The sequence below is a fragment of the Acetobacter sp. AC2005 genome, assembly GCF_037901235.1.
GTDB classification, from domain to species: domain Bacteria; phylum Pseudomonadota; class Alphaproteobacteria; order Acetobacterales; family Acetobacteraceae; genus Acetobacter; species Acetobacter oryzoeni.
The window spans coordinates 2,327,501-2,385,171 of sequence record NZ_CP149625.1; the positions used below are offsets into that span (position 1 = coordinate 2,327,501).

Here is a 57,671-nt window from a genome sequence, read left to right on the forward strand (position 1 = left end):
CGAGAGGGAAACAGCCCAGACCACCAGCTAAGGCCCCCAAATCGTGGCTAAGTGGGAAAGGATGTGGGGATTCCATAACAACCAGGAGGTTGGCTTAGAAGCAGCCATCCTTTAAAGAAAGCGTAATAGCTCACTGGTCTAATAGAAACCCTGCGCCGAAAATGTAACGGGGCTCAAGCCACGTGCCGAAGCTGTGGGTGCATATCTATGATATGCGCGGTAGCGGAGCGTTCCGTAAGTCTGTGAAGGAGACGGGGTGACCCTCTCTGGAGATATCGGAAGTGCGAATGCTGACATGAGTAGCGACAAACAGTGCGAGAAACACTGTCGCCGAAAGTCCAAGGGTTCCTGCGCAAGGTTAATCCACGCAGGGTTAGTCGGCCCCTAAGGCGAGGGCGAGAGCCGTAGTCGATGGGAAACAGGTGAATATTCCTGTACCTGCCAGAAGTGACGAATGCGATATGTTGTCAGGTCTTAACGGATTGACCTGGCTTTTGGAGCATTCCAGGAAATAGCTCTGGCGTATAGACCGTACCCGAAACCGACACAGGTGGACTGGTAGAGAATACCAAGGCGCTTGAGAGAACGATGCTGAAGGAACTAGGCAAATTGCTCGTGTAACTTCGGGATAAGCGAGACCCGTTGGTGGGCAACCATTGGCGGGTGGCACAGACCAGGGGGTAGCGACTGTTTATTAAAAACACAGGACTCTGCGAAGTCGAAAGACGACGTATAGGGTCTGACGCCTGCCCGGTGCCGGAAGGTTAAGAGGAGGTGTGAGAGCGCTGAATTGAAGCCCCGGTAAACGGCGGCCGTAACTATAACGGTCCTAAGGTAGCGAAATTCCTTGTCGGGTAAGTTCCGACCTGCACGAATGGCGTAACGACTTCCCCGCTGTCTCCAGCATCGGCTCAGCGAAATTGAATTCCCCGTGAAGATGCGGGGTATCCGCGGTCAGACGGAAAGACCCTATGAACCTTTACTGCAGCTTTACAGTGGCATCAGAGACATTCTGTGTAGGATAGGTGGGAGGCTTTGAAGCAGGGGCGCCAGTTCCTGTGGAGCCATCCTTGAAATACCACCCTGAATTTTTCTGATGTCTAACCGTGGTCAGTTAGCCTGATCCGGGACCCTGTATGGTGGGCAGTTTGACTGGGGCGGTCGCCTCCCAAAGTGTAACGGAGGCGCGCGATGGTGGGCTCAGGCCGGTCGGAAACCGGCTGTTGAGTGCAATGGCATAAGCCCGCCTGACTGCGAGAGTGACAGCTCGAGCAGAGACGAAAGTCGGCCATAGTGATCCGGTGGTCCCGCGTGGAAGGGCCATCGCTCAACGGATAAAAGGTACTCTAGGGATAACAGGCTGATCTCCCCCAAGAGTCCACATCGACGGGGAGGTTTGGCACCTCGATGTCGGCTCATCACATCCTGGGGCTGGAGCAGGTCCCAAGGGTTCGGCTGTTCGCCGATTAAAGTGGTACGTGAGCTGGGTTTAGAACGTCGTGAGACAGTTCGGTCCCTATCTGCCGTGGATGTTGGAGACTTGAGAGGATTTGTCCCTAGTACGAGAGGACCGGGATGAACATACCTCTGGTGCACCGGTTGTCGCGCCAGCGGCACCGCCGGGTAGCTAAGTATGGAAGGGATAACCGCTGAAAGCATCTAAGCGGGAAACCCACCTCAAAACTAGGTCTCCCTGAGGGTCGTGGTAGACCACCACGTTAATAGGCCAGGTGTGAAAGCGTGGTAACACGTGCAGCTAACTGGTCCTAATCACCCAATAGGCTCACTCTCTTACTGTCCCCTTAAAAGGACAGCCCGTGCACAGAAATCATCCATATAACGCCTACTTCTTCATAACCAACCGTCCTCCACACACACCCTTACAGGGTGGACTGGATGACCTGGTGGCCATGGCGGGGAGAGATCCACCCGATCCCATCCCGAACTCGGCCGTGAAAACCCCCAGCGCCTATGATACTGTGGCTTAAGCCACGGGAAAGTCGGTCGCCGCCAGGTCTTCCAATCCACCCTACACAAATCTTACCCCTACAAATTTCAACACATCTTCAACCGCGGGGTGGAGCAGCCCGGTAGCTCGTCAGGCTCATAACCTGAAGGCCGCAGGTTCAAATCCTGCCCCCGCAACCACTTCCATCATAAATCTCTCATCATCAACTGCTGATCGCCATGAAATACGGGCTTATCAGACAGTTAGACGCGTCTCGACCCTCAAAAGCGGGTTGGGCAATCACCCGCGTCCATCCCACGCCATGGCCTACAGGGCCGCCTCAAATGGTTTCTCCGATCGTTTTCAATATTCATCGAAGGAACCAGATCAATGTATGAAGATCAGGAAATGCACGAGGAAATCCGTTTCGCTGATGCGGCAGGGGCAGGCTTCTATGCGCAGTGAAATGGCTCGTTACTTTATGCGGATACATCCGGCACATACTGGAGGGTTCCTTGGTCGCAAGCGATGGAATGTGCTTGCGACCGCAATAGCCAGTTTTATTTGTTGGCAGCCTCAAGCAGGACTTCAGCCGCCAGTTTGCCAAGATTGTTCGATGCCAGCGGGCTATCACCTGTCAGCAGGTGACGATCACGATGTATCTGACCGGTAATTCCCGTATTGACGATTTTCACGTTGTATTTCTGGAGATTTTCACCGACAAGCCACGCCATCGAACCCGGGATATAGCCGATGTCGATATTGGCTCCGGTATCCAGACTGTCTGGAAAGACGCACATCTCGTAGCCTTCATATGCAAACTTACCGCCATCAACTGCAGTAGCCAGTAGGCTGGCAGGCCCATGACAGAGCGAGATCGTGAAGCGCCCGTTGGCTTGTGCCCAGCGCAGGATATCACCGACCTGTTTGCTGAATGGCACACCATTGAGAACGCCATGACCACCTGGAATGAATACGCCAAGATACGGTGTTTCAGCGGTGAGACCTTCGCCTATCACATCAGCAAGCTTTTTTGGTGTTTTGAGCTGTTTTTCATATTTCTTGTAGATTGACTTGATGGCCTCATCTTCATGCGGGAAGGCCCACCATTCGAGCTTGACCGGATCGCCGGAAATGGTCGCAATATCGATATCAAATCCCGCCGCATCTAGATGATACATGGGCAGAAGCATTTCGACTGGATGATTGCCGGTCGAGAAGAACTCGCCGCCTTTCATCATCAGATACCTTTCCTGAGTGCCGATCATCAGGATTTTCCACTTTCCTCCCGTATAGGGCTTGGGATAGGCGGCACCATCAAAATCGGTCTTTGAAGACGTGTATTGAGTCAGGGAATATTCCGACGGGAAGAAGGCGTTTTCCTCTGCCCGATCGGGCACCGGCGTACGGCTTAGCTGTTTATCGCTCATGAGTGTTCTCCTGTTGTTAGCCTGTTGCGAGCGAGCAACTTACGATCAGACCTCGCGGTGTCCTCACTCAGAAAGCGCGGCAGGGTATGCAGGCAACCATACGGTGTTTCACAGTAAAGATGAATGAGGGAAATTATTCACCTGCTGAAAGGACGGCCTTTCTAGAGCAGGCTGTGGCTATCTGTTCCCTTCAACAGGTCTCACCAGAAGAGGTGAAGTGCTATTTTGAGACCAAGGCGAATGGAAGTTTCATGCTTGGTGTCGGCAGTTTTCAGGAGGCACTGTTGTGAACCGGTCTGTGATTGTGTCCAAGAAATGTAGGATGTGGAATTATCCGGACGACCAACAGTTTTTCGGCATTGTGGAGGGAAAGAGATGAGCCGGGAGGTTCTGCAGGCATTTTTTCGAAGCAAACGTAACTGATATCGAACCCGTGGTTCTGACGGATAGTAAGGCAACAATGGCAGAAACCGCTCAGTTTACAGGAAAAGCAAATTGCCAACACGCGGCCGCATCATCCATGTGTGCCGCCACGGACAACCAACGCGCAGAACACAAAGCATTCCGTTGAGAAACAGACGATTATCCTGTGCAAGCTGGAACCAGTGGCTACGTTCCGGCAGCAGATTGCTAATAATCGTCCATTCTTTGTCCGTCAGGTCGCCACGTATTCACTGCTCTCTGTAAAGAACAGCTTTGAATCTCATGGTTGGAAAATTGAAAAGATATTTTTCAACATGATCTACAGCGTGTCGTCAGTTAAGCAGGATGATGATTGAGGCGAACTGCACGGCTGCGAGGAAGGTCGATTTCAGTTTATCGTAGCGGGTTGCGATAGCGCGAAACTGCTTGAGTTTATTGAAGAACCTCTCAACAAGGTTCCGTTCGCGGTAGAGAGAAAAATCGGTTTTCCGTCGTGTCGTTCTGCTGCGTTTTGGCGGGATGACCGGGGTAATCCCGCGCTGTATCAGCCGATCGATCAACCTGTCCGCGTCATACGCCTTGTCAGCAAGGAAAGCCTCCGGGTCGATGTTTTCCAGAAGCGGTTCCGCCTGGGTGATATCGGCATCCTGTCCCGGTGTGATGCCGAGTTCCACCGGATTGCCCAGAGCGTCGCAGATGGCATGGATCTTTGTAGTCAACCCGCCTCGTGATCGTCCGATGGCCTGATCCGTACCCCTTTTTTGAGAGCTCCTGCACTATGCTGATGCGCCCGGACAATTGTGCTGTCGATCATCATGTATTCGTTGTCGTGATCAGCGGCCAGATAACGAAATATCCGTTCGATGACGCCGCTTTCACACCAGCGGCGCAGACGCCGGTGCACGTTTTTCCAGTCCCCGAAACGGGCAGGAAGGTCGCGCCATGGAATGCCCGCGCGATAGCGATACAGCACCGCCTCCACGAACAGACGGTTGTCCGCCGCAGTGCCGCCGACATAGCCTTCTCGACCGGGAAGAAGATCCTTTATCCGCTCCCACTGGTCATCGCGTAAACTATAGCGCCGCATCTCTCTGTCTCCTCCAAAAAACGGGAAAACAGTCAGCACACGCAGACACAAACTACAACCCTCACGTGCCACACTCAGGGCTTAACTGACGACACGCCGTAGCTGTCAGGTTGTGAGACGTCATTGGCGTAATCAAGGATTTCGTCGACCTGTTTCATGATGTCACGACCAGCCGGTTTGATATAGTCTTGATTACGTGACGCGGGATGTTTTTCAAGCCATGAGATGATGCATTGGGCGGGAGCGATGCCGCCCAGAACACGCTGCGGGCGATGATTGTAGGCGAAACAGAAGCCTCTGAGCAGAATTTCCAGATCTTCATGGTTTGAGACACAGACCTGCAGTACTTCTGTAGCGACACGGCCATTGAAGCGTTCCACCATTCCATTGGTCTGAGGGGAGTAAGCCTTGGTCCGGCGTCGGTCGATTCCCATGTCATGACAGGCTTTTTCGAAGGCGTCCGCTGTAAAGCAGGAGCCACGATCGGTCAGGATATGGGTGATCCGGAAAGGAAAGGCCGATTTGACGGCATTGAGGAAATCAACGGAATTATCCGCATTTTCCGCGTCATAAACAGCCAGGTGCACTGAACGGGAACAGCGATCGATGGCGACATACAGAAAACGTTTCCGCCGGTCCCCATCTGCTGTCTGTAATTTTGGCAGATGTTTCACATCGATATGGACATAACCGGGATCGTAATCGCGGAACTTTCCCTGTCCCCGAACTGGTCCGGCCTTTGGAACAGGAGGCAGCCTGTTCAATCCGGCGTCTTTCAGTATCCGCCAGATATTGTCCCGGTTCAGATGCGGCAGGAAATGCCGTAAGACAAAGGTCAGATCATCCAGACCAAAACCGGTAGAACGCCGAAGCTGACAGACAATGGCGCGCTCCTCCTCCGAGGCTTTCCAGGCCAGCCTCCAGGGACGGCTGCTGCGGTCCTGACAGGCGTCCGAACCACGCCTGCGCCACTTACGGACTGTTTCATCGCTGATCCCGTAGCGTCTGGCGAGCACGGATGTCGGTTCTGACGAACGAGCTATCTCAGCCCGGACAGCCGGTGTCGTGCGTGCCTGTGGGTGGATCTGAAGCATCATTCGGTCTCCCTGCAAACGGAAGAAAACAACGAAGCATAACGCGGTATCGCCCACGCTACATCATCCCAATGACGTCTCACAACCTGACACGTAGCACTACAGTTGCATTTTGTGTCGTGAGTGAGCGCGGATAGCACTGGCCTGATGCGTTCGTCGAAAGACGGACCATCTGAGGATGTGAGAGACGGGTAGTCTGCGTTGTGCAAGTTTTACGACGAGGCGCCTGATCTCCTGAATGGACCAGCGGACAAGGACTGTCGTGTTCTGAGTTGTGTTTTTTTCGGTTTCAGTGAGTTTGCCTGGTAACGGACACTGGCCATGACGGCATAGGCCAGCATGACCAGAGAGACATGCCGATGCCAACCATGCCAGGAGCGGGTCTCGTTATGATCAAGACCAAATTCGTTTTTGGCCGTCTCGAACCCTTCTTCGATCCTCCAGCGCGTCCCTTCAACGTTCACCAGTTCCTGCGTGGTTGTCCCTTTCGGGCTCCAGGTCGTAAAATAGGCAAGGTCCCCGTCAGCGATGTTTCGGCGGATCAACAGGCCACGTGTCCATGGTCCGGCTATAGGGCAGTCAAATTCTTCAGCATCCAGATCAGCAAGCGGAAGATACGCCCAGTCATAAAGTCGCTCACCTTTTGTGCCGTGCCCCGCTGACAGACGACGCCAGGCCTGGTCTGGCAGTCCTGCTGCAATATCTTTCGCCTCTCCGGCAATCAGCGGTTCCGTTGCCCATGATCCGAACCAGTGATTGCCCTTGACCCCAAGCACATATCCAATTCCTGCCCGGCGAAGCGTGCGTTCTACGTCGCCCACGCCATACACGCTGTCTGCTGCAACCCAGCGGAACGGCACACCGGCCTCAATACTTCGCTCAATCATCATCGAGGCTAACGCCGGTTTGGTTGCAAACACCACGTCATCGGGAACGTGGGCCCGCTTCAGACGCTCAGGCTTTGATGTCCAGTCTTTCGGGAGATACAGGGCGCGGTCAATAAAGGCATGCCCCCGTTCCGAAACATAAGCGCCAAACACACCAATCTGGCAGTTCGTGATCTTGCCGGCAGATCCCGTATACTGCCGCCCCACACCGCAGGACGCCTGACCCTTCTTCAGAAAACCGGTCTCATCAATGACCAGCACGCCCTCTTCAGTGCCCAGATGCTCAATCACATAATCCCTGACGACGTCACGAAGGGCATCGGCATCCCAGTGCCCGCGTCCCAGAAGCGCCTGCTGCCGCCATGGACCAGGATCTCCTGCGGCTTCCGCTCGCATCCATCCCGTCTTGCGTGGTTCATTGCCAATCAAAACATCAAGAAAAGCACAGGCCGAATCTACGACACGTTTTTGCGTGAACAGCGGCGCCATCCGATCCTTGGCGGACCGAAGCGAGCGCGCCCATAATTCCAGCGTCTCTTCAACAGACGTACCGCCACTCATCATATCCTGAATCATGGTTACCCATAGATTCAGAACTCAACACAAAATGCAACTGTAGTGGTAGTTGAAAACTACATGAAAATAGACTGCGCGCCCATAATTGTCCCGCTCGTCGGCATATTGCAAATGGTTTCCTGTAACATAGGTCGGTTGATAATTCGCTAAATTCATTACTTCATATTTTAATGTAATTCCCGGGAATATCTGATGCCAAAAACCTAGGTTGAAAGTAAGAAAGTTTCCAAATCCGTCTGATGCACCCGGGGTTGCTCCAAAGGATGTGAAATATTTCCCGGAATAATTGACAGTGGTACGAAGTGCGCCTTTTATTTGTGGAATATGCCATGTGAGCATGCCATTTGCGACAAAGTTAGGCTGGTAAATCATTGCGTTATATTTGTATGTCGTGCCACCAGATGAATAACTTTCATGTCCTTGAAGCCATGTCACGTTGGCTTGTAGATCAAGTATCTGGCTAAAAACATGTAGGTTTCTATTTACCACATTGAATTCCAACCCCATAACACCTGCAGAGTTGGCGTTCATCGGGCTGATGACCTCATAGTTCGTACCATTCTGGGTATAAAGACCACGACTGGTAATAATATCGTCTTTGATCCATTTGCTGAAAAATGCCAGGCTCACCATGCCGTTTCCTCGGTTGAACCATTTATCAACGGAAACATCAAAGTTGTGGGAACGGCGGGGTTTAAGATGGGCATTCCCCATGGTCAGTGTGCAATCTGCTCCTCCTGAATCGTTATCGCCGCAACTTTCAGATGCTGCCATGGCGATCTGTCCGGGGGCAGGGCGACCGAGAGACTGACTGTAAGAAGCGTGGACTGTGACATCATGTGGAAAGTGATGCACGGCATCAAATGAAGGCAACGGGTTGATGTAAGATCCAGGTTGTTTTGTGTAACCGGATGAAACTGTTTGAGCTGCGCTGTTGATTTGCGGCGTCCAGCCAGCGTAGTTCGTTGCATCAGCTCTTACACCAGCAATCAGTGTCGTGTTTTTCCACGCATAATGCATCGAGACGTAGCCATCAAAGATATTTTCGCGATATTTGTAGTTAGATATACCGCTATTATATAAAGATTTTTTCTGATCTGCTGCTAAAGTTGGCCACGGAAATTTGTAACCATTTGGACCAATAAATGTTTCTGGATATGTATTCAGCCACGGCACATGATCGGTTTGTAGCATCTGGTTACTGAAATTTTCTTTACTGTTATAATAAGTCTGTTCTTCATCGTGGTCCAGCGTCAGTTCTCGCCACTGGAAACCACTCATTATGCCAAAGCCTTTGTCGTGTTTATCGGTGTTCCATCCGTAGTCCAGGCGGACAGTCGGAATACGTTCCGATGCTTTTTCCCATGTCTGGTAAGAGCCATCATTATAGAGATTCCATGTTGATGTCTGGGCTGCAGAAGGATTTGACAAGCCGCTCTGGCTCCACATGTAGTCCTGATTTGGATACCCTGAGTAACTGGCTAGCAGGTTTTTGGGATAAGCCCGCGCGGCAATATATGGTTGATAATCACTGTAGTCCTCCATTGTATAGCCGGCACGTAATACAATGCTGTGCTTATCTTTATGCCAGTCGACATGGCCAATAATGCCGCTGTTTTGCCGATGCCAGTCATTCTGTCGACGGCGTACATACATGCTATTGACGGGAATATCGGAACTGTCGCTGCCAATCCCCATGTCCTTCAGATTATAATCTTCCTTGTCCATTACGGAATGTTCCCAGCGGGCGTAGGACCAACCCATAAGTGATACATTAAGGTTTTTGCCAGTTGGTTTCCATTCTAGCTTGCCTGATCCACCGAGATTAGTGACGTCATTTGCGTATTCCCCAGTGGAATACTGGCTTGGACGAACGTGGCCATTCCATGAACTATCAGGAGTACTGTCGCTGGCGCCATCCATATTGTCGTAATAATAACTTTGCCAGTTCTTGGTCGTATTACGTGCGCGGTTCTGGTACCGCATAGACATGACAATACCGAATTCTTTATCTTTACCAAATGTGTCGGAAAACGTGCCCTTGGCACCTTCACCCATATGAGGGGAATATCCCCCTAGACCGTTAGCGCCCACACCGCCGCGCTTGCTTGACCATATACCATATGCATCAACGTATTTATAAAGCCCCTTATGATCGAAGGCGCTCATAGGTATCATATCGATCACACCACCGATGGCATCGCCGTCCTGCTCTGCTGTAAAGCTTTTGTATACATTGGTGCGTGACGTCATTTCAGAAGGAATGTCTTGCAGATTAATGCGTCTTGTGCCGCCAGATCCACTTTCCCCAATTGAAGCAATTGTTACGCCGTCCATTGTGGTATGATTGAGGTCTGGACTGATCCCTCGGATACTTACGTAGCGAGGCTCATCTCCATCGGTAATGCCTGTGACGCCGGGTAATTGAATGACCGATTGGGCAACTGATGAAACTCCGCCCAGATTTTCAAAAGGATCATATGCCACGGAATCCATGATAATGTTGGATGTACGCTTTTCACTCTGGCTTTTTCGGTGACCTGTAACGAACATTTTTTCGATATCATTGATCCCATTCTTCGGGACGCGATCTGAGGTGGAGGTTTTCCGTGCCGTTTTTTTGGGAACCGTTGGTGCTGGATGAATAATAAAACCGCCATTTGGTACTGTTTCAACACTAAGGCCTGTGCGGTTTAACAGACGTTTTATAGCTTCCGAAGAAGTCATATTTCCATTGACAGCTGGTGCTTTCAGGTTGGCCACCTGTTCAGGTGTAAAGACAATATTTTCTCCTGTCTGCCTTCCTAGTGTTTCTAAGGCCTGTGCCATTGGTTGACTGGCAATATGGATTGACGTGGCATTTGCGTTTGAACACAGGAGGGAAGCCCACAAGCTCGCTGATCCTGTGGTTAAGAGTAAAAATGAACGAAAAGCACACAGGTTGCGGGTTGTCATATGTCATGTTTCCTAAAGCTCTGCACCAAAGGTGGTCATGACAGGTAGACAATCGGGAAGTGCCTTTCCTCATCACCGAGTAGGATGTTTCATTAAACTGTCACAAATATTGTAATGTATAATACTGAAACTTATTTTGTTTTATTTAATAAAAATCCATATGATTCTTAATGAGATATATAGAATCATATGGATTTAGAAATCTAATTATATATAAACGAGAATGTCGATGTAATAATTTTAAGAATGATGATTTCTACAAAATCCTGTTTTTTATTCAGGATTTTTGTAAAACCGGTTTCCCGCGTTCTACCGCAAAACTGGCATAGGTAGAAAGATTTCCATTCTGTTCCATAACCTTGTCCAGCACTTTGAGATCAGCTGTCCATAGGTCGCGTCCTACATCACATACAACATAACCGCGTTGATCTGTCGTTGCTAACAATTGGGGATTTTCACGACGAACCGAGCGGCTGAAATGATCATTATCACCTAATCCATCAGATCCAGAGGAAATAGATGTTGCCAGAAATTCGACAGAGACGGGCTTAATATGGTCGGTGTCATAGGAAAGATTGCCGGCAAAATGTCGATGCGCGTCACCTGTAACGTTTACAACATTGCCAGGACAATGCTGTTCAATGAATTGAAGCAATCGGTTGCGACTGTACATATAGCCAGACCATTGATCCATACTATAAACAAGTTCGGAATGATCTGATTTACGATGTGCCAGATTCATCATCATGACTTGATGAGCCAGCAAGTTCCATCTGGTATCAGAGCGTGCCAGACCATCGAATAACCATTGTTCTTGTTCTGCTCCCATCATGGTGCGGCTTGGAGACCAGACATCAGCACCTTGTGTTGCTGTTTGGTCGCCATATGCCTGATCACTACGATATTGGCGTGTATCCAGAACGAAAGTATTCATCAGGTCACCATAACGAAGGTTTCGATATATTCGCATATGGCTCCCATCAGGCATGGAACTAAGGCGCAGTGGCATATGCTCGTAGTAAGCTTGCATAGCGGACTCTCGCCGTAGACGAAAAATATCAGGAGGTGTGCCGTCCTGATCGCTATCGCCAGCCCAGTTGTTATCTACTTCATGGTCATCAAATGTCACAATCCACGGAACAGCGGCATGGGCTGCTTGTAAATCTTCGTCTGTTTTGTACTGCGCATAACGGCGACGGTATTCGTCTAAGGAATAGCATTCAGGTCCGATATGTCGTCGGAGTGCCTTAAATGGCTGGCCGTTGAGAGTGTGTATGCCGTCCTTTTTATCTCCTCCTTCATAAATGTAGTCACCATAATGGAAAACAAAATCAACCGGTTCGTTGGCGATGTGGCGCCATGCGGTATAATAGCCTTCTTCATAATGTTGGCAGCCTGCGGCAGCGAAGCGGACACGGGTTGGAGAGGTGTTGAATTGTGGGAATGTGTGACTGCGCCCAATTGTGCTGTCATAACCCGCAATATGAAACCGGTACCAATAGGGACGATCGGGTTTCAAACCTGTCACTTCTACGTGGACAGAATGTGCCAGTTCTGGATGTGCTAACGCCTGTCCTTTACGCACAATCCGCGAGAGACGTTCATCTTCTCCTATTTCCCAATTTACCAGCATGGGCCGGTTATGTTTTATGCCAGCATCAAGATGGAGCGGATTGGGAGCTAGACGTGTCCAGATTACGAACCCATCGGGGGAGGGGTCACCAGATGCAATGCCCAACTGAAAAGGAGAGGTATCAAATTTAGGTTTTTCATCCAGATTACGCGGATTTGCTGCATGGAGAGCCTTTATTCGACTTGCAAATAGCAGTCCCGCTCCAAATCCTGCCAGTATATCCCTGCGGTTGAGAAAGGCCATAATGGGAAATCCTTGTTTAAATATGATGAGGATACTCTGATATATAAGACAAGTAAGGGGGTATATTTCCTCATTGAATGAAAAGGAGTTTCATAAAAATGTCATGCAGGAAGAAGTGTTATGCCATTTGTGTTATTTACCAACCGAATTGGTAACAGGCGAACAAGCATTTGTAGGAAAGCATTGCCACGGGCAATATAGTAAACACCACTCAATGGCCGATTAATTAAAAGAGGGGCATCAAGCTTTATTTTCTGCGGTATATAGCGGTTAATTTCGGTTATAACTTCCCATAGCGGACGATTTCGAAATATCAGTCTTCCTTCTTGCCACGATAGTAGCGTGTCAATTTCAGGGTAGTCACTGTGTAAATGTCCATCAGCAAAAAAACGTAGTCTTTGTCCTGGTTGTAGCCACGCGCCAGACGCAGGCAGATGTTCACTGCGAACCAATATTTTGTCTTGTAAGGCAGTTACGTGCACACAGTCAGGGGCAATGCGTATGTTGGTTGATGCGTGTAATTGCAAATAAACGCTGGTATGAGCAGCAATAACCCATAAAGTAGAAGCTGCGGCAGATGCTGATAAAATTACCTGACCTTTTTCTAGCCGACAACATTGGCTATCAGGAATAAAGGCAAGTTTGGTATCAGTATCCATTTGACAGCATATTTTCCCGCCCAGAGTAAAGGTGGAAATATCCCCGGTTTTAGTTTGCAAAAGTTGAGTAGCTTGAACTTTTTGTCCAAGAGGAGAAAGCATCAAAACGCTTGTTCCAAGACAAGCGAGTGCAGTGCGCCGATTTAACAGGATGTTGTTTTTTCTTGCAACTGGAATGGTAGGAAGCATTGTTTGCGGGGCACCTGCTCCGAGCTCCCAAATTTCAGTCAAATGCTGGAATTCTGTTGCGTGATCCTGGCTGTCAGCCAGCCACTTTTGAAACGCCTCTTTTTCTGCGTCTGTACAATTTTCCGAATGTAGCCGTGTAATCCAGTAAGCTGCATGATGTCGGATGGTAGAATATCTTGTGAAGTAATTCACTGTTCCATCCACGATGAAAGAAATGTCAGAGCTTTTATGATATGTTTTTCCACACTGCTGGAACTGATATTTAGTAAATCTGCTATATCACGATATTTCATTTTTTTTATACGATGCAGTAAGTGCCCTTTTGGAAATTCACGGATGAGCGTTTCGGCGTAGCATGAGGCTTCCCATGGCGATGTGGATCATGGCCTCTGCGACGTCGATCCGCTGTTCGTAGTCCTTCACAAGGCGACGCCAGCGGATCATCCAACCGAAGGTCCGTTCCACAACCCACCGACGCGGCAGGATTTCAAACCCTTTTGCTGTCTCTGACCGCCGGATGATCTCGACTGTGAAGTCGAGAAAAGTGGCCTTATCCATCAACTGGAGGCGGTCATAGGCTCCATCGGCAAACAGGTGCTTCACCCAAGGCCAGCGTTTACGAATGGCATCAAGGATCATCTGCCCTCCTGCACTGTCCGAAATATCGGCTGTTGTCAGCTGAACCAGGAGAAGGCGGCCATCCGTATCAACTGCGATGTGACGTTTCCGACCGACGATCTTCTTGCCTGCGTCATAACCACGTGTCTTTGCGTGGGGTGCCTTGATACTCTGGCTATCAATGACACCACCCGATGGACTGGTTTCGCGTCCTGCCGCTTCACGATCGAGCATCAGACAGACATCATGAATGGTCTGGAACAGGAAACGGCGCATCAGCCTGCGGAACCACCAGTAAACCGTTTGCCATGGGCCAAAATGAACCGGAAGCATCTCCCAACCGCAGCCTGAGCGCACGAGATAGCGCAGAGCATTGATGATCTCACGGAAATCGGTTGTCCGTTTCCGACCACGCCGGTTCGCAGGGGGCATCAGAGGCGCTATGCGCTCCCATTCCTCATCTGTCAGATCAGACGGATAGCGTTTCGTCTTGCGTGTAATTCCGGCCATGCGGCCTCGTTGTGCTGGCGTCCACATCCTGCCTTTGAATCACGCTCAAAACCTCTTGAAAACCTATCATAGCGAATTTCCAAAAGGGCTCTAAGAAAACCTGACGTGTTCGTTCTGGAAGTTGCTGACATCCAGCATAGAAATGTTCCAGTTTTTGACGGCTTTCATAAGCCTCCTCCTGTGATGGTCTGGCATCACGAACATCAATTAATATATCTTCCCAACTTACGGACGCGATCTGACTCACTTGTTCGCGTTTACGCGTATTATGCGAGAGATTAAGCGCACTGCGGGTAATATAAGCTTCTGGATGTTCAATACTTCCTTCTGGTCGCTCCAGGTAATTCACAATGGCACTTTGCAGATGATCCTCTGCATCCTTTCTGCGTGTCAGTACACGTACTCGACGGCATAGACGTAACCAGTCCTGCCGACGTGGTAACCAATTTTCCGTCAACAGTTTCCTCGCCTCGTTGGGGACACCGAAAGAGATTGCTGCTGTGTAATGTATTTTTCATGAAAATATTTGTGACAATTTTATAAAAACTGTGAAAAATTATACCATATTGTAATATTTGATAAGAAATTATCTTCTTATGCTCAACAATGGGTTATGGAAAGGTCAAGTGGTTCATACAAAAAAGTGGTCTATTTTTTTTATTTATGAATAATACTGTAAAAGTGGTTTGAATATTAAAATGTAAATATATTTACAGGAAATGTAACAAGTATATCTTGAGGGCGGATATATGACACTTCTTGAGATGTTATCTCGCCTCTTCAACCGTCTCGGTAACGCCGTATGAAGTTTTCTGCCTGTGCAATTGTATGTTCCAGTTCCTCATAGTTTAGGGGGGGGTAGGTACTGGCCCGAAAGGCTTGATGTCCAGATTACCGTTTTTTCTCGGTCAATCCGGTTTCCTTCCGGGATGTGGTCTTTGAGCAGGGCGGACGATCTCGCGCAGAGGTTTAAGTTCTTTCAGGGAAACAGTCGGTATGCTGTCCGATGCGTGACTTCAACGATCAGACCATCTTGCGAGACGATACCGTATCGTATAATTAAAAGAGTAATTTACTCAGAGGGTAGTATGACGGTGATGATAAGAGGATTCAAAAATACGGGTTGTCTCGACAGTAATCCCTCTGAAAAGCCGAAAGTTTTTATTTTAAAACAGTCAACGGTTTGTCTGAAGAGTAATGTTTCACAAATATCTTTGTTGAATAGATTGCGACGCATGGCAAGTCAGTAATACAGCGAGTTTATCGTTGGTTTTTCGTCTTGCGGAAAAGTTTGCTCAAAAACCGTTATTGCAGAATGGCATACTCTGGTAACGCGTGTGGATGCATATATTTTGATCCGATTGGGAAGAAGATGGGAAAGCTCCTTTAGGACTACCTCAAAATCTGACCTTTTGAAGGAGCCATTTTCATGACCGGGCTACTGACTCAACCTATTTCTGATTGCGCAAGGACAGAATACCGATGAGCCAGCGCATCTTGTCGTATGGAACCTGTGCTTATGTTTTGTTGCTTGTTCCTTTAGCTGCATGCCACAAGAAAGCTCCTGCACCGGAAATCAGGCCTGTACGCTCTATTTTGGTGCATCCCAGCAGAGATGGAAATGAGGAGTTTCTGACAGGGCAGGTTGCGCCGCATCGTGTCGTTAATCTTTCGTTTCGCTTACCCGGCAAAATTGTGGAACGGAAAGTAGCGGTTGGCGATGGCGTGCACGCAGGACAATTGCTTGCCCGCCTGGATGATACGGAATCCCGCCAGACATTGCGTGCTGCCACGGCCGATGCACAGGCTGCCGAGGCAGCTTTGGCGCAGGCAACACCGTTGCAGAAGCGCGCCACAGCGCTTCTGCCTGATCATGCCATTTCGCGAAATGATTATGACGAGGCCATTCTGCGCTACCGTACGTCTCGCGAAGCAGTGCAATCCACGGAAGCGCGTGAACGCATTGCACGGGAGGAACTGGATCATACCCGCCTGATCGCAAATACAGATGGCGTAATTACGGAGCGCCTAGCTGAGGTGGGAGAGGTTGTTTCCGCTGGTCAGACAATTCTGCGTATGGCTGAAGCTGCGGGCCGTGATGCGCAGTTTGATATATCAGGAGATATCCTGCGTTCCGGCCTTACAACCGGTGCTATTATGGATGTGTGTCTGGATGCAAACCGACATGTTTGCTCACAAGGCACACTTTACGAACTGGCACCGGATGCTGATCCGCTAACCCGTAATTATCATGCAAAGGTACTTCTTCAGACACCGCCGCGGGGCATGACATTGGGTTCCGTGGTGATCGGGCATCTGGCCGATGCATCCGGCCAGAATATCCACCTGCCTCCCTCAGCCCTTACCGCACAAAACGGCAAACCGGCAGTGTGGGTTATTAACTCTCAGACAATGACCGTGACCTTACGTTCGATTGAGGTTTCTCGCTATGCGGCCAATGATGTCACGGTAGCTTCCGGCCTCCATGAGGGAGAGCGCGTTGTAACGGCAGGCGTGCAGGCCTTGTATCCCAACCAGAAGATTACCCTGCTGGATGATGCTGATGTCCGTCCCTGATAATGCACTACCCCCTGAAGAAACTGGTTCTGATGAGAAAAAAGGCCATATTTTAAATCTCTCGGATTGGTCTATCCGCCACCGAGCTCTTGTTGCGTTCTTCATGATCCTGATTGCGGTAGCGGGTGTCCGGTCATACCTCAATCTGGGGCGGAATGAAGATCCGCCATTTACGGTCAAGACCATGGTTGTACAGGCCACGTTGCCGGGGGCATCGGTTAAGGAAACAACACATCAGCTGACAGACCGGATAGAAAAGAAATTACAGGAAACACCTTATTTCGATTACGTTAAAAGTTATACAACTGCCGGAAAAACCACCATTCTGGTCAACCTCTTGGGCAGCACGCCCAAGGCGCAGGTTTCCGATATCTGGTATCAGGTGCGCAAGAAGATTGGTGATATCAAGCCTTTCCTGCCGTCCACAACAGTCGGGCCATTCTTTGATGATGAGTTTGGAGATACCTATGGCATCATTTACGCTTTTACGGCAGATGGCTTTTCCCACCGAGAGCTGAAAGACTATGTCGAGACCGTTCGTGATGAGTTGCTACATGTGCCGGACGTAGCCAAGATTGAAACACTTGGTGCTCAGGATGAAAAGATTTACGTGGATGTTTCAGGGCGTCATCTCGCCCGACTAGGCATTAACGGCGCAATGATTGTAGCGGCACTTCAGGCGCAGAATGCCCTTGTTCCTTCCGGCACGCTTGATACAGGCAAGGAGCAGATTCTTGTTCAGCCAACCGGAAAATTCAATTCCGTTGCAGATGTTGCCAATGTTACGCTTTACACGGGCAACCATAAGGTACGGTTGGGAGATATTGCCACCATTACGCGCGGATATGCCGATCCACCGCAAACGCTGTTCCGGGTAAACGGGCAGGATGCTGTAGGGCTGGCTCTTTCCATGAGCAAGGGTGGCAATGTTCTGGCGCTTGAAAAAAACGTTACAGCCAAAATGGCCGAACTGCACGCCCGTATGCCTATTGGGATTGAGGCGCACCTTGTGGCCAATCAGCCCAAGGTGGTCAAGGATGCGGTAGGGGATTTTACGGAGGCTCTGTTTGAGGCCATCGCCATTGTGCTGGGGATCAGCTTTCTCAGTCTGGGTGGTCGGGCAGGAACGGTTGTTGCCTTCTGTATTCCGTTTGTGCTGGCTGTTGTTTTTACCAGCATGGAAATACTTGGGATTGACCTTCAGCGTGTCTCCCTTGGTGCTCTAATCATCGCACTTGGCCTGCTGGTTGATGATGCCATGATCACGGTTGAAAGCATGGTCAGCAAGCTAGAGGAAGGCTGGAGCCTGCCGCGGGCCGCCACATATGCTTATACTTCCACAGCTTTTCCGATGCTAACTGGCACGCTCGTCACCGTGGCGGGGTTTGTGCCGGTCGGGTTCGCGCACAGTGTTGCGGGAGAATATACATTTTCCCTGTTTGCAGTTGTCGGGTTGGCGCTGATTGTTTCATGGTTTGTGGCCGTTCTGGTGGCACCCCTGATTGGTGTGACCATTTTGCGGGCCCAGCCCGAAAAAGCCGGGCAGGTGCATGAGGAGCCCAAGAAAGGGCGGATCATGGCCACATTCGAGCGGTTTCTGCTTCTGACCATGCATCATCCACGTAAAACTGTTCTGTTAAGCCTTGGTGCGCTTGTTATCGCTGTTGTGCTTTCACCCCTGATTACGAAACAGTTTTTCCCGGCATCGGATCGGCCGGAACTGCTGGTCAATCTCTCGCTGCGGCAGGGAGCGTCCATCAAGGCGACAAGTGATGTCTCGCGCAAACTGGATGCCATGCTGCGCGATGACCCGGATATCGACCACTGGAGCTCCTATATCGGGCGCGGGGCCATTCGGTTCTATCTGTCACTTGATGAACAGTTGCCGAATGATTTCTTTACCCAGACAGTCATTGTTGCCAAAAGCGCCAAGGCCCGCGAGAATTTGCGCCAGCGCCTGGATACAAAGCTCAGCCGGGACATGCCGGATATTGTACACGGGCTGTTTCCGTTGGAGCTTGGCCCGCCAGTAGGGTGGCCGGTGCAGTATCGCGTATCAGGAAGAGACCCGGACAAGGTGCGCCATTACGCACAGGATGTTGCGCGGATGATGGATGCAAGCGGCAACCTGCATCTGATCAACTTTGACTGGGGGGATCCCGCCCGCAAATTGCGCATTGATGTCCGGCAGGAGGAGGCGCGCCGCCTTGGTCTTTCTAGCGCGACTATTGCGCTGGCCATCAATTCCACCGTTACGGGTATCACCGCCACACAGGTGCGCGATAGCATCTATCTGGTTGATGTTGTTTTGCGTGCCAAGGCGGATGAGCGTCTTTCCATTGAAAGCCTGCGCAATCTGGACATTCGTTTGCCCAATGATCTGACTGTCCCGCTTTCTTCGGTCGCCAACGTCTCCTATGTCGAAGATTACCCGCTGATATGGCGGCGAGACCGCTTGCCCACCATGAGCATTCAGGCGCAACTGCGCCCGGGTGTGCAGGCCGATAGTGCGGTATCGGCACTGGCGGGCCAGATTGCCGATTTCAATGCGCATCTGCCCCCCGGTTACCATGTTGCCGTTGGCGGTATGGTTGAGGAGGCGGCAAAGGCCCAGAACTCGGTTATTGCCGTTATGCCGGTTATGGCGCTGATCATGATGGCGGTGCTGATGATCCAGCTTCAGAGCTTCAAGCGGTTGGCACTCGTATTGAGTGTTGCGCCATTTGGCCTGATTGGTGTTGTGGCGGCTTTGCTTATCACAGGTAATCCCATAGGCTTTATTGCTCTGCTTGGGCTTGTGGCTCTGGTGGGCATGATTATCCGTAACTCGGTTATTCTTGTGCATCAGATTGAGATTGAGCAACAAACAGGCAAATCCGAATGGGATGCAGTGGTGGCTGCTGCGATGATCCGTTTCCGGCCCATTATGCTCACGGCTGTTGCGGCCATTCTGGGTATGCTGCCTATTGCATCCAGCGTTTTCTGGGGGCCTATGGCGGATGTGATCATGGGCGGGTTGGCTGTCGCCACGGCGCTGACGCTGATCTTTCTGCCATCGCTTTATGTTTTGTGGTTTCGCGTCAAGGAACCCGCACCCACAACGGAGAAAACATCATGAGGAAAGTGGTTTTTCTCCTTCCGCTTCTGTTGAGCGGGTGCGCATGGCTTGCCCCACATTATAAACGCCCGGAAGTGGCCTTGCCCAAAACATGGGATGGTGTTGGCGCTGTGGCACGGGATGATCGTGAATGGTGGCAGCGCTATGGTGATTCGGTGCTGGATCAGCTGGAAAGTGAAGCCCAGCAGCGCAGCGATGATATTGCTTTGGCAAAAACCAGCCTTTCACAGGCGCAGGCGCAGTATAGCTACGCATTTGCAAACCAGTTGCCCTCCATTTCTGTTGCGGGCAGTGATGCATACGGAAAATTTGCCGATGGTAAGGTCCGCGCCATGGGTCAGAGCTTTCAGTTTCCCAACAAGACAAGCAATTTTGGCTTTGTTGGTGGCATGTTGAATTATGAGCTCGACTTATGGGGTAAAAACGCCAGCCTCAGTCAGGCTGCCAAAGCAGGTGTAAAAGGGGCTGTTTATGCGCAGGATGCCGCGCGCCTATCTGTGGCGGCCGGGGTGGCAAAGCTTTACTTCAGCCTGCGCGCCCTGGATCGCAATGTTGCCATTTTGAAAGACAGCATTCGAACACAGGATGAAATTCTGGCTCTCGTCCAACATCAGTATGATGTAGGGGCGGTTGATGCTCTTCTGCTTCAGGACGCAACCGAACGGCGAGATACTGTTCACGCTGCTTTGCCGGATATGGAAGATCAGCGCAACAATGCGGAAAGTGCATTATCTGTTCTGGTTGGTCGTTCCCCACAGGAACTCATACAGACTGGCATTGCAAGAGGGCAGGAGATTGACAACCTGAAGGTGCCAGACCCCACACCTTCGGTATTGCCATCCGAACTTCTGGAACGCCGCCCGGATATTGCCATGCATGAACAGATGCTGATTGCGAGCAATTTCAACATTGGTTATGCACGCGCGGCCTATTTCCCAAGCATTTCGCTTGCCTCACTTGCCGGTGTGAACAATATTGATATCGACAATCTGTACAGGGCAACCAGCCGTTCATGGACACTTGGCGCCGCCATGGCAGCGCCTGTGCTTGATTTTGGGCGCACGCAAAGTGGGGTAAAGCTGGCAAAGGCCAACAAGAACCAGCAGGTTACCTTATATCAGCAATCGATCCGTACAGCGTTCAAAGAGGTGCGGGATGCGCTTTTGGCACAGAATACGGCTTCTGAGCGTGATGCTGATAATATTGCCCGTGATGAGGCGGCGCAGCAAAAGCTGCATTTAACAACACTTCGTCTTAATCAGGGATATGCCAGCCAGATTGATGTTCTGGTCGCACAATCCACCGTGCAACTGGCAGAACTTTCCCGCGTAAAGGCGCGGTTGCAACGCCTTGATGCATCCGTTGATCTTTACAAGGCAACAGGCGGTGGATTTAAGGCCTCAACTCCAGACGGGAAAAAGTAAGAACAAAACAAGCAGAACGCGTTCAGGAAAACCTACTCCCGGCTTTATGCCGGAAGTAGGGGCAGGGTATCAGCCAATAAGATTGCGCAGCTTTGCTTCGGCCTCGGGGGAAAGTGAGGTTTGAAGGATATGCGGGTGTCCGCCCATATAGCGCAGATCTTCAATAACCTTTTCTGGCTGGGCTTTGCGCACAAGAATGAAAAGAGCGGATGTGCCATTTTTAAGGGTAGCACCAACCTGCTTGATGAAATCATCACTGATGCCATAATCACTCAGTTTGCCATCCAGAGCGCCTGCTCCTGCTCCGGCAACGCTTCCGGCCACAAAACCGGCCAGCGGATTAAGAAAGATCAGGCCCAGCAGGGTGCCCCAGAATGCTCCCATGGCAAGGCCGCTGGAAAAACCAAGGGCTGTCAGATTAACGGACTGGTCTAGGTGCACCTTGCCATCTGCTGTGCGACGCACAACAACGGCATCTTCCAGATCCAGAAGATATTCCTTCTGAAGTTTAAAGCACTCAAATCGCGCTAAGCTTGCGCCATCTTCCGTATCAAAGCCAACAACAATAAGATCTGCCATGAAAATGCTCCGTGTTTTCAGAAAAAGTTACTGTGCTTTACGGTGCCGAAAATGCACAATGGCTGATATTGCCAGTGCAGCTGCCATTGTAAGGCAGAACTTGAGATGAGACGCATGTCTTTTCTGCTCATGGGTTTCAAGCTGATCCTGAAGTGTTTTGATCTGGCTTTTCAGGTTTTTCTCCATGCGATCAGCGTGCCCGGAAAAAAGAGTTTCAATATGTTTCTTTAATGCGTCTGAAACAGTGTGATTGTTTTTTTCGTTTAAGATTTCGAGTGTCATACAAACCTCCATTTGGAAGCGGAGTCATGCATAATGCTCCGCTTACCAAGCGCTACAGTTTTTTATCCATATTGTAAACGATACCGTATGGTATTATTGGGTGCACAGAACCGTATCGCTTAAAGAAAGAAATATTTCCATGATATTCCGTTTCCATAAGCTTTTTCATGCGTGTTGGATGGCATCCGCCATGTTCGCAGGCATGATGCCCACCTTTGCTTCTGCACATCCCAAATGCAGGGAGGTGGATGGAAGCATCAATCTAACGCTTCATGAAACAGGTGCCGTTGTGGGGTATGGTTCCGGGCAGGGTGTTTTTACAGAGGGAACACACCAGTACCCCGTAGAAATCAAAGGCGGAGGGCTACTGACATTTGGCAACGCCACACTGAAAGCCACAGCTTGTGTCACCAATCTAAGCAGGCTGAGTGATCTGGCTGGAACATATTGGACAATTGGAGGAGCCGCCAGCATTACCAATGGAATCTTTGTGGCAGATATGGAGAATGCCCGTGGTGTTGATATGCATGTGCAAGGACAAGTACATGGGCCACTGATTGCAGGTCAAGTAGCCCGGTTTTCTTTGAAGTTTATGTCTAATAATCCACCTGATATTTAAAGTATTTGAGAATAATTTAGGTAATTTCGATGATATATTGGAACTGGTTTCGTGATACAAAATCAGATTATTTTTCAAAAACAGATTTCATCTATCTCAGAAAGGGATGCTGCACGTCTTTCCCAGATGGATACACAGGCTCTCACAACCGCTGGGAACATACATCATGTTCCTCCGGGGACAAGGATCTTATTTCAAGGTGATGTTTGCAAAAATGGATATGTCATTCAATCGGGGATTGTAAGGGTTTCTTACGAGCTGGCTGATGGAAGACGACAGATTCTGGGGTTTTACTCAAATGGGAATTTATTAGGGTTTTCTGGAAAGAAGACTTATCCGTATTCAGTTGACGCCCTTACAGATTGTCACCTTTTGCAATTTGAAGTCAGAAATTTTCAGTCATTTTTAATAAATCATCCAAATATCCAAAATAAATTTTTACTAAATTCTTTGTGCGAAATTCAATTATTACAAAGACATCTGATCGGGGCAGTAAAATTTGATATTATTTCTAGGACAGTGCAGTTTATTGCAGAGTCTTGTGCATGCGTGCAATATTTTGACCATGCAACTCACATTCTAAAACTTCCTATGAATCGGCGTGATATTGCCGATTATATTGGTATCTCCTACGAAAGTTTAAGTCGCGCGATGGCGGTTCTGGAACGAAAAGGATTTATCAGACGTTTGGAAGCTGGGGAAATCTACGTAGAAAATAGTCTGCTGCAATACATTTACTCCTACTAAAAACCACATGAGCAATAGCTTTTGTCTGCTTGGGTTTTACTCAGAACTTGTCTCCCGATAGTCTACATCGTATCAGGCATATAATTAAACATGCTCGCTCAGTGCAAGGAGCAGAAAGGGAAGCAATTGTCTGGAAAGAATGTTGTCCGTGTGACAGGTGGCCGTCCTTCACCAGATGCTGGTGAAGAACTAGATCGCAAGATTATGGATGTCGCAACACAGGCTTTTCTGACAGACGGTTACGCTGCTACCTCAGTGGACACGATTGCTAAAACAGTTGGTTGCAGTAAACCCACCATTTACCGCAGATATCCTTCAAAGGAGGATCTTTTTAAAGCGGTGATGCATAATCGTTGCAGACGATTGTTTGAGGTTGCTCAGGAGGCCGAATTTTCGTCCCGAGAACCCATGGTTGCCTTAAAGGAACTTTTTGAGCAATTTCAGGATTTCTGCCTAGAGCAGGAAACTCTTGAAACATATCGTATTCTTGTCACGGATGCACGGCGGGTACCCGCTGCTGCCAATAGTCTTTCAACAGAGATTATGCAGCCATTTTTCGAACGCATAGAAATGTTGCTTGCACGCACCTTGCAGTGGCCAGATACACCACAAAACCGTAAGCGCATTCAGGTATTGTCCCGTTATATTCCCGGCTTCGTGTTGCAATGGCCTATGCATCGGGCATTGGTTGGGGTGGAGACATTCAATGATGTTGAAGAAAGGCATCGTCATTTTCAGATATGTTGGGAAATGATTGAAAAAATGATTCAACAAGTAGATGCGCCAAATGCAAGGAAGTAGTGGTATTTTTTGTAGTATAAATATAAAAATTTCTTTTTATTTATAATTTTTTCTATGCAAGAGATCTTGCTATATTCTGATTTTACTATCGAGAGCAAGATCTGATAAAGCTTTGTCTGGAGCCACTGTTCGCTGCTTAGCCAGAAACGCATGGCTCATCACGTGCTTTTCTTCTTATCTCTAACATGCTGATGTTGGCTGATATAGCTATGATAATTGCCGCTATTGGTTGTGAGCCAGTCATAGAGGCCGCTTAGGGTTAACAGCCAGCGTTGAAAACGAATTTGGTCTTGCAAATAAACGCCAGCCTGCGTGGCTTGGTGCATTATTATTATCGTGCAAGCGTTGCATAGCGTAGCTTCTTGATTTTTCGAGTTATAATGTAAACTATACGAAAAAACATTTTAGCTCTTATGCCCAAATATCTTCTGGCAATGGCGGATTAGGAGATTTCTAGCTACGGCTTTCCTGTAAGCTGCGGTAGAACGCATGTCATCAATCGGTGTAATTTCCGACATAGCTAGTTCAGCCGCAAACTTGAAATGCCTTTCATCGCATTCCTGTGCAGCAAGATACTGATGTGCTTTTGGGCATGTCATAGGAACAGGGCCAACAGCGCCGAATGCAAAGCTGATTCCGGCCGGATCGTCAGGAACTAAAACTGTTGCCAGAGAAAGTTTTGAAATTGCCTGCGCTTTGCGAGGGCCTACTTTTGTAAACATTTGTGGCTGACCGATGCATTTGGCAGGAATAACAAATCCGACAATAAGTTCACCATCCTTACGTTTCGTGCGTCCAACCCCTGTAATAAACTCTGCAACGGGCATCTCCCGGGTTCCGTCTGGATGGATCAGCCGAATACGAGCCTGAAGTGCTACGAGAGCCGGAAGACTATCCCCTGCCGGTGAAGCGGTGGCTACATTGCCGCCAATGGTGGCTGCATTTCTAACCTGAGGGCTGCCAACACCATAGGCGACATCTCTGAGGATAGGCACAGTGTGCGCAATGATACGATCATGCAGGATGTCCTGCCATCGCATCAGGGCTCCTATTACAAGGTTACCATCTTCCCAGAAAACCTGACGTAGTTCCGGCGCATTCAGCCTATCTAACGAAAAAAGCCGGAGGGAGCCAAGATTATGGCCTGCGCGTACTATCAGGTCGGTTCCGCCTGCAATCGGGATGAGGTCTGGGTTTTGAGCCAGATGGGCCAGTCCGTCTTGCAAAGACATATCAGCTTTACCGGAAACGGTATCTTTGTGCGGCAGAAGGCAGTCTGTTTGTTCAAGTGCTGTGCGAATTTTAACATATCCCGTGCACCTACAAAGATTTCCCTCCAGGGCATCATCTGGCGCGTCATCAGGGTGCCGTCCGGCCCAAGCCATGACTATTCCCGGCGTGCAGAACCCGCATTGAACGCCCCCTTTGCGCGCCAGTGCAGAACAGATTTCAGATCCCTCTGGCGTCTGGGCTAATGCCTCAATGGTAGCAACAGCTACACCTTGCAGCATTTCGGCTGCTTGCAGGCAAGAACAGACTGGTCGACCATCAACCAGAACGGTGCAGGCTCCGCATTCGCCTTCACCACAGCCAAGCTTGGCGCCAGTCAAATGAAAATCGTCACGAAGAACCTGCAACAGGGTTTTACCCGCATGGGCAATCTGGACGGGTTTGCCATTAAGCTGGAATGTGATCATGACAGAATTTCTTCCATGACCGGGAGAATAGCTTCCGGTTTGATTGGAAAGTGCGCGAAGCGATGCCCAACACACCGTGCCAAAGCATTGGCGATAGCCGCAGCGGCGGGTGTGAGCCCAACTTCTGCTATGCCGCGCGCACCGAGAGGATTAGATGCATCGGGATGGTTAATTAGATGGACGCGAACATCTATTGGTACATCTCGAATTGTCGGGAGAATGTATGATGAAAAACGGTTGTTCAGAACACGCCCCTCGCGCTGCACGAGGTCTTCACTTAAAGCGAAGCCAAGCCCTTGCGCCAAACCGCCTTCAATCTGGCCTGTTACACCATCGGGATTGATAACTGTTCCTGCATCTAACCATGTTTCAACTTCTTCCACCGTAACATTGGCGGTTGCAGTATCCAGCGCAATACGCACGGCCTGTATGCCATAAGAATACCCTATGTGCGGGGCGCCAAGTGTCAGTTTTTCTGGAAAAATAGGGGCATAATGTGCTGTTTCTTCAAGCACACCGCTTTCGCCCGCAGCTATTCTCATGGCCAGTTGTTTTGCTGCCTGCGCTACAGCATTACCTGTTACAACCACGGATCTGGAAGCATTTGTGGACCATGAATTTGTGTTATCTGTTGTGCCGATATCAAGCTGGATATCATGGGCATGACACCCCAACCCTGATGCTGCAATCTGCTGAAATGCAGAAAGATTGCCTTCCCCCAAATCTGCCGTGGAGCAATTCAGCCAGAAATGTCCATTCTCGTCCCGGCGTAGGGTCACGCTTGATCCGGGCTCAGCACCGGCCCCCAACCCGAACCCTTGCCAGACGAATGCAAATCCGGTTGCACGGAACTTACCATCCTGATCTGGATGTAAGCTTTTTTGAGAAAGGGCAGATAGTAATGGCCCTTTGCGTGCGGCAGCAATCAGGCGTGGAAGCGTAACATCATGACGAACAATATGCCCAGCTCCTGCACGGTCTCCGCCGCGAAGAAGGTTTTTTTCGCGGAAGTCGATAGGGTTAAGGCCGCATTTGGCGGCTAGTTCATCCATAGCCTGTTCGATGCCCAGAATAACCTGCGGGTTGCCAAACCCACGAAAGGCCGAGGCATTTCCTGTATTGGTATGGACGGCCTGACCATGAATACGGCTTGCCTGAAACCGATAAGGCCCGGAGGCGTGTTCGGCGGCCAGAACAAGAACGGCAGGGCCTAACGTCATGTAGGCTCCGGTATCGGCCAGAAGATTTGCCCGGAAGCCGGTCAGTTTTCCGGTGGCATCACATCCCACTTCGACATCTACTTCAAAACGATGCCGTTTAACGGAGTAGCCAATGCTTTCTTCACGTTCATAAACATACCGGGCGGGACGGTCTGTGGCTTGCACCGCTAAAGCCAGATGTGCCTGAACATTCAGGTCTTCCTTACCTCCAAAGGCGCCTCCCATAGGGGGGGGAGACACATAGACTTGTTCAATCGGGATACCGAGAATAGCTGCTATCTGTTTCTGGTCTGCAAAAGGGTTTTGTCCGCCGCAAATAATGGCAATACGCTGCTGATTATCACGATAGGCAATGCCGGCTTCAGGCTCCAGAAAAGCGTGTTCCTGCCGCCCGGTGCTGTAAGTCAGACGCACGACATGCGCAGAATCTGCCAAAGCTGCATCAACATCACCAAAACCCAGATTAACCTCGTGGCAGAGATTGCCATTCTGTCCGATCTGGGGGGCGCCGGGAGCCAGAGCCTGTTTTGGGTCCAGTATGGCTGGTAGGTCTTCATATTCTACATGAATAAGTTGGCAGGCTTTTTGAGCCTCGTGCTCGCTTTCTGCAATTACAAGAGCAATAGCATCACCGGGAAACCTTACGCGGTCATGGCAAAGAACAGGTTGATCGGGGGTGATGAGGCCGAATCTGTTGAGGCCTGGGATATCGGCGTATGTGAGAACGCGCAGAACCCCCGGTGCCTTTTGAGCTGCATGAATATCAATTTCAAGGATGCGGGCATGGGCACGCCCGGCCCTGAGAACCTTGAGGTGAACACAGTGTTCTGGCCGCAAGTCAGATGGGTACAGGAAAGTGCCTGTGGCTTTATCGCGTGCATCCCATTTCTGAATGGACTGTCCTATCACAGGCTTGCTCCGGCATTTTTCAGATTCCGACCGCTATCGGAATGAAAAGATAATTACGATACGATCCGTATCGTAGTCAAGAAACGATACGGATCGTTGCGAAAAATGCTGGATGGTGGCAATTTCCTTAAGGACGCACTGGAGATCTCTTTTGAACACTCGCAATCTATCTCATGCCGCAAAAGCTGCTGTAGCAGGGAGCGGACGCAAGCGTAGTGAAGCCGCGACCGAGGCAGCGCGTAGTGCAGCCCTGAAGCTTGCATATGACTTGGGACCGGAGCGCGTGACGATGGAAGCTATTGCAAGCCATTCAGGTGTGGCCAAAACAACGCTTTATCGCCGTTGGAACAGTGCTGCAGCCGTGGTGATGGATGCTTTTCTGTCAGAATTGACACCACGCATTGCCTATCGCGCTGGACAGGATGTTAAGCAGACACTTATTTTTGCACTTGAAGATCTTAGCCATGCGCTAGACGAACCAAGGCGGAAACTTCTGCGGCATATGGTTGCGGCAGCGCAATCCAGTGCTGTGCTGGAGCAGGCTTTTTGGGATAGGTGGATTGCACCTAGAAGAAAAGCAGGGTTGGAGGCGCTAGAACAGTTCGGAATGTCTTCAGAAACAGGAGAGCTTATGCTCGATCTGCTGTATGGGGCATTTTATTACCGGATGCTGATTCCATATGCGCCCATTACAGATTTATGGATTAGGAAAATTGTAGATCAGGTTTTGTGAGTGCAATTATAAATTGTTTTCAGAAAAAAGTATCATACAAAAGTGTGAAATTAAGAACCAAAATAATACCAGCAACACCCCAAGCAAGGATGGTTGTTTTACGAGAAATAACAAGTTCACCCATTTTCTGGTTGTCAGATACAAACAGAATTAAAGGAATAACAGCAAAAGGAAGTTGGATGGATAGGATAACCTGGCTGAGCATCAGCAGATTTCCAATACCCTTGTTACCGTAAAGAGCTGTCACCATTATGACAGGAATAATGGCAAGACCGCGTGTGAGCAGCCGTTGCATCCAGTGCGGTATTTTTAACCGCAAAAAGCCTTCCATAATAATTTGCCCGGCCAATGTGCCGGTTACGGTTGAATTAGTGCCAGCAGCCAGAAGGGCAACGGCAAATAAGGTGGATGCAATGCCTAACCCAAGAACAGGGGAGAGCAGGCGGTAAGCATCTTCAATTTCTGCAACATTTTGATGGCCTGTTGTATGAAAAGCAGCCGCGGCAACAATAAGAATGGCAGCGTTAATAAACAAAGCCAGCATAAGAGCAATTGTGCTATCCCACGTCGCCCAGCGAATGGCCTCCTTGCGGCCGGATAATGTGTGTTCGAATGCACGTGTCTGCACGATAGAGGAATGAAGATATAGATTATGTGGCATAACCGTAGCCCCAACAATGCCGATTGCAATGTAGAGCATCTGACTATTGGTTATGATTTCAGGTGAAGGAATAAAGCCTTTTACTAATTGGGCAAGAGGTGGGTCTGCAGCTATCATTTGCACACCAAAACAAATGGCAATAATGCTGAGTAATGCAATAATAAATGCTTCCAGATATCGGAAACCGCGATTCATCAAAACAAGCACAAGAAAAGCATCAAGAACCGAGATAATGGCACCACCCAAGATTGGAATGCCAAGTAGCAGTTGTAGCGCTATGGCTGTACCAATCACTTCGGCTAGATCACATGCAATAATGGAAAGTTCACAGGCTAACCAAAGAACAATATTGATGGCGGGTGGAAAATGATCTCGGCAAGCTTGGGCTAGATCACGGCCCGTTGCGATGCCTAGTCTGGCTGATAGAGCCTGAAGGAGAATTGCCATCAGGTTTGAAAGTAGAATAACCGCAAGCAGGGTATATCCAAACTGGGCACCGCCTTGTAAGTCGGTCGCCCAGTTGCCGGGGTCCATATATCCAACAGAAACCATGTAGCCCGGCCCAACAAACGCTAAAAAGCGCTTGAGCCATGATGTATTTGCTGCGGGGAGTTTAATGCTGGCAAAAACTTCTGGCAGACTTTGGCCGCCTGCATCTGCTGTTTTGGCAAAACGCCATGCAGATTTTTTTGAAGAGAACGGAGGCGCAGGAGCTTGCGAGTCTTGGGGCATAAATTCAGACTAAACTGTGCCTGATTAAAATATGCAATATGTATATAATTAAAGTGAGTGGAATTTCTGTGTAAGCTGCATGCCGTAAAAACATGCGTTGGCAGAAAGGTAGAAGATGCAGAAAACTGATGGATATCTTTTTTCTTTGTTTCTCAATGCTTCATGTTTTTCTGTTCATCACGCACAACACGGCGTGAAACGCTAAGAATGGCTCCGGCAAGGGCAAAACCTGTTGCCAGTTCAAGACAATGAACAGCCCCGGAACCGCCTTCAGACAAACCAAAAACCAATGCAACAAAGGCAGACCCCAGTGCCCAACCCATTGTGCGTGCAACAGCCAGCATACCACTGGCAGCACCACTGCGCGTTGTTGGGCCGGAGGTCATGACGGTAAGATTGTTGGGTGTTTGATAGAAACCAAACCCAATACCGCATAACCCCATACGCCAAGCAACATCCAAGAAGGACGGATGTGCTGGCATAATACTCAACATGCTTAATCCGGCTGCCAGAATAGTCAGCCCAATGCTGCTTAAAACAGAAGCGGGGTGGCGGGCAGCTAGCCGTCCGGCAAAGGGTGCTGCTACGGCAACAAGTAATGGCCAAGGCGTAACAAGCAAGCCTGTTGTAACTGCAGATTGATGCATAACGGTTTGAAACAGGAATGGCAGAGCAACATACGCCAGAATTTGTGCTGCATACGCACAAACAGATGTAAGGATGGAGAGTGAGAATAGCGGAATGGCCAGAAGATCAAGGGGAAGCATAGGGGCCTTCTGGTGGCGTTGCTGCATATACAGCATAATGGCGCATAGAAAGCCTGCTCCGATTTCAATTCCTCCCCATCTGGCTTCTTTTTGCCCCAGTGCATCAACACCAAGAACACCCAGCCCCAGAGCACCAACATTCAATAAAGCGCCCATCCAATCGAATGCAAATGAACGGCGCGGGCTATGTGGTGCAACTCGTAGAAAAAGAGGGACAGCTATAAGGCCGATTGGCAGATTGATAAGGAATAACCAAGGCCAAGTGGCAACAGATAAAACTGCAGCGGCCAATGTGGGGCCGGTAGCTGCAGAAATGGCAACGGCAAGAGCAATTATTGCGAATGCCTTATGCAAAAGTTCTCGTGGGTACACACTTCTAACAAGTGCACCGCTTAACGCAGCCATGCAGGCACCGCCAATGCCTTGCAAAACGCGTGAACCAACAAGAAGGCCAATAGACCCCGAAAGTGCACATGCCAGAGAAGCAGCAGTAAATAATGCTAACCCAAAACCATATACTCTTTTAAGACCCAGAGATTCAGCCAATGCAGCAGCAGGCAATAAACTGACAGCAACAGCAAGCTGATATCCGTTAACGATCCAGACAGTTAGCGTTTCAGTGCACGAAAGATCTCGGGCAATAGTTGGCAGGGCAATGTTGGCAATGGCACCATCCAACCCACCTAACACAATCCCTAAAACAGCACAGAGCATAACCAGGCGGCGTTGCGTATCGGAAACAGGCTGATTATTCATGTTTTTGTCAATGGAATGGATATCCCGCCTTGGATTTTAAGAGAAAATAGACAGAAGTTACTGCCTTAATCCACTGCTGGAACTAAAATTTGAGGTGGAGAAGCTATGGTTTAATACGATGCCATTGTTAAAGACGATGGTAAGCGTTTTGCTTTTGTTATTTGTTTTTTCTCCAAGCATGCCCAGACCAACCACATCCTGAGCTATTGAGAGCCCATCTTCTCTACCAGCTGTAAAACTATAAACCCAGAACTCATAACCATTTTCATAGCCTTTCTGCCCCGGTTCTCCGTAAATCTGATACACTTGGGGTGCAGTCGTTACCCCATCATGAATATTCTGGTTAACTTCCGTAAGTGTTGTATGTTTTATGGAGGTATTGCCGGTGGATGTACAGGCACTCGTGATGGTAATAAGAGCTGTGACTACAGCAGTTCTGATAATTTTCATTCTGTAATGTATCTCCTTATCTATGTATTCTCAGTATAATCCATTGCGTTGCATCAATACAGAGTATCTATCTTGTGTGGTATCTCACTTACTGAGTGTAGGTTTTTTACGAACTATCTGTCTACTTGATTTACGACAGGCAAGCCTAAGGTTTGATTATGATGGGGCGTGAGAAAACCAGCTTGCCAGCCAGTCATATGCTGTCTGGCAAGCGCTTGCTCTTTATGGTGTTACAGCCCTAGATCGGAAAGTCCTGGATGCTCATCAGGGCGCCGTCCTTGGGGCCAATGAAACAATCTGCTTTCTGCTTCGATAGGCAAATCATTGATGGCAGCAAAACGGCGGCGCATAAGTCCATCGGGGTCAAACTCCCACATTTCATTGCCGTAAGAGCGAAACCACTGTCCTGCATCATCATGCCATTCATAGGCAAAGCGAACAGCCATACGGTTTTGACGAAATCCCCAGAGCTCTTTGATCAGACGGTAATCATGTTCTGTGCGCCATTTGCGTTTCAGAAAATCTACAATTTCATCACGCCCATGGATAAATTCAGTTCGGTTGCGCCATTGGCTGTTCACAGTATAGGCTTGCGCTACCTGATCAGGGTTTTGGGAGTTCCAGGCATCTTCAGCAAGGCGGACTTTGCGTGTTGCGCTCTCAATATCAAAAGGCGGAAAGGGTGGGCGTGACATAGACATATTCCTTATGTGATTGAGTATGTAACGTTGCTGTAGGATGACGTTTCCCGAGCAATATTGATGAAAAAACAAGGCATCATGCAGGGTGCGTGTTAAAAAGGGCAACGCAGGGGTGAAGCCGATATGGTTACATAAGGCGGGTAGGTTCTGTTAGTTTGAGCAGGTGATCTGAAATCTGTTTTCAGCCTGAATAGGAACGTTTCATGTTTACCTGCATCGGCTACGCTGCTTCCAGCGCCACAACTCCACTGGCTCCTTTTACTTTCCAACGTCGTGATTGCGGCCCTCTTGATGTGCAGATTGATATCACGCATTGCGGTATCTGCCATTCTGATATTCATACGGCCCGGAGCGAATGGGGGCCTGCTTCTTACCCATGTGTGCCTGGCCATGAAATTATCGGACGCGTTGCTGCCGTAGGTGTAGATGTAACACGTTTTAAGCTGGGTGAACTGGTTGGTGTGGGATGTATGGTCAATTCGTGCCAGACATGCGCCTCTTGCGAAGCCGGGTTGGAGCAGTACTGTGATGCCGGGCCAACCTGGACTTACAATAGCCCAGATCCGGCTTTTCCTAAAACGGACGCCTATACGTTTGGTGGATATTCACGCGCAATCGTGGTGGATGAACGTTTTGTTTTGCGTGTGCCTGAAAATCTGGATCCGGCTGCGGCTGCACCTTTGCTTTGCGCGGGCATTACTACATGGTCTCCGCTATCACATTGGAAAGTGGGCGTAGGCCACAAGGTGGGCATTGTGGGGCTAGGTGGCTTGGGCCATATGGCCGTAAAATTTGCTGTGGCATTGGGGGCAGAAGTAACACTTTTCACCACTTCGGTAAGCAAGGTGGAAGATGGTAAACGTTTGGGTGCACATCGCGTAGTTATTTCGCGTGATGCAGAGGCAATGGCAGCAGAAGCCAACCAGTTTGACTTCATTTTAGATGCCGTTTCAGCCGAACATGACATTAATGCCTACCTCGCGCTGCTCAAGCAGGATGGGCATATGGTTCTTGTTGGTCTGCCAGAAAAGCCGATGTCCATTGGTGCATTCAGCCTTGTAGCCAAGCGCAGAAGCCTTGCTGGTTCTGCTATTGGTGGTATTCAGGAAACGCAGGAGATGCTGGATTTCTGCGGTAAGCACAATATTACAAGTGATATTGAAGTTGTGCATGCAGATCAGATCAATGAAGCCTATGAACGTGTTTTACGTTCCGATGTGAAATACCGCTTTGTGATAGATATGGACACCATGCCCAAAAGTGTTCAAGCCTAATAAAGGCATTTTACAATTTTTGTGTAATATTGCTTTTTACGGGGCCACACCATTGCGGCCCCATAAATGTGTTATTTAAGCAGTCATTCTAAAATCTTACATCTGCTTTCAGATAGTAAAAGCCACCATTGATACCCAGTTGTGATGTGCTCATGTAATACTGAGGCACGCCAAGGTAACGGTTGCTATCTGGCACGCGTGAGGGTAGGGCATTAAACAGGTTGTTCGCTCCAAGCGTAAAAGACAGTTGCGGCATAACCCGATAGGTAATGTCCAGATTGGTTACGAATTTTGGCGTGTTGTGAAATTGCGTAAAAGAGTAAGCGCTTACGCTGGCACTATTGGTTGGTCCTGTATAATCCGTGAGTTCTGATGTGGTTTGCCCCCAGCGTATTTCATGCACGCCTACGGTCCATTTGCCATTACTGCTGGTAAAGCGGCCACCCCAGATCATTTTGCTACGCGGATAGGCTGTGGTGATGTAGGCAATGCTTTGGGCAGTAAGCAGCGGTGTGCCATCTGCTGCTGCACTCTGATGTGTTAGGCGTGTGCGGTTCAGGTTAATACCAACGTCCCAGTCAATACGGCCTATTGTGGGGCTTAATTCCGTTGGGTATGTGGCGGTAATATCCAACCCTTGTGTGCGCGTGCTGGCCACGTTTGCAAACCAGTGTGTGGAAAGAGAACTGCCCCATGTGGCAGCATCGTTCGGAAGTGTAAATCCGTTCATCTGCAAGGCAGAAAGGGCATCTGTGCCATATACGTTGCCGCCCGGCAGGATCTGATCGCGCAGGTTTATCTGGTAAACATCTGCGGTGATATGAAGCCGTTTGACAGGTTCCAGCACAATACCGCCAGAAACGTTGGTGGAGCGTTCAGGTTTAAGCGCGTTGGCGCCATTTGCACGCGCACCGGGGGAATTGGCAGCAATAATGCCGCGTGCCGCCGTGGGGGAAACTGCAACAGCACTATAATATTCCTGCGCCAGTGTGGGGGCATGAAAACCGTTTGATATGGTTGCGCGTAGGCCAAGCCACGGTAGTGGGTCATACCGCAGCGCAGCTTTGCCGGTTTCTGTATCACCTACATCCGTATAGTGTTCGTAGCGGCCGGCCAGATCAAGTTGCACATTTTTGGCAAGGTGGGTGGCAACATCAATATAACCACCAATAACATCTCGGCTGTAATTGCCAGCATTGGCGGCCACTGTGCCCTGCAATGCGTCTGAGCCACTGCTATAAGTGGAATCAGCCGAGCCCGTGCCAATGCTATAACTTTCGTAACGGTAAGATGCGCCTCCTGCTACGTTTATGGCATACGGCCAGCCGGGTATATGAAAAGCTTTGCTGAGATCGAACGTATTGCTCCATTGCTCATTATTGTAGCCCTGAGCATCAAACTTTGTAGGCGTACGCCCGGTTGCTGTTGAAAGGGCAAGGTTGGCTGAATTGGCAATGCCAATCTGGTCGTAATCACGCCCATAAACGGATGAGATATCCCAGTGCCAGTTGTCAATTTCACCACGTAAGCCTGCGGTTACTTCCCAGTCGTTTTCGTCCATTGTCATGACTGGGGAATAGCCATTTGGATAAATGGCCGCGTAAGCCGGGTAGTTATCTAAAGAACTGGCCGTACGGTAGTTCTGGAAGGATTCAGCATGCCGGTGTGCATAGGTGGCTAGAGCATAAGCCTCCAGATTATCCAGGATATGATACCCGGCTTTTATAGCCACGGTTTCACGCGTTTGTTCAGGTTGGCCCAGAAGTTTGTTGATTTTTGTGTTCGTGCGCAGGTCTGGTGCGCTGCGATACGTGTGATCTTCATGCACGTAGTCACCACTTACATGAATGTAACCGCGATCCGTCAGTTTTGCGCCGCCATCCATGTAGATGCCTTGCTCAAACCCATCTTTCGAGGCTGTGATGCCTGTAAGAGACTGCGCATGAAAACCGTGATCCTGCTTTTTCAGGATAATGTTTACCACACCCGCCACAGCGTCTGATCCGTATTGAGCGGATGCGCCATCCCGCAGGATTTCAACATGATCAATGGCAGCAAGTGGGATCATGTCTACATCAACGGGCGTGCTGCCCTGTTGAGGGCCGGGGTCTGCATAAATATTGGCTGTGGTGTGCCGCCGTTTGCCATCTACCAGCACCAGTGTTTCATTCGGGCTAAGCCCACGTAGGCTGAAGGCCGATGTCAGGGCGCCTGCATCATACCCACTGGTTGGCATGGTTAAAGAAGGGGCCAGTTGGGTTAATGCCTCCCGCAAAGAGGGCATTCCTGTCTCAGAAAGTTGGCGTGCCGTAATGATATCTACAGGCGAGATACTGTCTCGTGCTTTTTTGCCAATTTCACGAGTGCCGGTCACGATAACGGCTTCGGTGCCGCCTGCTACGGGTTGTGCTGCTGTGGGGTGAGGATCGGATACTGTTAATTGCCGGGCCTGGGCGGTTGAGGGGGCTTTCTTTTGTGTAGTCTGGTGCTGTTTGGGTAAGGAGCTACTGGCATTTTGGGCGTGAGTTGGCTCAGCCAATAAGCAGAATACGGAGGTTGTTCCTAAAAGCAGGGGATGTGTGATGCCAGTTGGACGAGCCATGATCGAACGAGGTGAACGCACAATAAGCTCCTAAAAATCGTATAGAATTCTTAAAGTCACGTTCACATGGGTGAATTAATAATTTCAACACATTTTTTGTATTATTGTAGGGTAAACTGTTGCTTTGTTGTGTATTTGCAACATCTGCAAAAACGTACCTTGGTGGATGCAAACCGTTGAACGTGTGCTGAGTTGCATAGAAAACCAAATATCAGGCACTCGTGCTTTCATAGGTACGGATCTTGCATAAGAACACGCATAAGCGTGTTTTAATAAACTTTCTGGTCTGTCAGATGTTCGGGGAAGATAATAGCTGAGGAAAGTTGCGCATGCTTGCGTGCGCAGTATCAATATATAAATGGAAAAGGAATAGTATATGCCGCAATATATTGCCATGAACCGCTTTCTGGTGCCCCCAGAAAATGAAGAGGCTTTTCAGCGTCGTTGGCTAAACCGAGAAGTGCTGTTGAAAACCGTTCCCGGTTTTATCAGCTTTCAGTTCCTTAAAGGGCCAGAAAAAGAAGGCGGAAGGCTCTACGCGTCTCATACCGTATGGGAATCTTATGATGCTTTTATCGGTTGGACGCAGTCTGAGCAGTTTCGTCAGGCGCATGCCGGAGCAGGGCAGGGTAAGGCGCTTACAGCAGGGCCACCAGTTTTTGAAGGATTTACAGTTCTGCAGGATGTAAGTGCCTAAAAGGCAAAAGAAATCTCTCTCTTATATTTTTATCTATAAGAGAGAGATGCGTTTCTTTTAAGCGGAGAGTACTTTTGTTTCTGCCGCTTTCTGATCATCAATCAGATAGGGGCCAGCGGCGCGAATGGTCAGGGAAAGAATGCCCATTTTGCCGTTAAGCAGTTGTTCATCAAGCGGTAGTTGGGCGTTACCATTGGTCCATGCGCAATCAGTCCAATCTGTTGCGTGCCAGCCTTCTGGTTTTTCGGCCTGAAGATGTGTGGTGATGTTATGCTGCTGTTTGGCGGAAAGCAGATGGATATCTGCAATAGCCACACCCATATGGCGGCGATCATCCACAAATGGCCCAATCACATCAGCCGGACGGCTGGCGCGTGAGACAATGCGAACAGACTGTGTGCCAGCAGGCAGCATGAAGCTGTATTGCTGACCGTTGTGGCGCATCGGGCGAATAACTGCGCCTGTTTGTGTCAGCAGGTGCAGGTTGGCGTCATTGGTTTGTTCTAACGGAAGCGCTAGAACTTCATGGCCAATAACGTTGTTGCCCCTATATTCCAGTTTGCGGAAAAGAGGCTCCACAAAAGCCCGATCAACACACAGTGGAGCTGCGGCATCTTCTTCCCATGTGCCTGTTTTACCACCTAGCATGACAATAGAGCCTTCCTGACGGAAGGAGCGGCGGTTGCCTGTGTTCAGGTAGCTTTCTGTCAGCATTCCATCAGCGCGAATAACAGAATGTTGCTCTGTTTCCACGTGATAATAATCGTAAGACATGATGGATTTATCGTAGAAGATGGAGATACCATTCACGAGCATACGTGCAGGCACAAACTTGCCTTCAAAGAACAGGCAATGCTCGGGCGTAATCAGCATGTCCTTGTAAGGCACACCATCTGCAATGGCATCTTTGAGAATACGTACAGGGTATCCTGCCTCATCATCTGGCAGACCAGCGCGCACTGTTGCATGGGTTTTACCAACCCAGAGCACCGGATGAGAGATTTCCTTGTTGTTCTTCCAGTCAAATGCAACAACCTGATCACCAATCTGGAGGTTTTCAACTGCTACATCGCCTTCTGGAGTGCGGATCATGCTACCGGAAAGGAAGCAGACCTCATAGCTTAGCCAACCATCAGAACCATCGGCCAGCGTGAAGCCATAATTCTTTACACCAACAATGTTCAACGTGATGCTGTTGTTATTACTCAGGGTTAGCTGAACCTGATCTGCGCTAGGGTAGGTGACAGATGAAACATCTGTGGCTTTGACCCCTGCCAGTTCGATGCTATCTGAATTGCTTGCAGAAGCGCCATTGAACCCGCTGATTACGGTATTGAGCGTACCACCAGATGCCAAGCCAGAGATAACCAGCCCAGTGTTGGTATCGCCCTGTAGGTCTATAGAACCACCGGCATTATTCCAGATAGTTGCAGAACCACCATCTTCAATAGTGACAGTGCCGGAAATGGTCGCACCACTGGCTGCGCTGATCTGTCCGCCATTGGAAACAGTGGTGGTGCCCAGAATGCTGCTGGCATCTGCATAAACAACACCGCCGCTGTTAACGGTCGTGCCTGTGGCCGTGCCACCAGAGTTAATTTCCACAACACCGCTATTATTAACGGTTGTATTGGCAGCCGAACCAGAAACAGCCAGCCCACCATTGCTGGATACAATCGTGCCCGAAGCAATGCCCCCACTTTGTATGGAGAGAGAAGCATTGGTTTCCACTGTAACAGTGTTTGCGGATGCCCCAGCGCTTACAACTGCCACGCCGTTGTTGGTAACAGTAGCGGAGTTAAGAGTGCCACTTGCATCAACATAGGCAGAGCCACCATTAATAGTGCCGCCTGTAGCTGTGCCGCCGGAGGTGATTTCTATAACACCGCCGCCATTAACGGTTGTGTTGGAAGCCGAGCCGTAAACAGCAACACCACCACCGCTGGAAACAACTGTACCAGTAGCAACACCACCACTGTAAATGGCAAGTTTATTGCCTGATAGCAAAGTGGCATTTGAAAGCGTTGCCCCAGATTGCACAATGATAGTCGCGCTGCCTGCTTTGGGGCTTTCGTTTATGTCTGTCACGCCGTTTTCTAAAACAAGTGTGCCACCGCTAGTACCCCACTTAAAATACGGAGGGGAGTTGTAGGCGTTAATTGTGCCACCATTAAGCGTAACACCGGTTTCCTTGGCGCCGGCTGAAAATGTTGCTGTCGCACCGGCATTAATGGTGGTGGTACCGTTCAAGGTGCCGCCACTGCTTACAACCAAGCTGTTTCCAGACAGCAAAGTTATGCCGGAAAGAGTGGCGCCTCCATCAACGATAATTGAGGCATTTCCTGCGAGAGGAGTTTCAGCACGATCGAGAGCGCCACTTTTTAATTCTAGGGTTCCACCCCCAGAACCCCAGGCAAAAGTTAACCCACCAGAGGTGCTGTTATATGAAACAATGGAGCCGCCATTCAGAACGGCGCCGCCGCTAAGAACGCCACCTTGGCTTACGGTAACGGTGGCACCACTATCGATAGTGTTTGTGCCAGTCCATGTGCCACCAGGTTGAATAATGACAGAGGAAAAAGTCTTCTTATAATATGAATTACTTGGACCAGAAGGGATGGTGCTTCCCCCACCAACATATCCATCAATCGACAATACGCCGTTTGTAACATCCGTCATTCGGTTGTTTCCTTAAAGATTATTCAAACAAATGTCTGTTGTCGGGTGAAGCTTCCATCTGCGAAATCAATAAGGACAGCTGATGGTTAAAACCCTCTACCACGATGAACGTAGAGGGTTTGCTAACGAACAGAAATTGAAAAAAAGTTGGCAGCCATCAACTGTTTGGTTTTTTCAAAATAGCATCTTAAAATAAAATGGCATTCCTGCTATGCAAAGTTTTGGACTCTATCAGGGGTAAGCTTGAATGATGAAGGTGGCTAAACTGCCAGACCTCCGCATACATATGAAATTACGACATTTTCGGCTTGTAGAAATGTTGGTTGCAAACAAAAGTATCCGGCTTGCAGCAGAACGTCTTAATATTACACCTGCAGCTGTTTCAAAATCGTGCCTGGAATTGGAAAATATTCTTGGCATGAAGCTGTTTGTTAGAAACAAGGGTGGTCTTATCCCTGATCCTATTTGTGAACGTTTTATCATTGCGGGCAGAAGAATTGATTCCGAGCTTAAAAATCTCACTGCAGATATTATGTTGTACGAAGAAAGTTTTCATGGGAATGTAAAAATTGGCTTTCAGGCAACGTTGTTGCAAGATCCAATTGTAAGAAGTGTTGCCAAAATTAAAAAGACACATCCCGGCTTGAATCTGACGCTTGAATATGCATCACGCCAGCAGCTTTTAGTTGGATTGGCGGCAAATCACTATGATTTTGTTTTTGTAAATCTTGCGGATATTCCACTCAATAAACGGTTTGGTATCCAGAAACTGGGTACCGAACAATATGTTGTTGCAACCACAAAAGAAACTTTTTCAATTCCTGATGTTCTTGAAAAATGGAATGAATTTTCTGCCGGAATATGGGTTATTCCGATATCCGGAATGGCGATGAGAGATCGGTTTGATAGTATTTTGGCCGCAAGAGGGCTTTCTCTTCCATCTCGGCGTATTGAAATCAACTCTGTTGTAGGAGGAGAAAGAATAGTAGCGTTAGCAGATGCATTTACCTTGCTTCCGTTAACGATGCTCAGGGATCTGGGGCGTGATATTATGGATCCAGATACAAAATTACGTTTTCTGCCTGAAATGCAGCTGGAAGTAGGGATGGTCTATTTGCAGGATACGCAACTTAGTGCAGCGGCTCAGTATGTTAGTGATTTTATAGTGAATAAAATTACAAGAACAATATAAGAAGATATATCTTCATTGTTCACGCTGCTGTTCTCGATTTTGGAAACAGGTTGCGCAAGGGCTTACATGTTTCCTCTGTAATGTTGGGCTTTCCTATTTACCCTCAGCAAGGGTTACGCAATAAGGGGCCTCCCGGTTTTGCTTGTTTCCTTTAAGGTATCTGAGGCCCCATGATCCGTCTTGACACTATCAGCAAGTACAATGGCCATCGTGTCATTTTTGTCGATGCCTCGGCTGCACTTCAAAAAGGTGAGAAAATCGGGCTTGTTGGGCCAAATGGAGCAGGTAAGACAACACTGTTCCGCCTGATTACAGGCGAGGAAGAGCCTGATGAAGGAAATGTTCTGATTGATCGAGGCATCACTATTGGCTTCTTCAATCAGGATGTGGGGGAAATGGCAGGGCGTAGTGCCGTAGCCGAAGTTATGAATGGTGCAGGGCCTGTTGCCGAGGTTGGAGCTGAACTGGCCGAACTGGAAGCCGCGCTGGCGGATCCAGAACGTTTGGATGAATTGGATGCCATTCTTGAACGGTTTGGTGAAGTGCAAGGGCGTTTTGAGGAATTAGGCGGCTACGCGCTAGATGGCCGTGCGCGTGAAGTTTTGCACGGTTTGGGCTTTAGTCAGGAAATGATGGATGGTGATGTCGGCCGTCTGTCTGGCGGGTGGAAAATGCGCGTAGCACTTGCGCGTATTCTGCTTATGAAACCAGACGTTATGCTGCTGGATGAACCAAGCAACCATCTTGATCTGGAAAGCCTGATCTGGCTGGAGCAATTTCTGGCAGGTTATGATGGTGCCTTGCTGATGACATCGCATGACCGCGCTTTCATGAACCGGGTTATCAATAAGGTGATTGAAATTGACGGTGGTGTGCTGTCCAGTTTTTCGGGTGATTACGAGTTTTATGAACAGCAGCGCGCTTTAAACGAAAAGCAGCAGCAGGCCCAGTTTGAACGTCAGCAGGCCATGCTGGCCAAGGAAGTGGCTTTTATTGAGCGTTTCAAGGCACGCGCTTCTCATGCCGCGCAAGTGCAAAGCCGCGTTAAGAAGCTAGATAAAATTGATCGTGTTGAACCACCCAAACGCCGCCAAACGCTTTCCTTCACTTTTCCCCCGGCGCCACGTTCGGGGGATGCCGTGGTTAATCTGCGCGGTGTGGATAAAGCCTATGGCAGCCGGGTGATTTACAAAAACCTTGATCTGTTGATCCGCAGGCAAGAACGCTGCTGTGTGCTGGGTATCAACGGGGCGGGGAAATCTACTCTGTTAAAACTTGTTACCGGCACCACAAAGCCGGATGCAGGCACGGTTACGCTCGGTGGTAGCGTTAAAATGGGGTATTTTGCACAGCACGCTATGGATCTGTTGGACGGTGAGCGTACTATTTTTGAAACTTTGAATGATGCGTTTCCGCTTGCTTCTCAGGGTTCTCTCCGTTCATTGGCGGGCAGCTTTGGCTTTTCTGGAGATGATATAGATAAACTGTGCCGTGTGCTTTCCGGGGGCGAAAAAGCGCGTTTGGTTTTGGCATTGATGCTGTACGATCCACCAAACTTTCTGGTGCTGGATGAACCAACTAACCACTTGGATATTGCCACCAAGGAAATGCTGATTACTGCTTTGGCCGACTATGAAGGCACAATGCTTTTTGTTTCCCATGATCGTCATTTTCTTGCGGCACTTTCCAACCGTGTTCTGGAACTTACGCCAGAAGGGCTTCACCGCTACGATGGTGGATACACAGAATACGTAGCTCGAACTGGTCGGGAAGCTCCGGGACTACATGAGTAATTTAACTAGGGTTTCTTGCAGCGTAGTCTGGCCCGTATCTTTCTTTTGGCAAAGTAGCTTCATGGTATCTTAGCCACAGTTTCCGAAGGAAGTGCGGGTTATCGTGTCATCTCATAGCCCAGCAAGAGAGTAGAACTTGTTTAAGAGGTAGCGTGTTACTTTTCCTATATGCTCTCCATGTATTTAAAAAATATGAACATTCATTTCACAAAATTGTCTAAGAGATAAATAAAGCATCTTTTTTATTTTAATATCGTATCGGTTTTCTTATAAAATATTTGTAATCATCTTTGGTTTTTTGAAACTTCATATAAGCCGAAAGGTTTTCTGTCTGGCGGCTAGATTAAAAGACCGTCTCATCTCAAAAAAGAGGAAGAGTACAATGGTCAATCACGGCGGCAGTCATGAACAGCATGTAAAAGCTGGTGAGCAAAGCCATAAAAATACTGGTAGTTCGCATACTGAGGGCAGCGGGAGCGAAAATGGCTCTGGCACTCGGGGCGGCACACATGAGCAGCATGTTAAGGCCGGTGAGCAAAGCCATAAAAATGCTGGTACTTCGCACGATGAAAGGAGCCAAGGTGAACATGGCACCGGCACGCGTGGTGGTACGCACGAACAGCATGTAAAAGCTGGTGAGCAGAGCCACAAAAATACCGGTACATCGCACAATGAGGGCAGTGGGAGCGAACATAGCTCTGGCACTCGGGGCGGCACACATGAGCAACATGTTAAAGCCGGCCAGCAGAGTCATAAAAACTCCTGATCTCATGCTAAATACAGGAGGCATCAGCAAGATTGCTGGTGCCTCCATGTAGTGTTTCTACATTTACGCCAGCAGATTATATTATCTCTCAATGTAAAGTGACCAAGTTGTACTGATTAGGCATGGATCTGTTATTGCAAGCCATACGTTAGACGTAGAACGTCTTGCGGAATTGGGATGCCTAACATGCTGAGCTTGGATGAAAAAGTCGTTAAAAATAACCTTTCTACTTTTCAAATAGATATCAAAAATCTGTTCGATGCGTGGAAAAGTGCGGCTTCCATACCAGCAGAAAATGCTTTCCCAATAGATATGCTCAATGCCTTGCACGAAATTGGCGCACTAAATGCTCTTTTATCGCATGAAGAAGGCGGGCTTGATCTTTGCCGAACATCAGAAGGTGGGCGCGTTCTTTTAACTCTTCTGCGGCGAACGGGCTATGCAAGCCTTTCGTTAGGGCGATGTTTGGAGGGCCATGTAAATGTTATTCGGCTTGTAGAGCTTTATGGCACCCCAGAACAACGTTGTAAGCTTGCTCAGAGCCTTCAACGTGGAATCTTGGCAGGGATATGGGTTACCGATGGTACCCCACCAGTTACGATAAAGCATGAGTGCAGACATTACAGATTAGCTGGCATTAAAGGGTTTGCCAGTGGTGTAGCGCACGTAAGGCTAGCACTCATAACAGCTACCACACAGCAAGGCCATTCCATAATGGTGCTTGCCCCCACAGATGGAGCCGATCGGAGGCTGTTAGGTCCGGGGAAGTTGATGGGAATGCAGGCTAGCGGTACAGGCGGCTATGATTTTACAGATGTAGTGATCTCTCCAGATAATATTCTTGGTTCAGCAGGAGATTATTTGCGACAACCGGAATTTTCTGCTGGGGCGTGGCGGGGGTCGGCAGTCGTCTTAGGCGGCATGGATCGGTTGATTGACCTGTTGCGGCAGGAGCTTCAGGGACGTGGGTGCGCAAACAATCCGCATCAACTGCATCGGATTGGAGAAGCCCTGATTTTACAGAAAACCGCGAGCATGTGGGTCAAAGAGGCAGCCAAAGTGGCTTATGCTTCCAACATGGAACCAGAGAGTGTGGTTGCAACTGTTAATCTTGCACGCATTGCCGTTGAACGTGCCGCTTTGGAATTGATAACGCTTGTTCAAAGAAGCCTGGGCGTATCGGCTTTTGTGAAAGGTAAGGCGGTAGAGGTGGTCATGAGGGATTTGATGACCTATCTGCGGCAGCCTGCGCCAGATGAGGCTTTGACAGAAGCCGCTATGTGGTTTGTTGACCATGATTGGCCAGGAGAAAATGCATGAAAGTTCAGGACATTATAGAACATTTTTCTATGCTCCCTATCGCCGATTTTGACCAGATTGCTCCGGGAACATCACTTATACTGGCGCCTCATTCTGATGATGAAAGCTTGGGGTGTGCAGGTTTTATAGCAACCGCAGTGCAGCATGATAGACCTCCTGTTGTTGTAATCGTTTCGGATAGTTCTGCCTCTCATCCTGGTTCCCATGCATGGTCACCAGAACGCCTTGCGCAGTGTCGGCAAAAAGAAAGCCGAGATGCACTTGCTACGCTTAACCTTGCAACAGATCGGTTGTTGTTCCTAGGTTTGCCAGACTCAGCTATTCCTACCTCAGGTGTGGCTTTTAATCATGCAATACAGCAATTATGCGTGCTGATAAGCCAGCATAATTGCCAAAACATTCTTGTGCCGTGGCGGCATGATCCACATTGTGACCATCTGGCCGTATGGCAGATGGGGCAGCAGTTGAAGGCCTTACTGCCAGAGTTAAGAATATTGTCTTATCCTGTCTGGGGTTTAACGCTTCCGCTTGATATGGATATTGAAGAAACATTACCTGTTGGATGGCGCCTTAATATTCAGGATTTTTTGAGCCACAAACACAATGCTATTCAGGCATATAAGAGCCAAATGGGATTGGTTGTGGAAGATGATCCAAATGGTTTTATTTTACCAGAATACCTCCTGGAAAAAATACTTCAACCTTATGAAACCTTCATAACATCATGAGTAACGAGACGTGGAAACCAGATATTTTTGAAGATATCTTTCAGCGTAATGCTGATCCTTGGGACTTTGAAAACAGCCTATATGAGCAGCAGAAACTTGAAAAAGTCCTGCAATGTCTTCCTGCATCGCCCATCTCTTTTGCCGTAGAGTTAGGGTGTGCGATTGGCGTAAGCACTCTAGCACTTGCAAAACATTGCAAGCGTATTGTTGGCATAGACGCTTCTGAAACGGCTCTTGCCATCGCTCGACAACGATGCGTGCAGCAAAAACACATCAGTTTTATGAAGGCTTTTCTGCCACAGGCTTATCCTGCTTTAGAAGTGTGTGGGTGTGACTTGGTTCTTATTTCAGAAGTTCTTTATTTTTTTAGTCCAGAAGATATTCAGTCTCTTGCTGAGAGTGTTACCAAAAGCCTAAAGCCAGAGGGCAATATCCTTATTGTAAATTGGACTGGCCCAACAGATACGCCATGCACAGGAGATGAGGCTGCTGAATATTTTATTCGGGCCTGTCTAACGCAACATTGGCACCCAGATTATAGTGAACGCGGGGAGGGATACCGCATTGATCGGTTGATGCACGTTGCTCGCCATCAGAAAGGCAATATTCCGTACGATGCAGAAAGTTGAGAACACGCAGGGCACGCTGATAGTGTTTGGGAAGATCCTCCCGAAGAATACGGGGGAAGGGAGGGCTGGCAGATAGCTTGCTTATAGGGCTTAATGGGTTTGCGCGTCTGTCAGCAAGCTCTCTGCGGACACGCAATAACCGATTGGAGACTGTTTCAAAGGCATCATCAATATATTTGTCTTGGGCAATCATTCTCCGCGCTAGAGTTTCTGCCATGCCGCCTTGTGCGCGCCCTAAAAGGCGTGCTGAAACATAGACTATAACATCTGGTGCATGACGTACGCGAATGCCATTTTGCCTTAATGCTTTATAAAACAGGCGATCTTCTCCAGATGCAACATCAGGAATGCCTCCCGCCTGCCTCCATGCCTGATGCGTGACAGCAATGCTTGCGCCTGAATGTTCTATATGCCGCGGCCACGGATCATGCGGTTGTGGGTCAAGAAGCAAGGTGATTTGATCTAAAAGAGCGCCATAGGCTTGTTCGGCTCTTTCATCTTCATGAAGCCGTAGAGGGATTTGTGCATATTCGGAAGGTAAAAGCAGGGTTCGCCCAAAAACAGCTTCAACATGATATTGCGTAAACGCTTCAAGGGTTCGGTATATCCAATCTTTGGCAACTTCTCCATCAGCATCAGTTGTAAATAATAGAGCGTCTAGCTGTGCATTTTGGGCAGCATACGCCATAGCTTCTCTTCGCGCTGTTCCGGCATTTGCGATAGCAGGATCATAGGTGACTGATATAATCTCCAGCGTAAATGGGAGTTTATCTTGCAGAGATGAAGCCCGTTCATAGGTTTGATCTATAGTGTTGTTAATCCATAAGATAACTTTGTGGGGAAGAGCAAGAAACTGTGCTGCCAGTGCAAGTAAGCAGGAGGTAATATGTTGTTCCTCATTACAAGCCGGAATAACAACAATTCTCTGCCTTTTCCAAAATATATTGTTATGAATGTAAGTGTAAGTAATACATGGATTTTTATTATCAGGATCTTCTGAAGACATCATGATACGCCTTGTTAAAGACGATAGGGTGATTTTCTAAGACGCACCAGGAGCGTAAAAGTTCAATTTAATATTTTGTGGCTGTGACACAAAAGGTAATGAGCATTTACAGTTTGGGGGTGCCTGAATTATGTTTGTTTTTTATTATAAAATGATAAATAAATTGGTTTTGGGAAGTTATCATAAATATGCAATTTTATTTTTCAAGTATGACTCTTGTTTTATTAAATGACGGAATTGCAAATATGATCATGGGAATGAAGCGAAAATACATTTCATGATGTTTCATACTGATGGTTTTCATGGCGCGTACATAGGAAAAATTTGGTACATCTGTTCATTTTAAATACGCAACTGGGAATATGTATTTTTTATGACTATAATTAAATATACTTCCTTTATATGTTATTTACATGCAACAACAACGCATTATTATTTTATTTATCTATCTATAAACCATAAATAATATTTTTTAATACCATAATATAATAATTGTTATGTTAAAGCGCATGGGTTGGATTTGCGGAAAATAAATAAAAGTCAAGAACAAATTAATAATTATTACTTAAATGGAATGTAATAGTAAAAATAAAATTAAATTAATTGACTCGAATCAATTACAAGTGCGTGAGTTCATGTATATGTTGCGTGGTTCGGGTAGTATATATTCTCAAGGAACTACATTTTGCACGCATTCACTACTCTTTTATCCAGCCTGTTTGGTGCGTGTCCAGAAATGGCCTTGTTTCTTGCACTTGTTATAGGGTGCTGGATCGGGCGATTTCGCTTTGGCTCGTTCCAGCTTGGCGGTGTGGCAGGCTCGCTTTTAGCAGCTGTGCTTATTAGCCAAGTGGGCGTTCATATTGATTCTGGCATCAAGAGCGTTCTGTTCGCTCTTTTTATCTATGCCGTGGGCTATCAAAGTGGCCCGCAGTTTTTTCGTTCATTAGGGCGGCAGTCTCTTAAAGAAATTCTGATGGCCGTTGTGCTGGCTATTACGGGATTGATTACCGTTGTAGCGGTTGCGCGCATATTCCACCTCGATAAAGGACTTGCCGCAGGGCTTGCGGCTGGGGGGCTTACCCAGTCGGCCATTATTGGTACGGCAGGCTCGTCCTTGGAAAAAATTGGTCTGCCGCTTGCGCAGGTGCAGCAGCTTCAGGGTAATGTCGCTGTTGGCTATGCCGTAACGTATATCTTTGGCTCCATTGGGCCCATTCTTCTGTGTGTTAACGTTTTGCCGTGGTTCATGAAGCGCGGCATCCGTGAAGATGCTATTCGTGCTGAAGCCGAGCAGGCAGGCGGTGTGCATGTTATGGGTGAGGGAGAAGTCTCTGCTTTTCCTAATCTTGTTGGGCGTGCGTATCGTCTGACGCAGCCTGATCTCACTATTGCTGGTGTGGAAAGTCTGGCCGCAGGCGTTACAGTGGAACAGGTGCTGCGCAATGGCAAACCCGCCGGTGTAGGAGCCAATGCAGCGCTACTGCCGGGTGATCAGCTTCTGCTCGTTGGGCAGCGCGCAGAGGTTCTGGCTGCAGGGCAGAAGATCGGGCAGGAAATTGGTGATGTTCCCGGCCTTGATCTTTCCCTTATCCGTCGGGATGTTGTTTTGTCTCGTAAGGATTTTGTCGGAAAAACTGTTGATCAATGCGTACAGTCTCTTTCCGCAGCTGTGCGTCACGGTGTTTATCTGGTCGCGCTTTCCCGTGCAGGTAAGGCAATGCCTGTTACGGGCTCCATGCAGGTAAAGGATGGAGATATTGTTACCCTGCTTGGTACGTCTGCCGATGTGCAGCGTGCAGCCACGCAGATTGGGACGATCCTGCTTCCAAGCATTAAAACCGATCTCGTTTTCCATTCTCTGGGCGTTGCCCTTGGTTTGCTGATCGGCTTGGGTGTGGTGCATATGGGGTCGGTCCCCCTTACTCTTGGTAGTGGCGGTGGGGCTCTGCTTTCCGGGTTGCTTTTTGGTTGGTATCAAAGCCGCCATCCCGTTATGGGGAATATGCCGCAGGGTGCCTCAACTTTTCTGGTGGACTTTGGGCTGGCAGGCTTTGTGGCCGTAACGGGCTTGCAAACTGGCCAGCAGGCTATTGCCACCATCATGCAGCACGGCATTACGCTCTTTCTGTTGGGTGTAGTGGTTACATTGGTGCCGCTTATCCTCACCATGCTTTTTGGGCGCTACGTGCTGCGCTATAACAATACGGCCATTTTTGCAGGTGCTTTGGCAGGTTCTCGTAGTGCCAATCCAGCTTTTGGCGAGGTGTTGAACAAGGCAGGAAATGCCGTTCCCACCACACCCTTTGCCATTACTTACGCAGTTGCAAACGTATTGCTTACGCTACTTGGGCCACTTGTGGTCGCATTTTCCTGAATACTGAAAAGAAGGAAACGCAATAATGACACTTGATTATTCGAAATTTCGTGATCTCAGCCCATTTGAACTCAAAGATACGCTCATCAGCCTGGCATCATCAAAGGCTGACCGCGTTATGCTGAACGCTGGCCGTGGTAACCCCAACTTTTTGGCGACACTGCCACGTGCTGCCTTTTTCCTGTTGGGGCAATACGCTTTGGCTGAAGCGCGCCTTTCTCTTTCCTATCTCTCTCCCGGTCTTGGCGGTACAGTCCGTATTGAAGGGATTGAAGCACGCTTTGATCGGTTTATTGAAAGCAACGAAGACAAAGAGGAAGCCGCTCTTCTGGGGCATGCCTTAAGTTATGTGCGCGACCAGATGGGCCTGCCAGCCGATACATTCCTTGTTGAAATGGTTGAGGGTATTCTGGGCTGCTACTATCCAACACCACCACGTATGCTGACATTGAGCGAAAAAATTGTTGGCCAGTACGTTCTGCGTGAAATGGTGGGTGGTAGAATTTCTCTGGATTCCACAGACTTTTTTGCAACTGAGGGCGGCACAGCGGCTATGGCCTATGTGTTCAATTCTCTCAAGCAGAATGATCTGATCAAAAAGGGAGACAAGGTGGCAATCGGCATGCCGATCTTCTCCCCTTATATCGAAATCCCGCAGCTTGAAGAATACGGTCTGGAAGTTGTGCCTGTGCAGGCAGATCCTTCTCTGGATTGGCAGTATCCAGAAAGCGAGCTGGAAAAACTGCGTGACCCGGCCGTTAAAATGTTCTTCTGCGTGAACCCCAGCAACCCGCCATCAGTCAAGATGAATGATGCATCGCTGGAGAAGATTGCCGCTATTGTTAAAGATCGTCCCGAGTTGATGATCCTGACAGATGATGTGTATGGCACGTTTGCTGATGGCTTCCGTTCGCTTTATGCAATCTGCCCGCGCAATACCATTCTTGTTTACTCCTTCTCCAAATACTTTGGGGCAACGGGTTGGCGTCTGGGTGTTATCGGGATGCACAAGGATAACGCAATTGATGCACGTCTGGCGCAGCTTCCGGCAGATGCAAAAGCCGCATTGGCAAAGCGTTATTCCAGCCTGACAACAGATTCAGCTGATCTGAAGTTTATTGATCGGTTGGTGGCAGATAGCCGTGCCGTGGCTCTTAACCACACGGCTGGTCTTTCTACACCGCAACAGGTCCAGATGGTGCTGTTCTCTCTGTTTGCGCTGATGGATCACGAAGGCCGTTATAAAGCCACGCTTAAGAGTGTTATTCGCCGCCGTGAAGCTGCGCTTTACCATGAGCTGGGTGTGGCACCCTCGGAAGATGCCAATGCAGTAGATTATTATACGCTGATTGATCTGGAAGATACTTGTCGCGCTCTGTACGGCGAAGAGTTTGCGCAGTGGATGCTCAAGCGGGCCAGCACAGGTGAAATTCTGTTCCGAATTGCAGATGAAACCGGTATTGTGCTGCTTCCCGGTGCTGGGTTTGGGGCTACGCGTCCTTCAGCTCGTGCTTCTCTCGCCAATCTTAATGAATTCCAGTATGCCGCAATCGGGCGTTCATTGCGCAAGATGGTGGATGAATATCACGCTGAGTTTGTGAAGCCTCAGGCGTAATGAAAATTGTGTTCGGAAGGAGAGAGTGCTCCTTTCGGTAGATTTGGTTTTTAAATGACGACAAGGGGAGGTAAGGGCATTCCTTTATCTCCCTTTGTTAGAAAGAGTGTTGTTTTATGGTTTCTGTGCGTGGTCTGCCTATTCTTGCTGCAATTCTGGGGGTAGCCTCTGTTATGCCTGTTTTTTCTCATGCAGAAGGGGCATCTGCACCTCTTGCGGCCCATCAGCAGGTCTCCTTACCACGTGTGCTTGTGCTGGCTACGGGGGGCACAATATCCGGTAAGGCTGATACCCGTTCCGCTATTGGATATGATGCCGGTGCCGTAACAGGTGAACAGTTGATTGCAGGTGTGCCTGGCGTTGAAAAACTGGCGCAGTTGCAGGTGGAACAGGTCTCCAACATTGCTTCCCAGAACATGAATAGTCAGGTCTGGTTCAAGCTGGCTGAGCGTATCCGGCGGGCTTTTGCCAATAACGAAGCAGATGCTGTTGTGATCACCCACGGGACAGACACAATGGAGGAAACAGCTTTCTTTCTGGATAACGTGATTGCAGATGCACGGCCGGTTATTTTAACGGGCGCAATGCGGCCGAGCACAGCCATTAGCGCAGATGGCCCCGCCAATATGTATGAAGCCGTAAAGGTTGCGGCTGATCCGCAGGCCCGTGGGCGAGGCGTAATGGTGGTATTGAATGATGAGGTACAGTCTGCGCGTGGTGTCAGCAAAATGCACACCACTGCACTGCAAACCTTCCATTCACCTAATCTTGGTCCGGTTGGTTATGTTGATCCGGCAAGTGTGCGCTTTATGGCGCCAGCCAAACCTCAGCAGCTTCTTGATCTGCCAGCAGACCACAAACTGCCACGGGTTCAGATTGTCTATGCCCATGCAGACATGGATGCGCAGCAGATTGATGATGCCGTAAAAGGCGGAGCGCGGGGCATTGTGGTTGCGGGTATGGGGGATGGCAATGTTTCAACAGATGCATTGGCCGGCATAGAGCGCGCCACAAAAGCTGGGGTTGTTGTTGTGCGTTCCACCCGTGTGGGCAACGGTTTTGTAAACCGCGATGTGGAAGTTGATGATGATCACTATGGGCTTGTGGCCTCTATGGATCTCAACCCGCAAAAGGCACGGATACTTCTGCAGCTTCTGCTGGCTAATGGCAAAACCACAGCTGCAGAGATTCAAAAAGCGTTTAGCGCTGGCTTTTGAGCAGAAAAAACTCAGCAGGATAAGTAATTGAATGAGAGTACGCCTTAAGCAATGGGTATATGCGGGTGGCAAGGTTTCCGTAAGAAAAGCACTTGTCTGCTTTCTTGCATCTACCGGTAGTTTTGCATCTGCCCATGCAGATCAGTGGTATACAGGCTCACTCGTTTCCCCTTCCGGCACAACGCGGGAAGGGGTGCTGAATGTTGAACCCTATTATTCCTATAGTCAGCCTTTAGGGTCTTTTGATGCACATGGGCGAGCAGGGCCTGCATCTCACCCCATGCAACGCATGTTTTCCAATTCAACGCTCTGGAAATACGGGATCTCTCAGGATTTCAGCATCCAGTTGCATACTATTGTTGATTATGGATGGAAACATGCAGATGGACATTCTCATGGTCCTAAAACAGGCGATGTTCCGTTTGATCTGATCTATCGTTTGGTGCGGCCTGATCCCAAACATTACATTCCGGCTTTCAACCTTTTTGTAGGCATGATTTTCCCTACAGGTGATTACAAAAAGTTGGGAGATAAGCAGGATGGAGTAGGGAGCGGTGCATATGTTTTCCGTTTTGCTTTAACTGAGCAATCTACTTATACGTTGCCGGGCAACCATGAATTACGCTTGCGTGTATGGAACTGGTTCCGGCGTGCTGTCACCTCGGCCAAACTTACAGATGTCACCAGTTATGGCACAGCGCATGGCTTTCGTGGCCGTGGGCAGCCGGGCATGAGCGGCCAGACAGGTTTTTCATTGGAATACGGTTTAAGCCAGAAATGGGTGCTGGCCATGGATCTTGCGCGAGATTGGTCCAATGGATCAATGTTACGTGGGCATGATAGTAATGGCAATTACATCCATAAAACAGGTTCTGCCGGAACGGATTGGCAGATTGCGCCAGCGTTTGAATATAACTGGAACCCACGCTGGGGGGTGATTGTTGGTTCTGCTTTTTATTTTGCAGGTCACAACAAGAGTATCCAGGTTTCCCCACAGTTTGCGGTCAATGCAATGTTCTGAAGTTGGCTTTATAGGGCTTTTGAATATTGAAGTTCTAGCAAAGCAGACCAATAAAGAGGCGCCATGAGCATTGGCGTCTCTTAGCAAACCGACCTAAAAGGTAATCATAATTTATAGGTGAACGCTCACTTTAAAGTGGGGATGAAGGGCCTTAATATACATTATTGAGAATAATTTGCATTATCTTTATGCTGCATGCCTTTATTAAGGGAGGTCTTGCCGCAATGTATTTTAGAAAGCTCTGGAGAGATGGAAAGGGGAAGAAAGACCTTTCTAGGCCTTTGGAATTACCTGCTGAGATAGAAGCCATTCGCCAAAAAGCGTTGCGAGGGCATCATTTAGAGCAGGTTATATGGGGCAAAACCCTTTTAAACAGTGTATATGTATCTTCAGATCCTGCAGCTGCTATCACATGGTTTCGTATGGCTGCGCAGGCGGGGTATGGGCCAGCACATAATATGCTGGGGCGTTGCTATTATTTTGGCTGGGGCTGCCCTCAAGATTATCAGCAAGCTATTGTGCATTATACCTTAGCTGCAAATTTAAATGATAACTGGGGGCGCTATAATCTTGCAATCATGACAATGCGGGGTATCGGCATGCAGCAAGATCTTTTATCAGCGTTTGCTCTTTTTCAGATGGGAGCTCAAGCTGGTCACGCAAAATCTATGAACATTTTGGCGCGATTTTACGAAGAGGGGTGGGTTGTGCCCCAAGACAAGAAAAAAGCGCTTATGTTGTATAAGGAGTCAGCGCAAAAGGGTGATTATCGGGGCCAACATAATTATGCAGTATGGCTGGCTGAGCAAGGGCGTATTGAAGAGGCTATGGTATGGTGGCATCAAGCCGTACCGCAGGCCACATTAGATGTTTTACTTGCAATGCAAGATATTATGCAAAAGTTAAAAAATAACGCAGTAAATAATTTAAAATATGCTGTAGAACGAGAAATAAAATCAAAAAAACATAAATAATTATTATTTTAATAGTGTTTGTTTATATAAACAAAAACATATCTGTAAGGAAGCAAAATAATAAAAAATATTTTAAAATAAGCGGAATTGCGAATCATTTGCGATAAAAGCTATATGCAACTGATTCGCATTAATGTTTTGTAAAGTCTCATGACAAACTCATCTTCATCTCGGCAGATACCTACGTCTTCTTTCATGTTTGGTTTGGCTATGGGGTGGAGTACACTCTCATTGCTAACAGTAGATGCATACGCTGCAACGGCTACAGCAGAGGGGCAATCTCTTAAAAATCAGAAGGCTCCAGAGGCCACAGATGCGTCATCCAAGGCAACGCTTGCGACATCAGGGAAGAAAGGGCCGCATTCTGCAAAACAGGAAGATGGGTCTGAGGCAGAAGAATGGGTGGTTACCGCATCCCCCATGAACACACTTCGGACACCTATGGGCATTAGCCGAATGCCGCATGATGCTTTGCATACTCCACAAACCATTAATGTGGTGCCGCAAATTCTTATGCAGCAGCAAAACGTTAAATCTTTGGATGAGGCCCTTAAAAATGTTCCCGGCATTACGGCGTCTGTTGGGGAAGGTGAGGGGGGGATGGCGGGAGATCAATTCCTGATCCGAGGATTTGCTGCCCAGAATGATATTTATGAAAATGGCTTGCGCGATTTTGGTGTGTATACGCGCGATAGTTTCGATTATGAAAATGTGGCCGTTATTAAAGGGCCATCTTCACAAGTGTTCGGTAATGGCACCACAGGTGGTGCTATCAACATTACAACTAAAACGCCTACATTGAAAAATCATATTCGTGCGTCTTTTTCTGGCGGAAGTGGGCAGTATTATCGTGGAACGCTGGATTTTAACCGTATGCTTACGGATAGCATTGGTATCCGTATTACCGGTATGGGGAATGAAAATAATACTGTCGGGCGCGATTACGTTTATTCCCACAGATGGGGTATTGCGCCATCCATAACATTTGGTATGGGTAAAAAAGTTTCCTATACTTTAGAATACTTCCACCAAACAGATAATCGCATTCCAGATTATGGTGTGCCGGTGTTGAAAAAGCCGGGGGCTGCTTATGGTAAGCCGGCCACGGAATATGGTGTAAAACGTACCAATTGGTATGGCACCACGTTTGATCAGGATAATTCCAGTGTGGATATGCTGACAGGACGCTTGAAGTGGGAGGCCTCTCCTTACGTTACTGTGTATAATGATACGCGTGGGGGACTTTATAGCCGATATTTTTCTGCTTCGCAGGAAGGCTGTACCAGCAACCAGCTTTCCTATAATGCAAGTGGGTATCTACAAAACGGAGCAGCCTATAATTGTAATACCGATTTTTTTGGTGGGAACGCAGCAGCCGCCAAGCTTTCTAGAACTGGCGGTGTGTTTGGGCCAAACCCGTATCAGCAAAATGATTGGTCTGTGCAAAATGTCCTTTCTGCAGTTGCCAAGTTTGATACAGGCAGCGTGAAGCATGAAATGATTGGTGGCGTAGATATCATGCATGTGTATGATCGCCGTGAAAATTTTGCCTATAATAATGCTGTTGCGCGCCAATATGTAAATCTTCTGGACCCGTCTCCGGTTGTGTCAGGGTTGAATGTTGTAGATGGCTCATCCATGCCCGGCGGATTGGTGAACACAGCTACTGCAGGGCAGAAAAAGTGGAAAACGGGTGATGCAACAGATGTAGGGGCTTTCTTTTCAGAACAGGCCCAGCTTGCCCCGTGGTTTTCTGTGCGTGCTGGTTTTCGGTGGGATCACTGGGATACACATTACAGCATGACCGGTGGAAGCTATGCCAAGCCAGACGTGCATATGGGCCAGACGCAGGATACGTTTAACCCTAACGTGAGCCTGATGTACACACCTAATGACCATGGGATGATCTATTTCAATTGGTCGGAATCAACAACGCCACTCGGCCTGTATGTGACAAACAGTTCTGAGCCGTTGAACCTCAAGGATCAACGCGGATTTCTCACACTTGAGGCAATTTCGGGTCATTTTGTAGAATTCAGTCATCCCACAGGAGCCCGATCTGGAATATTGACGATATTCTGCTTCTGGCGGCGGGTTCTGAACGCAGTGAGGGTGTCACGGCCTGAGAAGGCAGTGTTGGTGGAAGCTATGTGGTCTGTGCACTGTCTGTTTCTTCAGATGGCCTGCCGGAGCCTTCGCAATCGTGCATGAGCGAGGGCGAATTCGTGCTGACAGGGGAACATGTCCGGCATGAACAGGACAATCCGACGGACGCTGAGCGTTACACGTGTCGCGATTTTGAGCAGTCGTGCGCGTATGGTGCCACAGGTCGCCGTCTCCAGGCTGGTCTGGCCAAGGGCCAGTCTTTGCAGAGCGGTCAGCAGGACATAGGCTGCGGCCGAGAACCACAGCCGGAGCTGGTTGGCCCGGATGGTGTGGGACGAGGTCCTGTCTGAGAACAGATCCATCTGGCATTCCTTGATGCGGTTTTCCATATCCCCGCGTGCGCAGTAAATCTGTTCGTAGAGATGGCGGGGGTCGGACATTCCCTGCGGTAGCGTGGTGACAATAAAGCGATGATAGCGGTTGCCGTGGCGCCATTCGGCCTTGGCCACGACCCGCCTGCGGCGCGTCCAGCTGTCCTTTGTGATCCAGTCAAAGGAGGCGAAACCGCGCGCAGCTCTGCCTGTCGTGGCGGCTTCGTCACGAACCTCAGCGGACAAAGAGGCAATCCGGTCATACAGGCGGGTGTTGCC

Annotated in this window: 43 protein-coding genes, 1 tRNA gene, 2 rRNA genes and 2 pseudogenes (2 of these 48 running past the window's edge); 23 read left to right on the forward strand and 25 right to left on the reverse strand. The window is 48.8% G+C overall.

The window, feature by feature from the left end; genetic code table 11:
* The 3 genes from QQM41_RS11145 to QQM41_RS11155 all read left to right on the forward strand — a co-directional run.
* Positions 1–1,791 (forward strand): 23S ribosomal RNA (locus QQM41_RS11145) (it extends 952 nt beyond the left edge of the window).
* Between the two features lie 109 nt (positions 1,792–1,900).
* Positions 1,901–2,016, forward strand: a 5S ribosomal RNA gene (gene rrf / locus QQM41_RS11150).
* A 55-nt stretch (positions 2,017–2,071) separates the two neighbouring features.
* Positions 2,072–2,148 (forward strand) — tRNA-Met (locus tag QQM41_RS11155).
* 360 nt (positions 2,149–2,508) lie between these two features.
* Here the strand turns inward: QQM41_RS11155 and hchA are convergent.
* The 11 genes from hchA to QQM41_RS11205 all read right to left on the reverse strand — a co-directional run bounded on the left by hchA (position 2,509) and on the right by QQM41_RS11205 (position 14,709).
* Complete coding sequence (gene hchA / locus QQM41_RS11160) at positions 2,509–3,378, reverse strand: glyoxalase III HchA (RefSeq protein WP_339077147.1); 870 nt, start codon at positions 3,376–3,378, stop codon at positions 2,509–2,511.
* Positions 3,379–3,857: 479 nt separating this feature from the next.
* Positions 3,858–4,049, reverse strand: coding sequence for a transposase (locus tag QQM41_RS15725; protein ID WP_408874585.1), 192 nt, complete (start codon positions 4,047–4,049; stop codon positions 3,858–3,860).
* Between the two features lie 84 nt (positions 4,050–4,133).
* Positions 4,134–4,888, reverse strand: a protein-coding gene (locus QQM41_RS11165) for an IS5 family transposase (protein WP_088365012.1) whose coding sequence is annotated in 2 segments (ribosomal slippage) — positions 4,134–4,558 and positions 4,558–4,888 — 756 coding nt in all. Because the reading frame shifts where the segments join, the coding sequence is not laid out codon by codon here.
* 74 nt (positions 4,889–4,962) lie between these two features.
* Entirely contained in the window at positions 4,963–5,982 is a 1,020-nt protein-coding gene (locus tag QQM41_RS11170; RefSeq protein WP_339078108.1) for an IS481 family transposase, read from the reverse strand.
* Positions 5,983–6,194: 212 nt separating this feature from the next.
* Positions 6,195–7,445: an IS701-like element IS1452 family transposase gene (locus QQM41_RS11175; RefSeq protein WP_012812328.1), complete on the reverse strand. Its 1,251-nt coding sequence runs from the start codon at positions 7,443–7,445 to the stop codon at positions 6,195–6,197.
* Between the two features lie 21 nt (positions 7,446–7,466).
* Entirely contained in the window at positions 7,467–10,400 is a 2,934-nt protein-coding gene (locus QQM41_RS11180; protein WP_339077148.1) for an outer membrane beta-barrel protein, read from the reverse strand.
* Between the two features lie 277 nt (positions 10,401–10,677).
* Positions 10,678–12,276 carry an alkaline phosphatase D family protein gene (locus QQM41_RS11185; protein ID WP_339077149.1) on the reverse strand — a complete coding sequence of 533 codons (1,599 nt, stop codon included), beginning with the start codon at positions 12,274–12,276 and terminating at the stop codon, positions 10,678–10,680.
* Positions 12,277–12,377: 101 nt separating this feature from the next.
* Entirely contained in the window at positions 12,378–13,328 is a 951-nt protein-coding gene (locus QQM41_RS11190) for a DUF4880 domain-containing protein (protein WP_339077150.1), read from the reverse strand.
* A complete protein-coding gene (locus QQM41_RS11195) occupies positions 13,313–13,417 on the reverse strand; it encodes a hypothetical protein (RefSeq protein WP_408874563.1) in 105 nt (34 codons plus the stop codon). Before QQM41_RS11195 ends, QQM41_RS11190 begins: the two co-directional genes overlap by 16 nt.
* A gap of 37 nt (positions 13,418–13,454) precedes the next feature.
* Positions 13,455–14,279, reverse strand: a complete 825-nt coding sequence (locus tag QQM41_RS11200; RefSeq protein WP_011251455.1) for an IS5-like element IS12528 family transposase — start codon at positions 14,277–14,279, stop codon at positions 13,455–13,457.
* Positions 14,212–14,709, reverse strand: a complete 498-nt coding sequence (locus QQM41_RS11205; protein ID WP_339077151.1) for a transcriptional regulator — start codon at positions 14,707–14,709, stop codon at positions 14,212–14,214. The genes QQM41_RS11200 and QQM41_RS11205 overlap by 68 nt, the downstream gene beginning before the upstream one ends.
* Positions 14,710–15,734: 1,025 nt before the next feature.
* On the opposite strand from QQM41_RS11205, the gene QQM41_RS11210 reads away from it, so the two are divergent.
* The 3 genes from QQM41_RS11210 to QQM41_RS11220 all read left to right on the forward strand — a co-directional run bounded on the left by QQM41_RS11210 (position 15,735) and on the right by QQM41_RS11220 (position 21,371).
* Positions 15,735–16,829: an efflux RND transporter periplasmic adaptor subunit gene (locus tag QQM41_RS11210; protein WP_339077152.1), complete on the forward strand. Its 1,095-nt coding sequence runs from the start codon at positions 15,735–15,737 to the stop codon at positions 16,827–16,829.
* A 103-nt stretch (positions 16,830–16,932) separates the two neighbouring features.
* Positions 16,933–19,947, forward strand: coding sequence for an efflux RND transporter permease subunit (locus tag QQM41_RS11215; RefSeq protein WP_408874586.1), 3,015 nt, complete (start codon positions 16,933–16,935; stop codon positions 19,945–19,947).
* A complete protein-coding gene (locus tag QQM41_RS11220; RefSeq protein WP_339077154.1) occupies positions 19,944–21,371 on the forward strand; it encodes an efflux transporter outer membrane subunit in 1,428 nt (475 codons plus the stop codon). Before QQM41_RS11215 ends, QQM41_RS11220 begins: the two co-directional genes overlap by 4 nt.
* 69 nt (positions 21,372–21,440) lie before the next feature.
* On the opposite strand, the gene QQM41_RS11225 is transcribed toward QQM41_RS11220, so the two are convergent.
* Both QQM41_RS11225 and QQM41_RS11230 read right to left on the reverse strand, forming a co-directional pair.
* The gene (locus tag QQM41_RS11225) at positions 21,441–21,950 is read right to left on the reverse strand and encodes a DUF1269 domain-containing protein (protein WP_339077155.1); all 510 of its coding nucleotides are present in this window, start codon (positions 21,948–21,950) and stop codon (positions 21,441–21,443) included.
* A gap of 27 nt (positions 21,951–21,977) precedes the next feature.
* Positions 21,978–22,136, reverse strand: a complete 159-nt coding sequence (locus QQM41_RS11230; RefSeq protein WP_253534003.1) for a hypothetical protein — start codon at positions 22,134–22,136, stop codon at positions 21,978–21,980.
* Positions 22,137–22,371: 235 nt separating this feature from the next.
* Here QQM41_RS11230 and QQM41_RS11235 point away from each other — a divergent pair, with 235 nt between their 5' ends.
* The 3 genes from QQM41_RS11235 (at position 22,372) to QQM41_RS11245 (ending at position 24,399) form a co-directional block, all read left to right on the forward strand.
* A complete protein-coding gene (locus tag QQM41_RS11235) occupies positions 22,372–22,851 on the forward strand; it encodes a hypothetical protein (protein WP_339077156.1) in 480 nt (159 codons plus the stop codon).
* A gap of 51 nt (positions 22,852–22,902) precedes the next feature.
* Positions 22,903–23,598 carry a Crp/Fnr family transcriptional regulator gene (locus tag QQM41_RS11240; protein ID WP_339077157.1) on the forward strand — a complete coding sequence of 232 codons (696 nt, stop codon included), beginning with the start codon at positions 22,903–22,905 and terminating at the stop codon, positions 23,596–23,598.
* A gap of 90 nt (positions 23,599–23,688) precedes the next feature.
* Positions 23,689–24,399 carry a TetR/AcrR family transcriptional regulator gene (locus QQM41_RS11245; protein ID WP_339077158.1) on the forward strand — a complete coding sequence of 237 codons (711 nt, stop codon included), beginning with the start codon at positions 23,689–23,691 and terminating at the stop codon, positions 24,397–24,399.
* 158 nt (positions 24,400–24,557) lie between these two features.
* On the opposite strand, the gene QQM41_RS11250 is transcribed toward QQM41_RS11245, so the two are convergent.
* The 3 genes from QQM41_RS11250 to QQM41_RS11260 form a co-directional block, all read right to left on the reverse strand.
* Positions 24,558–24,725, reverse strand: coding sequence for a TonB-dependent receptor domain-containing protein (locus QQM41_RS11250; RefSeq protein WP_339077159.1), 168 nt, complete (start codon positions 24,723–24,725; stop codon positions 24,558–24,560).
* Between the two features lie 78 nt (positions 24,726–24,803).
* The gene (locus tag QQM41_RS11255; RefSeq protein ID WP_339077160.1) at positions 24,804–26,096 is read right to left on the reverse strand and encodes an FAD binding domain-containing protein; all 1,293 of its coding nucleotides are present in this window, start codon (positions 26,094–26,096) and stop codon (positions 24,804–24,806) included.
* A complete protein-coding gene (locus QQM41_RS11260; RefSeq protein WP_339077161.1) occupies positions 26,093–28,225 on the reverse strand; it encodes a molybdopterin cofactor-binding domain-containing protein in 2,133 nt (710 codons plus the stop codon). The genes QQM41_RS11255 and QQM41_RS11260 overlap by 4 nt, the downstream gene beginning before the upstream one ends.
* 151 nt (positions 28,226–28,376) lie before the next feature.
* On the opposite strand from QQM41_RS11260, the gene QQM41_RS11265 reads away from it, so the two are divergent.
* Positions 28,377–28,958 carry a TetR/AcrR family transcriptional regulator C-terminal ligand-binding domain-containing protein gene (locus QQM41_RS11265; RefSeq protein ID WP_339077162.1) on the forward strand — a complete coding sequence of 194 codons (582 nt, stop codon included), beginning with the start codon at positions 28,377–28,379 and terminating at the stop codon, positions 28,956–28,958.
* A gap of 19 nt (positions 28,959–28,977) precedes the next feature.
* On the opposite strand, the gene QQM41_RS11270 is transcribed toward QQM41_RS11265, so the two are convergent.
* From QQM41_RS11270 to QQM41_RS11285, 4 genes are all read right to left on the reverse strand, one after another.
* A complete protein-coding gene (locus QQM41_RS11270) occupies positions 28,978–30,351 on the reverse strand; it encodes an Nramp family divalent metal transporter (RefSeq protein ID WP_339077163.1) in 1,374 nt (457 codons plus the stop codon).
* 152 nt (positions 30,352–30,503) lie between these two features.
* On the reverse strand, positions 30,504–31,874 hold the full coding sequence (locus QQM41_RS11275; protein WP_339077164.1) for an MFS transporter: 1,371 nt from the start codon (positions 31,872–31,874) through the stop codon (positions 30,504–30,506).
* Between the two features lie 57 nt (positions 31,875–31,931).
* Positions 31,932–32,324: a hypothetical protein gene (locus QQM41_RS11280; RefSeq protein WP_339077165.1), complete on the reverse strand. Its 393-nt coding sequence runs from the start codon at positions 32,322–32,324 to the stop codon at positions 31,932–31,934.
* Between the two features lie 230 nt (positions 32,325–32,554).
* Positions 32,555–33,019: a nuclear transport factor 2 family protein gene (locus QQM41_RS11285; protein ID WP_050820026.1), complete on the reverse strand. Its 465-nt coding sequence runs from the start codon at positions 33,017–33,019 to the stop codon at positions 32,555–32,557.
* A gap of 209 nt (positions 33,020–33,228) precedes the next feature.
* On the opposite strand from QQM41_RS11285, the gene QQM41_RS11290 reads away from it, so the two are divergent.
* Positions 33,229–34,299, forward strand: a complete 1,071-nt coding sequence (locus QQM41_RS11290; RefSeq protein WP_339077166.1) for an NAD(P)-dependent alcohol dehydrogenase — start codon at positions 33,229–33,231, stop codon at positions 34,297–34,299.
* 88 nt (positions 34,300–34,387) lie between these two features.
* On the opposite strand, the gene QQM41_RS11295 is transcribed toward QQM41_RS11290, so the two are convergent.
* Complete coding sequence (locus QQM41_RS11295) at positions 34,388–36,901, reverse strand: TonB-dependent receptor (protein WP_339078110.1); 2,514 nt, start codon at positions 36,899–36,901, stop codon at positions 34,388–34,390.
* A gap of 376 nt (positions 36,902–37,277) precedes the next feature.
* Between QQM41_RS11295 and QQM41_RS11300 the strand changes: the two genes are divergently transcribed.
* Positions 37,278–37,598 (forward strand): antibiotic biosynthesis monooxygenase, encoded by a 321-nt coding sequence (locus QQM41_RS11300; protein ID WP_339077167.1) that lies wholly within the window; start codon positions 37,278–37,280, stop codon positions 37,596–37,598.
* 57 nt (positions 37,599–37,655) lie between these two features.
* Here QQM41_RS11300 and QQM41_RS11305 read toward each other — a convergent pair whose 3' ends face one another.
* A complete protein-coding gene (locus QQM41_RS11305; protein WP_339078111.1) occupies positions 37,656–39,896 on the reverse strand; it encodes a Hint domain-containing protein in 2,241 nt (746 codons plus the stop codon).
* A gap of 628 nt (positions 39,897–40,524) precedes the next feature.
* Here QQM41_RS11305 and QQM41_RS11310 point away from each other — a divergent pair.
* Entirely contained in the window at positions 40,525–41,469 is a 945-nt protein-coding gene (locus QQM41_RS11310; RefSeq protein WP_339077168.1) for a LysR family transcriptional regulator, read from the forward strand.
* A 170-nt stretch (positions 41,470–41,639) separates the two neighbouring features.
* Entirely contained in the window at positions 41,640–43,262 is a 1,623-nt protein-coding gene (locus tag QQM41_RS11315) for an ABC-F family ATP-binding cassette domain-containing protein (RefSeq protein ID WP_339077169.1), read from the forward strand.
* 361 nt (positions 43,263–43,623) lie between these two features.
* Here the strand turns inward: QQM41_RS11315 and QQM41_RS11320 are convergent, their stop codons facing one another.
* The gene (locus QQM41_RS11320; protein ID WP_339077170.1) at positions 43,624–44,016 is read right to left on the reverse strand and encodes a hypothetical protein; all 393 of its coding nucleotides are present in this window, start codon (positions 44,014–44,016) and stop codon (positions 43,624–43,626) included.
* A 198-nt stretch (positions 44,017–44,214) separates the two neighbouring features.
* Here QQM41_RS11320 and QQM41_RS11325 point away from each other — a divergent pair, with 198 nt between their 5' ends.
* From QQM41_RS11325 to QQM41_RS11335, 3 genes and pseudogenes are all read left to right on the forward strand, one after another.
* Positions 44,215–45,348 carry an acyl-CoA dehydrogenase gene (locus tag QQM41_RS11325; protein WP_339077171.1) on the forward strand — a complete coding sequence of 378 codons (1,134 nt, stop codon included), beginning with the start codon at positions 44,215–44,217 and terminating at the stop codon, positions 45,346–45,348.
* Positions 45,345–46,076: a PIG-L deacetylase family protein gene (locus QQM41_RS11330; RefSeq protein ID WP_339077172.1), complete on the forward strand. Its 732-nt coding sequence runs from the start codon at positions 45,345–45,347 to the stop codon at positions 46,074–46,076. The genes QQM41_RS11325 and QQM41_RS11330 overlap by 4 nt, the downstream gene beginning before the upstream one ends.
* A pseudogene (locus QQM41_RS11335) lies at positions 46,073–46,480 on the forward strand (class I SAM-dependent DNA methyltransferase); the annotation flags it as partial. The gene QQM41_RS11330 and the pseudogene QQM41_RS11335, both read left to right, overlap by 4 nt.
* 94 nt (positions 46,481–46,574) lie before the next feature.
* Here the strand turns inward: QQM41_RS11335 and QQM41_RS11340 are convergent.
* Positions 46,575–47,711 carry a glycosyltransferase family 2 protein gene (locus QQM41_RS11340; RefSeq protein ID WP_339078112.1) on the reverse strand — a complete coding sequence of 379 codons (1,137 nt, stop codon included), beginning with the start codon at positions 47,709–47,711 and terminating at the stop codon, positions 46,575–46,577.
* A 685-nt stretch (positions 47,712–48,396) separates the two neighbouring features.
* Here QQM41_RS11340 and aspT point away from each other — a divergent pair.
* The 6 genes and pseudogenes from aspT to QQM41_RS11370 form a co-directional block, all read left to right on the forward strand.
* The gene (gene aspT, locus QQM41_RS11345) at positions 48,397–50,088 is read left to right on the forward strand and encodes an aspartate-alanine antiporter (RefSeq protein ID WP_339077173.1); all 1,692 of its coding nucleotides are present in this window, start codon (positions 48,397–48,399) and stop codon (positions 50,086–50,088) included.
* 25 nt (positions 50,089–50,113) lie between these two features.
* Positions 50,114–51,703 (forward strand): bifunctional aspartate transaminase/aspartate 4-decarboxylase, encoded by a 1,590-nt coding sequence (locus QQM41_RS11350; protein WP_050820019.1) that lies wholly within the window; start codon positions 50,114–50,116, stop codon positions 51,701–51,703.
* A gap of 116 nt (positions 51,704–51,819) precedes the next feature.
* On the forward strand, positions 51,820–52,920 hold the full coding sequence (locus tag QQM41_RS11355; RefSeq protein ID WP_339077174.1) for an asparaginase: 1,101 nt from the start codon (positions 51,820–51,822) through the stop codon (positions 52,918–52,920).
* A gap of 31 nt (positions 52,921–52,951) precedes the next feature.
* Entirely contained in the window at positions 52,952–53,941 is a 990-nt protein-coding gene (locus tag QQM41_RS11360; RefSeq protein ID WP_339077175.1) for a transporter, read from the forward strand.
* 188 nt (positions 53,942–54,129) lie between these two features.
* The gene (locus QQM41_RS11365; protein ID WP_408874564.1) at positions 54,130–54,915 is read left to right on the forward strand and encodes a tetratricopeptide repeat protein; all 786 of its coding nucleotides are present in this window, start codon (positions 54,130–54,132) and stop codon (positions 54,913–54,915) included.
* A 150-nt stretch (positions 54,916–55,065) separates the two neighbouring features.
* Positions 55,066–56,904, forward strand: a pseudogene (locus QQM41_RS11370) (TonB-dependent receptor); the annotation flags it as partial.
* Positions 56,905–57,089: 185 nt separating this feature from the next.
* Here the strand turns inward: QQM41_RS11370 and QQM41_RS11375 are convergent.
* On the reverse strand, positions 57,090–57,671 hold the 3' portion of the coding sequence (locus QQM41_RS11375) for an IS1380-like element IS1380A family transposase (protein WP_012812583.1). It continues 804 nt past the right edge of the window; only the last 582 of its 1,386 coding nucleotides appear in the window; its start codon lies beyond the right edge, outside the window; the stop codon is at positions 57,090–57,092.

Coding starts and splice junctions, on each gene's coding strand:
- QQM41_RS11350 (WP_050820019.1), top strand. CDS start 50,114: ATGACACTTGATTATTCGAAATTTCGTGATCTCAGCCCATTTGAACTC.
- QQM41_RS11300 (WP_339077167.1), top strand. CDS start 37,278: ATGCCGCAATATATTGCCATGAACCGCTTTCTGGTGCCCCCAGAAAAT.
- QQM41_RS11225 (WP_339077155.1), bottom strand. CDS start 21,950: ATGGCAGATCTTATTGTTGTTGGCTTTGATACGGAAGATGGCGCAAGC.
- QQM41_RS11275 (WP_339077164.1), bottom strand. CDS start 31,874: ATGAATAATCAGCCTGTTTCCGATACGCAACGCCGCCTGGTTATGCTC.
- QQM41_RS11180 (WP_339077148.1), bottom strand. CDS start 10,400: ATGACAACCCGCAACCTGTGTGCTTTTCGTTCATTTTTACTCTTAACC.
- QQM41_RS11255 (WP_339077160.1), bottom strand. CDS start 26,096: ATGATCACATTCCAGCTTAATGGCAAACCCGTCCAGATTGCCCATGCG.
- QQM41_RS11170 (WP_339078108.1), bottom strand. CDS start 5,982: ATGCTTCAGATCCACCCACAGGCACGCACGACACCGGCTGTCCGGGCT.
- QQM41_RS11185 (WP_339077149.1), bottom strand. CDS start 12,276: ATGGCCTTTCTCAACCGCAGGGATATACTGGCAGGATTTGGAGCGGGA.
- hchA (WP_339077147.1), bottom strand. CDS start 3,378: ATGAGCGATAAACAGCTAAGCCGTACGCCGGTGCCCGATCGGGCAGAG.
- QQM41_RS11245 (WP_339077158.1), top strand. CDS start 23,689: ATGCTCGCTCAGTGCAAGGAGCAGAAAGGGAAGCAATTGTCTGGAAAG.
- QQM41_RS11360 (WP_339077175.1), top strand. CDS start 52,952: ATGAGAGTACGCCTTAAGCAATGGGTATATGCGGGTGGCAAGGTTTCC.
- QQM41_RS11220 (WP_339077154.1), top strand. CDS start 19,944: ATGAGGAAAGTGGTTTTTCTCCTTCCGCTTCTGTTGAGCGGGTGCGCA.
- QQM41_RS11270 (WP_339077163.1), bottom strand. CDS start 30,351: ATGCCCCAAGACTCGCAAGCTCCTGCGCCTCCGTTCTCTTCAAAAAAA.
- QQM41_RS11310 (WP_339077168.1), top strand. CDS start 40,525: ATGATGAAGGTGGCTAAACTGCCAGACCTCCGCATACATATGAAATTA.
- QQM41_RS11365 (WP_408874564.1), top strand. CDS start 54,130: ATGCTGCATGCCTTTATTAAGGGAGGTCTTGCCGCAATGTATTTTAGA.
- QQM41_RS11355 (WP_339077174.1), top strand. CDS start 51,820: ATGGTTTCTGTGCGTGGTCTGCCTATTCTTGCTGCAATTCTGGGGGTA.
- QQM41_RS11330 (WP_339077172.1), top strand. CDS start 45,345: ATGAAAGTTCAGGACATTATAGAACATTTTTCTATGCTCCCTATCGCC.
- QQM41_RS11340 (WP_339078112.1), bottom strand. CDS start 47,711: ATGTCTTCAGAAGATCCTGATAATAAAAATCCATGTATTACTTACACT.
- QQM41_RS11325 (WP_339077171.1), top strand. CDS start 44,215: ATGCTGAGCTTGGATGAAAAAGTCGTTAAAAATAACCTTTCTACTTTT.
- QQM41_RS11195 (WP_408874563.1), bottom strand. CDS start 13,417: ATGAAATATCGTGATATAGCAGATTTACTAAATATCAGTTCCAGCAGT.
- QQM41_RS11200 (WP_011251455.1), bottom strand. CDS start 14,279: ATGTGGACGCCAGCACAACGAGGCCGCATGGCCGGAATTACACGCAAG.
- QQM41_RS11285 (WP_050820026.1), bottom strand. CDS start 33,019: ATGTCACGCCCACCCTTTCCGCCTTTTGATATTGAGAGCGCAACACGC.
- QQM41_RS11175 (WP_012812328.1), bottom strand. CDS start 7,445: ATGATTCAGGATATGATGAGTGGCGGTACGTCTGTTGAAGAGACGCTG.
- QQM41_RS11210 (WP_339077152.1), top strand. CDS start 15,735: ATGAGCCAGCGCATCTTGTCGTATGGAACCTGTGCTTATGTTTTGTTG.
- QQM41_RS11320 (WP_339077170.1), bottom strand. CDS start 44,016: ATGACTCTGCTGGCCGGCTTTAACATGTTGCTCATGTGTGCCGCCCCG.
- QQM41_RS11215 (WP_408874586.1), top strand. CDS start 16,933: ATGATCCTGATTGCGGTAGCGGGTGTCCGGTCATACCTCAATCTGGGG.
- QQM41_RS11315 (WP_339077169.1), top strand. CDS start 41,640: ATGATCCGTCTTGACACTATCAGCAAGTACAATGGCCATCGTGTCATT.
- QQM41_RS11250 (WP_339077159.1), bottom strand. CDS start 24,725: ATGCACCAAGCCACGCAGGCTGGCGTTTATTTGCAAGACCAAATTCGT.
- QQM41_RS11280 (WP_339077165.1), bottom strand. CDS start 32,324: ATGAAAATTATCAGAACTGCTGTAGTCACAGCTCTTATTACCATCACG.
- QQM41_RS11235 (WP_339077156.1), top strand. CDS start 22,372: ATGATATTCCGTTTCCATAAGCTTTTTCATGCGTGTTGGATGGCATCC.
- QQM41_RS11295 (WP_339078110.1), bottom strand. CDS start 36,901: ATGGCTCGTCCAACTGGCATCACACATCCCCTGCTTTTAGGAACAACC.
- QQM41_RS11230 (WP_253534003.1), bottom strand. CDS start 22,136: ATGGAGAAAAACCTGAAAAGCCAGATCAAAACACTTCAGGATCAGCTT.
- QQM41_RS11290 (WP_339077166.1), top strand. CDS start 33,229: ATGTTTACCTGCATCGGCTACGCTGCTTCCAGCGCCACAACTCCACTG.